We start from the raw sequence: 57,671 nt of genomic DNA, 5'->3' as shown, positions 1-57,671 counted from the left end.
TCTGAAACCACCCACCTGTTACAACGGGCCATCAAGTCCGAATGCCTGTTCAACGGCGATTGGGAGCCCGCTTCGGGAGCCGTGATCCCCGTGATCGAACCTGCCACCGGCGAACCGCTGATGAACTGCGCCATGGCCAGCCCGGCCGACATCGCCGTGGCCAGCCGCAGCGCGGCCCTGGCCCAGCCGGCATGGGCCGCGCTCGGCCCACGGGAGCGCGCCGAGGTGTTTCGCAAGGCGGCCGAGGTGGCCCGACAGTCATTCGCCGAACTGGCGCTGTATGTCGCCCGGGAAACCGGCGCCGCGCTGTTCAAGGGCGAGCACGAAGTGCGCGAAGCGATCGTGCTGCTGCATCAGGCGGCGGGCTTGCTGTCCCAACCCCACGGCGTGGTACTGCCCAGCGCGGCGGGGCGCTTGTCCTATGCTCGGCGCCAGCCCCATGGCGTGGTCGGGGTGATTTCCCCGTTCAACTTTCCTTTGGTGCTGTCGCTGCGTTCGGTGGCACCGGCCCTGGCGGCGGGCAATGCGGTGGTGCTCAAGCCCGATCCGCAGACCCCGGTCAGCGGTGGTTTTCTGATCGCCCGGCTGTTCGAAGAAGCGGGCTTGCCCAAGGGTTTGCTGCATGTGTTGCCCGGCGCCGCAGCGGCAGGTGAGGCGCTGTGCCGCGACCCCAACGTGCGGATGATCGCGTTTACCGGCTCCACGGCAGCGGGGCGCAAAGTCGCCGAGGTGGCTGGCCGGCACCTGAAAAAAGTCGCGCTGGAACTGGGCGGCAAGAACCCGTTGATCATTCTCGAAGACGCCGACCTCGACCTGGCCGCCAGCAACGCCGCCTGGGGAGCATGGCTGCACCAGGGGCAAATCTGCATGGCGACCGGGTTGGTGCTGGTGCATGAGTCCATCGCCGCCAGCCTGACGCGCAAGTTGGTGGACAAGGCCCGTGCGCTGACTGTGGGCAACGCTGCGCGCGGTGAAGCAGCGCTCGGCCCCTTGATCAACCTGCGCCAATTGCAGCGCGTGCGCGAGATCGTCAACGACAGCCTGCAGGCGGGCGCAAAGCTGGAGGCGGGCGGCGATTATGACCAGCTGTTTTACCAACCCACGGTGCTCAGTGGCGTACGGCCGGGTATGCGCGCCTTTGAAGACGAAATTTTCGGCCCGGTGGCGACGGTGGTCAGCTTTGCCACGGATGAGGAGGCCATCGAGCTGGCCAACCGCACCGAGTACGGGCTTTCGGCGGCCATCCTCTCGCCCTCGGTGGGGCGCGCCATGGCCATCGGCGAGCGGCTGGACTGCGGCCTGCTGCATATCAACGACCAGACCGTGGCGGATGAGTGCATCAACCCTTTCGGTGGGCGCGGCGCATCGGGCAATGGCGGCAGCGTTGGCGGGCCGGCTGACTGGGACGAATACAGCCAATGGCAATGGGTCACGGTGAAAAACACGCCGCCGGCCTATCCCTTCTGAGCCTTGGCTCGCACCTGCCTAAACAACAATAAGAGGGCTTGAACATGCACCTGTACAACAAAACCTTGATCGTCACCGGCGTCGCGTCGGGCATTGGAGCGGAAGTGGCGCGATTGGCGCGCTTCCAGGGCGCCACGGTACTGGGCGTCGATCGCCATGAACCCCAATTGACGCTGGCTGGATTTTTCCAGGCTGACCTGAGCGATCCCGCGAGCATCGACGCGCTGGTGGCGCGCTTGCCGACGCGGGTTGACGCGCTGTGCAATATTGCCGGTGTGCCCGGTACGGCGCCGGTGCAAACGGTGGCGGAGGTCAACTACCTGGGGTTGCGCCATCTCACCCAAGCGCTGCTGCCACGCATGCCGGCGGGCGGCAGCATCGTCAACGTCGCCTCGGTGCTCGGCGCGCAGTGGCCGCAGCGCTTGGCGCTGCACAAAGCGCTGGCCGCGACTGAGAGCTTCAGGGCCGGGCAGCAGTGGCTGGCGGCCAATCCGGTGGAGCAGGGCAGCTGCTATCAGTACTTCAAGGAAGCGCTGATCGTCTGGAGTGCACAGCAATCCCAAGCCTGGTTTCGCGATCACGGGGTGCGTATCAACTGTGTCGCGCCAGGGCCGGTGTTCACCCCGATTCTGGGGGATTTCGTCAGCATGCTCGGGCCAGAGCGGGTGGCCGAGGACAGCCAGCGCATGACCCGCCCGGCCTTGGCTGATGAGGTGGCCTCAGTGATCGCGTTCCTTTGCTCGGACGCGGCGCGTTGGGTCAACGGGGTCAATCTGCCGGTGGATGGCGGGTTGGCCGCCACTTACCTGTAGGCATTGCCACAGCGTTGCACCCCGGTGCGGCAGCGCCGTGCCGGGGGTCTTGAACAACAACAAAAATACAGGACATACAAGATGCTCAAGCCTATCTTGCGGCCGGTTGCGGCCGTGACATGGGTCGCGTTGTCAGCGACCGCTCATGCTTACGACTTACCCGGCCTGAACCTTGGGACCACCAGCTTCTATGACGGCTCACCCGCGCCTGCCGGACCCGGTTGGTACCTGGAGGAATACCTCACGTACTCGCGTGCGAGCCGCTTCAATGATGCCCATGGCAACAAGCTCGCGTTGCCCCGGCAGGACCTGGAAGTGGTGGCGCCCACCACGCAGATCATCTACGTCGGCCAGCCCCTGGCCAATGGCGCGATGCCAGGATTTACCCTGATCAATACCTCCCTGGCCCATGTGTCGGTGGAGGATGGCTTGAACAACGCGGCGCTCAGTTCCCGGGCCGGGTTTGGCGATGTCACGCTGGGCGCATTCCTGCAACTGGCGACAGTGACCCGAGCCGATGGCAGCCCGTGGTTGACCCAGCGGGTCGAGGCGGATGTGACGGTGCCGGTGGGCGCTTACGACCGCAATCGCTCGATCAACCCCGGCAGCCATTTCTGGTCATTCAACCCCTACTACGCGGCGACATACTGGTTCAGCCCCAAGTGGTCGGCGAGTGGGCGTTTCATGTACCTGTGGAATGGCAAGAATGATCAGCCGCAGGCAGGCTTTGGAGATGCCTCCAGCACCCAGGCCGGGCAGGCACTGCATGCCAACCTGACGCTGCAGTACGCCATCGACGCGCAATTGAGCCTGGGCTTGAATGGCTACTGGTTGAAGCAGATCACCGACACCGAGGTGGATGGGCATGCGGTGAGTGGGCGTCGAGAAAAGGTCTGGGCCATCGGTCCAGGCATGATGTACGCGTTCAACAAGGAAAATATCCTGTCGGTGAACGCGTACTTCGAGCAACATGCGCAAAACCGCACCCAGGGCAACAAGCTGGTGTTTAACTGGCTGCACCGGTTTTAGCGGCGGGGGTGCCAGGCAGGCCCTGTGGCGCCGCACGTAGCATCACGCTGATGATGGTAAGTGCGGCGATCACCACGCCGGGGGACGTCGCCAGCAGCACGCCGGGAGTGCCGGCGCCTGCCGCGAGGAGTTGACCGGCCGCCAGCGGCCCGGCCACCGAGCCCAGCCGGCCGATGGCCACGGCCGCCCCCACGCCGGTCGCACGCACGGCGGTGGGGTAGGCGGGTGGGGCGCTGGCATACAGCACCAATTGGGCGGCCATCACGAACAACCCGGCGGCAAAGCCGGCAATGGCCATGGGCACAATCCCCACCGACAGGCCGACCCCGGCCAGTGCGGCGAGCAACCCGGTGTACACGCACACCACCACTTTCAGCGCGTTGCAGCGGTCCAGCAGCACCCCGCCCAGCAACGAGCCGAGGGCGCCGCCGATATTGAAGAGCATCTGCACCAAGCCCGCCTGGGGTTTGCTGAAGCCCTGTTCCATCAGCAACGAAGGCAGCCAGTTGAGCAGCATGTACATCACGGTCAGGGTGAAGAAGTAACTGAGCCATAACGCCAGGGTCGTGCGTGCGCGCCCTTCGCCGAACAGTGCCTCGCCGGTGGAGGGGCGCAGGCTGCGGGCTTGCCCGGACTGTTGGCGAAAGGCATTGGATTCAGGCAGCAGCCAGATCATCAGCGGCACGGCCAGCAAGGGCGCCAGGCCGCCGATGATAAACGTGGTTTGCCAGTGTTCACTGGAAAACATCGCCACCACGGCGGCCAGTGCGCCGCCCAGTGGCACGCCGCAGTACATGACGCTGATCGCAGTGCCACGCTTGCCTTCGCTGACCGCCTCGGCACACAGCGCGATCAGGTTGGGCAGCGCGGCGCCCAGGCCCAGGCCGGTAAGAAAGCGCACCAGCAACAGGCTCCAATAGCTTTCGACAAACGCAGTACTCAGGGAAAACAGCCCGAACAGCAGTACGGCACTGACCAGGATTTTCTTGCGGCCGATGCGGTCGGCGACCCAGCCACCGAAGAACGCCCCCGGCAGCAAGCCAATGATGCCGACGCTGAAGACCCAGCCGAGCATTTTCGGGTCCAGCGCAAAACTCTGCCGCAACCCGGCGGCAGCGGTGCCGGCGGCCTGCAGATCGAAACCCTCGATCAGCGCAACGATAAAGCACAACGCGATAGTCAGCGTCGAACGACGCGATGGACTGTCCATGGGCAAACCTCATTGTTGTTTTTGTTGTGGTGCGAGCCGGTAGGCTGCTGGTAATCAAGATAACAAATATAACTAAAAAAACTACGACGGCGAGCTTGCCACGGGTATCGACAAGCAAGCCCTCTATCTCAATCGTTTGCGCTGAGAACGCGTGGGGAGAATGAAATTAGATAGTTTTATTAACGTTCGATTATCGGTCAGTCGCGGTTGACGAGTGCTGTCAGCTGTTTCCATTCTCTGTTGGCGAAGCCGGTTGGCCGAGCGCGTGTCACCCCAAAAACAACAACAAAAAATGGACATCGAACATGCAAAAACTCCCCACGGGCGCTGTCGCGGCGGCCTGCCGTGTGTCGAACCGCACGCCACGCCTGATCAGTGCGCTGCTGCTGTTGAGTGTTCTACCCACCTCGTCGTGGGCGGCGGGGTTTATCGACGACAGTCATGCCACCCTGACGCTACGCAACTACTACCTGGACCGTGACTACAAGGACGACGGCGCCAAGACCGCCGCCCGCGAATGGGCGCAGGCGTTTATCCTCAACCTGGAATCGGGGTACACCCCAGGTATCGTGGGCTTTGGCCTGGATATGCGCGGGCTGATGGGGGTCAAGCTCGACTCTTCGCCAGACCGCAGCGGCACTGAGTTATTGCCGGTATCGGCCAGCGACAAGCGTGCTGCCGATGAATATTCGCGGCTGGCGCCGACCGCCAAGTTGCGGTTTGCCCAAACCACGGTGAAGGCCGGCGACGTGTCGATCTTTCTGCCGTTCGCCTTTGCCAGCCCGTCGCGCCTGCTGCCGCAGACCTTTCGCGGCACGACCTTGAGTTCCAAGGATATCGACGGGCTGACCCTGAATACCGGCTACATCGACCGTATCAACAAGCGCGATTCTACCGACTACCAGGCCATGACAATCGCCTCGCCCAACCGTCGGTTCAACGCCACCGCAACCACCTCGCACCTGGCCTATCTGGGCGGTGATTACCAGGTCAATAAAGACCTCAGCCTGCGGATTTATCACGCGCAAGTGGCGGACCTCTACCAGCAGGACACCTTCGCGCTGCTGCATAACCTGCCAGTGGGCGACGGGGTACTGACCAGCGACCTGCGCAGTTTTTTCAGCCGCGAAGACGGCAGCGCCAAGGCCGGTAAGGTGGACAACCGCAACCTCTCGGCGCTGTTCGGCTATCGCCTCGGCGGGCATCGTTTCAGCTTGGGCTACATGCACGCCAGCGGCGACACGGCCACGCCCTATATCTCGGGGACCGAGCTGATGGGCATGAGCGAACTGACCATGAGTTCGGACTTTCTCAACGCCAAGGAGCGCACCTGGCAGGCAATCTATGACTATGACTTCGCGGCCTCGGGCTTACCGGGCTTGAAGAGCCGGTTGCGGTATGTGCGTGGCGACAATATCGAATTGACGGCCTTCAACGCCCAGGACCGCAAGGAGCGTGAGTTCCAGATGGAACTGGGCTACGTGATCCAGAGTGGCCCGCTGAAGAACGTCGGGCTGATGGCGCGCAAGTCGATCTACCGCAACGACTTCCCCGGTGGCGCCGCGTTTCGCGATGAAAACCAGACACGCTTCCTGGTGCTCTACACCGTGGCGCTCTGGTAGGTCAGCCGTCCTGGTACACCTTCTTGAGCAGGCGCAGCAGCTCTGCACGCTCTTCGGCGTCGAGGGCGGCGGTGGCGTCCAGGTCGCTCTGGGCGGCGATGTCCTTGAGTTCCTTGAGCAGGACTTCGCCAGGCTTGCTCAAGAAAATCCCATAGGAGCGCTTGTCCGGTTTGCAGCGCACGCGCACGGCCAGGGCGCGGCTTTCCAGCTTGTTCAGCAAGGGCACCACCTGCGGTGGCTCGATGGCCAGGGCGCGTGCCAGGTCGGCCTGCATCAGCCCGGGGTTCTGCTCGATGATCGCCAGGGCCGAGAACTGGGCGGGGCGCAGGTCATGCTCGGACAGCCGGCCGATCAGGTTCTGAAACAGCTTGAGCTGGGCGCGGCGCATGGCATAACCGATCAGATCGTCCAGCGCTGAATCCAGCGGCGGCCGTGCCTCGTCGTTGTCGGGCGGGGCCTGGCGGGCGGCGGCGAGGGTGGAGGGCTTGGCCATTGGCAGTGCAATCCTCAGGAAATGGAGGTTAAGAAGGCTATCTAGTTTGCCGGGGTTGACGCGCCCTGGCTACGACAGCTTTTCAAGTCGTAGGAAAAAACGCTGGTCACACCTTGAGAAATATTGGTTATTCAAATTAATAGTTAATTGACATAACCATATTTGCGGTTTAATTTCGAATCCATCTTCACACCAGAACAAGAGCATACCGCCATGAGCAATTACGAAGGCCGTTGGACCACTGTCAAGGTTGAGATCGAGCAAGGCATCGCCTGGGTCATTCTCAATCGCCCGGAAAAACGCAACGCGATGAGCCCGACCCTCAACCGGGAAATGATCGACGTGCTGGAAACCCTGGAGCAGGACCCGGCCGCCGGTGTGCTGGTGCTGACGGGCGCCGGTGAAGCCTGGACCGCAGGCATGGACCTCAAGGAATACTTTCGCGAAGTGGATGCCGGCCCGGAAATTCTCCAGGAAAAAATCCGCCGTGAAGCCTCGCAATGGCAATGGAAGCTGCTGCGCATGTACGCCAAACCGACCATCGCCATGGTCAACGGCTGGTGCTTCGGCGGTGGCTTCAGCCCGCTGGTGGCCTGCGATCTGGCTATCTGCGCCGATGAAGCGACCTTCGGTCTCTCGGAAATCAACTGGGGCATCCCACCGGGCAACCTGGTCAGCAAGGCCATGGCCGACACCGTGGGCCATCGTCAATCGCTGTACTACATCATGACCGGCAAGACCTTCGGCGGGCAGAAAGCCGCTGAAATGGGCCTGGTCAACGAGAGCGTGCCGCTGGCGCAACTGCGCGAAGTCACCATTGAACTGGCGCGCAACCTGTTGGAGAAAAACCCGGTGGTGCTGCGCGCGGCCAAGCATGGTTTCAAGCGTTGCCGCGAACTGACCTGGGAGCAGAACGAAGATTACCTCTACGCCAAGCTCGATCAGTCACGCTTGCTCGACACCGAAGGCGGACGCGAGCAGGGCATGAAGCAATTCCTCGACGACAAGAGCATCAAGCCGGGCCTGCAGGCGTATAAACGCTGAGGTGTGCGGCCTGCGGGCCGCATTGTCGTCACCCTGCTTGAACGTATTCCCGATAAAGATAATAAAGAGGAATCACCATGCTGGACGTGCCCCTATTGATTGGCGGCCAGTCGTGCCCCGCCCGCGACGGTCGAACCTTCGAGCGTTGCAACCCGGTGACCGGTGCCGTGGTTTCGCGGGTGGCCGCCGCCACCCTGGAAGATGCCGACGCCGCCGTGGCGGCGGCCCAGGCCGCGTTTCCCGTCTGGGCCGCGCTGGCGCCCAACGAACGTCGCACCCGCCTGCTCAAGGCCGCCGAGCAATTGCAGGCGCGTAGCGCTGAATTTATCGCTGCGGCCGGTGAGACCGGCGCCATGGCCAACTGGTATGGCTTTAACGTGCGCCTGGCGGCCAACATCCTGCGCGAAGCCGCGTCGATGACCACCCAGATCACCGGCCAAGTCATCCCCTCCGATGTGCCTGGCAGCTTTGCCATGGCCCTGCGCCAACCGTGCGGCGTGGTACTGGGCATCGCGCCCTGGAATGCTCCGGTTATTCTCGCCACTCGCGCCATTGCCATGCCGCTGGCGTGCGGCAACACCGTGGTACTCAAGGCTTCCGAGTTAAGCCCGGCGGTACACCGGTTGATCGGCCAGGTGTTGCAGGACGCCGGTCTGGGCGATGGCGTGGTCAATGTCATCAGCAATGCGCCGGCAGATGCGGCCGCGATTGTCGAGCGGCTGATCGCCAACCCGGCGGTGCGGCGAGTCAATTTCACCGGTTCGACCCATGTCGGGCGGATTGTCGGCGAACTCTGCGCTCGCCATCTCAAGCCGGCGCTGCTGGAACTGGGCGGAAAGGCGCCGTTGCTGGTGCTCGATGACGCCGACCTGGACGCTGCCGTAGCGGCCGCGGCCTTCGGCGCGTATTTCAATCAGGGGCAGATCTGCATGTCCACCGAACGCCTGATTGTCGATGCCAAAGTCGCCGGTGCCTTTACCGCCAAGCTGGCGACCAAACTCGCAACTCTGCGCGCCGGTGACCCTGCCGCGCCGGATTCGGTGCTGGGTTCGCTGGTGGATGCCGGCGCCGGCACGCGCATCAAGGCGCTGATCGACGATGCCCTGAGCCAGGGCGCACGCCTGGTGGCCGGCGGACAGTTGGACGGCAGCATCCTGCAGCCGACCCTGATCGAGGGTGTCACCGAACACATGCGGCTCTACCGCGAAGAGTCCTTCGGCCCGGTGGCGGTGTTGCTGCGCGGTGACGGTGACGAAGCGCTGCTGCGCCTGGCCAACGATTCCGAGTTCGGTTTGTCGGCGGCGATCTTCAGCCGCGACACCGGACGTGCCCTGGCGCTTGCGCAACGGGTGGAATCCGGCATTTGCCATATCAACGGCCCGACGGTGCATGACGAGGCACAGATGCCCTTTGGTGGCGTCAAGTCCAGCGGTTATGGCAGCTTTGGCGGCAAAGCCTCCATCGAACACTTCACGCAATTGCGCTGGGTGACGTTGCAGAACGGGCCACGGCACTACCCGATCTGAGTCCGTTGCGCGACATAACAATAAAGGCGGGCGTTTGACCCGCCTTGATGGAGGGCATCCTTGTGAGTTCCGAATTCAGACCGCAACCTCAGTCCGAGCCGCACCCGCCGCAGTACCGCGCGGTGTCCATCGGCCATGCGCCGGTCGAGGTCACTGAAGAACAGGGCGTGCTGCATATGCGCTCCCTGGAGCCATTGGCCGAGCTGCCGATGCGCTTGCTGGATCGTCTGGTGCATTGGGCCGAGGTACGGCCTGAGCAGACGTTTATCGCCGCGCGCCAGGCCGACGGTGAATGGCGCCGAGTCAGCTACGCGCAGATGCTCGACAGCGTGCGAGCCATCGCCCAGAGCCTGCTGGGTTTCGGGCTGTCGGCGCACAAGCCCCTGGCGCTGCTGTCAGGCAACGATATCGAACATTTGCAGATGGCCCTCGGCGCGATGTACGCCGGCATTCCCTACTGTCCGATTTCGCCGGCGTACTCATTGTTGTCCCAGGATTTCGCCAAGCTGCGGCATGTATGCGACCTGCTGCAACCGGGGCTGCTGTTTGTCAGCGATGCGCCGGCGTATCAGCGTGCGATCGATGCGGTAGTGCCGGCCGACACACCGCTGATCAGTGTGCGCGGCGAGGTACCGGGGCGTACCCACGTCAGCTTTGCGCGCCTGCTGCAAACACCCGGCGGTGCCGAGGCCGAGGCGGCGTTCAACGCCACCGGCCCCGACACCATCGCCAAATTCCTCTTCACCTCGGGCTCGACCAAGTTGCCCAAGGCGGTGATCACCACCCAGCGCATGCTGTGCGCCAACCAGCAAATGCTGTTGCAGACGTTTCCGGTGTTTGGCGAGGAGCCGCCGGTGCTGGTGGACTGGCTGCCGTGGAACCACACTTTTGGCGGCAGCCACAACGTGGGCATCGTGCTTTACAACGGCGGCACCTTTTACCTGGACGACGGCAAACCCACGGCCCAAGGCTTCGCCCAGACCCTGCGCAACCTCAAGGAGATCTCACCCACGGCGTACCTGACGGTGCCCAAGGGCTGGGAAGAACTGGTCAATGCGCTGGAACAGGACGCCGAGTTGCGCGAGTGCTTTTTTGCCCGCATGAAGCTGTTCTTCTTCGCCGCCGCCGGCCTGTCGCAAAGTGTCTGGGATCGGCTTGACCGGGTGGCCGAGCGGCACTGCGGCGAGCGCATCCGCATGATGGCGGGGCTGGGCATGACCGAAGCCGCGCCATCCTGCACCTTCACCACCGGGCCGTTGTCGATGGCCGGTTACATCGGCTTGCCCGCGCCGGGTTGCGAGGTGCGGCTGGTGCCGCTGGACGGCAAGTTCGAAGGGCGCTTTCGCGGACCGCACATTATGCCCGGCTACTGGCGGGCGCCTGAGCAAACCGCCGAGGTGTTCGATGAGCAGGGTTATTACTGTTCCGGGGATGCGCTCAAGCTTGCCGACCCCCGGCAACCGCAATGGGGGCTGATGTTCGACGGGCGGATTGCCGAAGACTTCAAGCTGTCTTCCGGGGTATTTGTCAGCGTCGGCCCGCTGCGCAATCGCGCCGTGCTTGAAGGCTCGCCCTATGTGCAGGATGTGGTGATTGCCGCGCCGGACCGTGAATGCCTGGGTGCGCTGGTGTTCGCCAGGCTCTACGAGTGTCGTCGGCTGGCGGGCCTGAGCGCCGAGGCCAGCGACACCGAAGTATTGGCCTCGGCGCCGGTGCGCCAGTGGTTCGGCGACTGGTTGCAGCGCCTCAATCGCGAGGCCACCGGCAATGCCAGTCGCCTGGAATGGATTGCGCTGCTCGACGAGCCGGCGTCCATCGATCGCGGGGAAATCACCGACAAGGGCTCGATCAACCAGCGTGCGGTATTGCAGTGGCGTGCGGCGAAAGTCGAGGCGCTGTATCGCGGTGAAGACCCCACGCTGCTGCGTGCGGAACACACACGATGAGGTGGGCCGATGCCCAGCTATGAGGCGCCCCTGCGCGATATGCAATTTGTCCTCGAACATTGGCTGCAGGCGCCTGATGCGTGGCGCCGCAACCCGGCGTTCGAGGCGTTGGACCTGCCGCTGGCGCTGCAAGTGCTGGAGGAAGCCGCGCGCTTCAGCCAGGGCGTGCTGGCACCTTTGAACGCCCCGGGTGATCGTCAGGGCTGCCGCTGGCAGACGGGCCAGGTGAGCACCCCGGACGGCTTTGCCCAGGCGTATCAAGCCTATGTCGACGGCGGCTGGCCGGCGCTGGCCTGTGCTGAGGCGCTGGGCGGGCAGGGCTTGCCGCAGGTGCTCGACGCCGCCGTGCAAGAGATGCTCTATGCCAGCAACCACGCCTGGGCCATGCACACCGGCATTGCCCACGGCGCCTACCTGTGCCTCAAGACCCATGCGGCGCCGTGGTTGCAGGCGCGTTATCTGCCCGAGATCATCAGCGGCCATAGCTTGCCGACCATGTGCCTGACCGAGCCGCAGGCCGGCAGCGATGTCGGTTTGCTGCGCTGTCGCGCCGAACGCCAGGGGGATGGCAGCTATCGCCTGAGCGGCAGCAAGCTGTTTATTTCCGGCGGTGAGCACGACTTCACCGCCAATATCCTGCACCTGGTGCTGGCACGTCTGCCCGACGCGCCGCCCGGCAGTCGCGGTATTTCGTTGTTCCTGGTGCCCAAGTGCCTGGACGATGGCCAGGCCAATGGCGTGCGCTGTGAGGGCATCGAGCACAAGATGGGTATCCAGGGCAGCGCCACCTGCTCCCTGGTGTTCGACGCCGCCCAGGGCTGGTTGATCGGCGAGCCCCATCGTGGCCTGGCAGCGATGTTCGTGATGATGAATTCAGCACGCCTGCATGTCGGCCTGCAAGGCTTGGGGCACGTCGATGCGGCTTGGCAGCACGCCCGGCAGTACGCCGCTGACCGCGTGCAAATGCGCGCACCGTCACGGCCCGCGACAGTGCTGGCGCAAGCCGCTGACCCCATTCGTTATCACCCGGCCATGCGCCGCGTGTTGCTCGAGTTGCGCACCACCAGCGAAGGCCTGCGCGCCATCGGTTACTGGGCCGCGCACTTGCTCGATCAGGCTGAGCAGGGGCCGGACCCGGCGGCGGCCGCGTTGGCGTCGTTGCTGACCCCGATCATCAAGGCGTTTTTCACCGAACAGGGGTTTCGCCAGGCCAGCAACGCGTTGCAGGTCTTCGGCGGCTACGGTTATGTCACCGAGTTCGGTATCGAGCAAACCCTGCGTGACAGTCGCATCGCGATGATTTATGAGGGCAGCAATGAGATCCAGGCCAATGACCTGTTGCTGCGCAAAGTGCTGGGGGATGAGGGCCAGGCGTTTGGCTTGTTGCTGGCCGAGCTGCGCGCTGAAGCCGGGCAGGGCCGGCAGCATGCTGAGTGCGCAGGGTTTGCCGCCGCCTTGGACCGTCTCTGCGATGCCTTGGCCGATGCGGTGAGCGCCATACGCGAGCGGTCTGGCGAAGACCGAGAATACCCGTATCGGGCCGCGCCGGACTTCCTCCAGTTGTGTGGCGTAGCGCTGTTGGCCTTCGCCTGGGCACGGGCTGCGCGGGTCTCCAGGGCATTACCCGAAAGCGATCCGTTGCGTAACGCCAAGCTGCAAAGCGCCGGGTTCTTTTTCGATTACCTGCCGTCGCGGCTGGCCCAGCATCTGGGCGCAATCGAGGGGGCACGCGCGGCGCTGGCGTTCGTCTGATTGCACTGACTTGCAGCACGACGACTTGCGATCCGACGACTTGCGATACTATGGGGCGACCCACGTTTTCTGGAAGTTGCCTGGATGAGCAAGCCCGGCCAATTGGTGCTGATTGCACTGCGCAAGATGATTGCCAGCGGAGAGTTGGCGGCGGGTGAGCGCCTGATGGAAATTCCCACGGCGCAGCGCTTCGGCGTTTCGCGTATGCCCGTGCGCATGGCATTCCGTACCCTTGAACAGGAAGGCTTGCTGGTGCCGTTCGGCGGGCGTGGCTATCAGGTGCGGTCGGTCAGCCCCAGCGATATTGCCGGCGCGGTCGAAGTGCGCGGTGTGCTTGAGGGCCTGGCGGCGCGTCAAGCCGCCGAGCGCGGCTTGTCCGATGACGCGCGCAGGGCGCTTGAGCGCTGCCTGGTCGAAGGCGATCAACTGTTCGACAAGGGGTATGTCACCGAGGACGACCTTGAGGTCTATCACGACCTGAACATGCGCTTTCACCTGGTCATCGTTGAAAGCAGCCATAACCCGGCGATTGCCGATGCCCTGGCACGCAATGACCACCTTCCATTCGCCTCGGTGACGGCACTGGCGGTGGATCGCGAGGACATGGTCCGCGAGTACCGCCGCTTCAACTATGCGCACATGCAACACCACTCGGTGTTCGACGCCCTGGTCAATCGCCAGGGCGCACGGGCCGAAGCGCTGATGCGCGAACACGCCAATGCGACGTTGCGCTATGCCGACACCTTCAGCTCAGCCACCGCCGACGCGCGCATGAAGGTGATTTTGCCCGCCTCGTGACACGCCTCAGAGATCGAGCACCAGCATTGGGGTTTTCGAGCGCGAGCAGCAGGGCGTGAACTGGTCGTTGAGCGCCTGTTCCTGCTCGGTGAGGAACAGATCGCGGTGCTCCGGTACGCCGTCCAACACGCGGGTCAAGCAGGTGCCACAGACCCCCTGTTCACAGGACACGGCAATCGTGATGCCATGGCTCTCCAGCACTTGCACCACACTCTGGTCGGCCGGTATTTCGAAGACCTCGCCGCTGCTGCCGATTTGCACCGAAAACCGCCCGTCGAGGCGGCTGTCCACCGGCGCCGCCGAGAAGTATTCGCGATGCAGGCAACTGTCCTGCCAGCCCAGGGCGCGGGCACTGTCGAGCACATGCTGCATGAACCCGCCCGGGCCGCACACGTACAGGTGGACGTCGTCTGCGGGGGCCGCCAGCACCTGGGCGATATCTAGGGCCGTGTCGGGCTGTTCGTCAAAATGCAGGAACACCCGCTCGGCAAACGGCGACGCCTTGAGGCGCTGCACAAACGCTGCGCGTTCGCTGGCACGGGCGCAGTAATGCAATTCGAAGTCGGCACCCGCCTGGGCGAGGTGTTCGGCCATGCACAGGATCGGGGTGATACCAATCCCCCCGGCAAACAACACACTGCGTCGGGCGTGGTGCACCAGTGGGAACAGGTTGCGCGGTGCGCTGATGCTCAGGCGGGCGCCTGGCTGCAGCTGTTCGTGCAGGCTGCGCGAACCGCCTCGTGAGGCAGGGTCCTTGAGCACGCCGATCAGGTAGCGATGACGTTCTTCAGGGTGATTGCACAGCGAGTATTGACGGATCAGCCCGTCCGGCAAGTGCACATCAATGTGCGCGCCGGCACTGAACGCCGGCAATGGGTTGCCATCGACACTGGCTAGTTCAAAGCTGCAAATGTCCTGGGCTTCGTTGTTACGCGATACCACCACCACATCAATCATGTTCAGTCCTTCCTGCGTTGGGGTTATTCAGGCGGTGGTTGTGCTGATCAGGTGAGGTTCGACCGCGCGTTCCCGGGCAATCAGGCGTTCGAGAATTTTGCGTGACTGCACGCCGCCGGCATCGATATTCAGCTTGAGCAAATTGCGCGTCGGGTGGGCAAGCAGGTTCTGTTGCTGGCGCTCGAGCATTTCCAGGTCTTCGCTGAAAATCTTGCCCTGGCCTTCGCGGATGCTCGCGGTCAGTGCCTCATCGTCGGGCTTGAAGTTGCGCGCCATGCCCCAGAAGTACCAGATCGAGGTGTCGGTCTGCGGGGTGATGAAATCCACCACAATGCTCGCCGCCTTGTGCTCGGCGGCCGCGTGGTAGCCGCCTTTGCCGGCATGGGCCACGCCGACTTCGATCAATACATGGCTGGGCGGGGTGAAGCGGCAGATCTGCCAGCGGTCCACGGGCACATCATCGGCGAGGTTGTTACCGCGCAGGGCCATGCGCCAGAACGGCGGGGCCAGGATGTTTTCCATGTGCCGGGCGGTGATGACTTCGTCGCCTTCCACGCTGGTCACGGGCGCTGCTTCGTCGATTTCCTTCTGGCCGATACTGGAGGCATGCACGTAGGTTTCGTGGGTCAAGTCCATCAGGTTGTCGATCATCAGGCGGTAGTCACACTGGATCTCGAACAACCCGCCGCCATAGGCCCACTCATCACTCACGGCCCATTCCAGATGTGGGATCAGCGCGGGATCGGCCAGGGCCTGATCGCCCGGCCAGACCCAGATGAAACCGTAGCGCTCGACGGCCGCAAACGTCTTGTTGCAGGGAAACCCGCGTACGCGCTGCCCCGGCATCTCCACCGTCTTGCCATCACAGCCCATCACCAGGCCGTGATAGCCGCAGACCAGGTTGCCGTTCTCGACATACCCCAGCGAAAGCGGGGCACCGCGATGCGGGCAGAAATCCTCGACCGCCATTACGGCGCCATCCAGGCCACGATAAAACACCATTTTTTCAGCGCAGATCTGTCGGCCCAAAGGCTTTTGCGCAATTTCATCAGGGGTGCAGGCGACGTACCAAGTGTTCTTGGGGTACATGACGACTCTCCAGGCAACGCGTTATTTTTATTTAATGGATCCATTAAATGGGCGGCTGGCTGGATAGGTCAACGCTAATGCGGTTATATATTGGGCGATTATCGGTCAATTGGGTTTCAGTGGATCCAATGATCTGTTCTTTAAACGGACTCAAGGACGGGCAGGGGATCTGTGGCCGTGAAGCGGGGATGCACATTTAATTGACGCCACTATATCGCCACCCTATTATCGCCGCCGAATGATGGCACTGAGCCATGTAGAGGGATCTAATCGATGTGGCGTTTTGCACGCCGGACCAGGCTCAGCCTGCTGTCCGCTTTTTTTTGCCTGGGCGCGGGCGGGTGGGCGCAAGCCGCCACACAGCAGGCTGCTCCAGGTATCACCGACCTGATTCGTGATCGCCAGGACCGCCTGCTCGAAGAGCAGCAGCGGCGGCTTGAGGATCTCAAGGAATTGCCGGGTAAATCCGCGACGCCTACGACGCCCACAGGGCCTGCCGACACTCGTTGCTTCCCGATCAAAGCCATTGAGCTCTCCGGCGCTGAAGCGTTGTCCGAAGGCGAACGCAACCGCCTGATCAAGCCTTACATCGACCAATGCCTTGGCGTGCCCCAGCTCAATGAAGTGCTCAAGGTCATCACTGACCGCTACCTGGCCAAAGGCCTGGTCACCAGCCGCGCCTACTTGCCACAGCAGGATCTCTCCAGCGGCCACCTCAAGATCCAGGTGGTCGAGGGCAAGCTGGAAAGCTTGAAGGGCGCCGAGGGCAGCGGCATCACCGACCGCCAGTTGGCGATGAGTTTCCCGGGCAAGAGCGGTGAGCTGCTCAACCTGCGCGAAATCGAGCAGATGGTCGACCAGCTCAACCGTCTGCCCTCGAACCAGGCGCAGATGGAACTGGCGCCGGGCAAGGCGGTGGGCGGTAGCGATGTGTTGGTCAAAAACACCCCGCAGAAGCCTTGGCGTGTGGGCCTGTCGCGGCATAACGGCGGCCAGCGCAGTACCGGCGAGCAGCAGTGGGGCGCGAGCCTGGATTGGGACAATCCATTGGGCCTGGCGGACCAACTGTCGTTGCGTGGTGGTCACGACGCGGTCAGCGACCACCAGAAAACCTCGCGCAATTCGATGCTCAACTACAGCTTGCCATTCGGCTGGTGGAACCTCACCTACAGCTACACCGAGAGCGAATACCGCTCCCGGGCCGAGGCGAACAACTTCAAGTTCAAGCAGACCGGCGACAGCCAGAACCACCAGTTACGCCTGGAACGCGTGATCCACCGCGACGCCCTTAGTAAAACCTCCCTGAGCACCGGCGTGGCCTACCTGCGCACGAACAATTTCATTGAAGACAGCAAGCTCGCCGTGAGCAGCAACCGTCTCAGCGAAGCCCAGTTCGGCATCAACCACGGGCGACGTATCGGTGAGTCGTTTCTCAACATCGACCTGGGCATGCAAGACGGTATTGGTGCATTCGATGCCCAGGCCAATCATCATCCAAAACCCGGCCAAGCCGATGCGCGTTACCGCAAATACACCGCCACGCTGAGCTACCTGTACCCCTTCAAGTTGTGGGGCGAGTCATTGAGCTTCAGCAGCCTGATGACCGGCCAGCACAGCGAAGACGTGCTGTTCAGCCCACAGCGCATGAGCCTGGGCGGGCAGTCGTCGATCCGCGGCTACAAAGACCAGATGCTCGCCGGCGACAGTGGCGGTTACTGGCGCAACGACCTGCGCTGGAGCCGACCGGTGACCTGGGCCTGGCTGCAGCCGGTGCTCAGTGAGTACGGCACCAGCCTGGGTTACGACCAGGGCGTGATCAGCCGCGACCGCTACAACGCCGAGCAGCATGGGCGCATGAGCAGTAACTCGGTAGAGCTGTTTGCCCGTGGCAAGAACGTCGCCGCCAGCGTGACCTTTGCCCACTCTCTGGAACGACCGGCCGCCATCACTGAGCGTGAAGCGCCGATCTATTTCCGACTGGATTTCTTTCTTTAAATTTTTTACCGCCTTCGGGCAACGAGACATGACATGGACGTTCGCCAGTTCGCCTTCCTCGCGCGCCAGCCTTCTGCTGCCGTAAAAAGCCGTACCCACTTCCTGGGGCTGCCTAAACGTGGGTTGGCGTTGATCCTGGCCAACGCCATGTTCTGGCAACCGCTGCTGGCTCAGGCAGACGGCATCGTGGTCAGTGCGCCCGGCACCACGCTCGCGCAAGCGGGCAATGGCGTGCCGATTGTCAACATTGCCGCCCCCAACGCCAACGGCCTGTCGCACAACCAGTTTCATGACTACAACGTCGGTGCCAACGGGGTGATCCTCAACAACGCAACCGACCGCACCCAGTCCACCCAGTTGGGCGGCATCATCGTCGGCAACCCGAATTTCCACGGCAGCGCCGCCAACGTCATCCTCAATGAGGTCAACGGCGGCAGCCCTAGCCAGTTGCGCGGCTATACCGAAGTGGCGGGGCAGTCGGCCCATGTGATTGTCGCCAACCCCTACGGCATCAGCTGCAATGGCTGCGGTTTCATCAACACCCCGCAAGCCACGCTGACCACCGGCAAGGCCGTGATCGAAAACGGCCAGATCAACCGCTATCAGGTTGACCAAGGCACTGTTGCCATCGAAGGCGCCGGCCTGAATGCGAGCAATGTCGACCAGTTCGAAATCATCACCCGCGCCACCACGATCAATGCGCAGATCCAGGCGAAAAAACTCACCATCGTCGCCGGTCGCAACGATGTGGACGCACGCACCTTGAATGCCACCGCGCGCGCAGCGGATGGCAGCCAGGCACCGGACCTGGCCATCGACTCGTCGGCGCTGGGTGGGATGTATGTCGGCGCGGTCAAGCTGATCGGCACCGAGGCCGGTGTTGGCGTGCGGTTGTCGGGCGACATGGTGGCCGGTGGTGATATTCGGATTGACGCCGCAGGCAATGTGATCATGGGGCAGACCTCCGCCGGTACGGCGCTGGCGGTCAATGCGGCCAGTGTGCAAGCCAAGGGCGCAGTGTATGCCGGCACCGATTTGTCGGTGAAAACCCAAGGCGCACTGACCAACCAACAAACCCTGGCCGCCAAGGACAGCCTCACGCTGGACGCGGGCGGGCGATTGACCAACAGCGGGATTATCGAAGCCGGCGTCAACCCCGACAACAGCCGCAATGCCCAGGGTGATGTGCGCCTGACAGCCCAAGCCATCGACAATACCGGCAAGACCATCATTGCCAGTCGCGACCTCAGCCTCGACACCGGCGAACTCACCAACCAAGGCGGCACCTTGAGCGCTCAGCGCAATGCGCAGCTGAGCGCCACGAGCCTGGACAACCAGAACCAGGGCCGAATCTTGAGCGCCGGCAGCCTCGGCGTGAACGCGGGGCAGTTGCTCAACAGCCAGGGCGGCCTGTTGACCAGCAGCGCAGCACTGACGGCAACGGTCGGCCAGTTGATCAACCGCAACGGCGAACTGTCGAGCCTTGGCCAGGCCAGCTTGCAGGTGGCGATGCTGGATAACGTGGCAGGCCTGGTGTCGGCCGGGCAAACCTTGAACCTGAATGCCAGTTCCGCCATCAACAACCAGACCGGGCGGATCGCTGCGCACCAGGCCGTGCAGTTGAATGCCGCTTCCCTGGACAACAGCCAACAAGGATCGCTGACCAGCCAAGGCACGCTCGCTGTTGAACTCAGTGGCAGCCTGGCCAACCAACAGCAGGGCCGTATCGAGTCCAGCGGCAACGCGACGGTCAAGGTCGGTGCGCTGGATAACCAGCAGGGTGGGGCGCTCACCAGCGGCCAGGCCCTGGACCTGACGGCGGGTGCGGTGAATAACAGCGGCGCTGGTCGGATCGCCAGCGCTCAAGGCTTGAACGCGAATCTCGGCAGCCTCGATCAACACGACGGCGGGCGTTTATACAGCAACACCGACTTGAGCCTGAACCTCAACCAGGGTCACCTGGACAACCGCAACGGGCTGATCAACGCCGCTGGGCAGTTGACCCTTGGCAACCTCAACAGCGTGGATAACCGCCAAGGTGAGATTTCCAGTGCGCGGGCGTTTACCGTCGCCGCACGCACGGTCGATAACGCGGCCGGCAAGCTGCTCAGCGACCAGGGGCTGACCCTGCAGATTGCCCAGGTCTTGAATAACGGTGCGGGGCTGATTGCGGCCGCCGGCCTGCAAATCGATGCCGCCGGCCTGGTCAATGACCAGAACGGCAGCCTGAACAGTCGCGCTGCGCTGAACGCTCGGGTCACGGGGATGCTGGATAACCGTGGCGGCAACGTCAGTGCTGTCGGTGCGAGCCAGGTCAATGTGGGCAGCTTGAACAACGGCGGCGGCAAGGTCTTGAGCGAGCAGTCGCTGATGCTGGCCGTTGCCCAGGCCTTGAATAACGCTGCAGGCCGGGTGAGCGCCGCATCGTTGCAGGTACACGCCGGCAATCTCGACAACAGCGACGGTCATCTGGTGGCGCAGAACGGCCTGACCCACGACGTCGACGCCACACTGCTCAACCGCAATGGCGAAATCCTGGGCCGCGATGTGCGGCTCACGGCGGGCGTGCTGGACAACGCCCAAGGTCGGATACAGGGCGACACTCTGCTGAAGATCAACAGCGGCGACCTGAGCAATCGCAATGGCACCCTGGCAAGCAGCCAGACCCTGCAACTCACTGCGGCCAGCCTCGACAACACCCTTGGCAAGCTCACCAGCAATGCCGCGTTGACCGCCGCCATTGCCGGTCACCTGCTTAACCAGAGCGGGTTGTTCAGCGCAGGCACCGACCTGCAACTGAACAGCGCCGACCTGAACAACCAGGGCGGCCAACTCAGCGCCGGCGGCGCCCTGCAATTGCGCACCGGGTTGCTGGATAACAGCAGCGGCGGGCGCATCAACGGCCAGCGCCTCAGCGCGAATGTGACCGGCCTGGACCAGCACAACGACGGTCGTCTCTACAGCCAGGGCGACTTGAGCCTGGACCTCAATCGCGGCTATCTGAACAACCAGGGTGGATTGATCAACGCACCGGGGTCGCTGCTGTTGAATAACCTCAACAACGTCGACAACCAGGGCGGGGAAATTTCCAGCGCCACCGGCTTCAGCCTGCAAGCGGACAGCCTGGATAACACCCTGGGCAAGGTCTTGAGCGAGCAGGCCCTGACCGTGCGTATCGCCCGTGCGCTGGCGAACGCCAAAGGCCTGGTGTCGGCCACAAGCCTCGACGCAAGGGCTGGGAGCTTGAGCAACCAGGGCGGCAAATTGTCTGCGCGTACCGCGTTGAACCTCGGCGTCGATGGGCTGTTGGATAACCGCAGCGGTGAGTTACTGGCCAATGACCTGGCGTTGACCGCCGGTTCACTCGACAACAGCGCAGGGCGCGCCCAAGGCGATCGCAGTGTAGCCCTCAGCAGCGCTGCCCTGATCAACCAGCACGGCACCCTGGCGGCCGGCGAGACCTTCACCCTCAATGCCGCCAGCCTGGATAACAGCGAAGGCACGCTGACCAGCGACGGCGCCCTGACCGCCGTGATCGCCGGGCAGTTGCTCAACCAGGCTGGCTTGCTGGCTTCCACCGGTAACCTACGCCTGAACCTGGGCAGTCTGGATAATCAACGCCAGGGACGCATCAGCAGCAAAGCCGACCTGACCCTCGCCGGCACCACGCTCGATAACCGCAACGGCAACCTCGCAGCGGTCGGCGTCTTGAAAATCAACGCGGCCAGCCTGGATAACCGCCAGGGCAGCGTGTATGCCAACCAGAATCTCGACCTGGCGTTGGACGGTGCCCTGAACAACAGCCAGCAGGGACGCTTGCGTGGTGATGCCCAATTGAGCCTGAAGGCAGGCCAGGTGGATAACAGCGACGGTGGGCGCGTCAGCGGTGGGCAGTCGCTCAGCGCCAGCGTGACGGGGTTGGACCAGCACAACGATGGTCGCCTGTTCGGCCAGGGCGACGTCAGCCTGGATCTCAATCGTGGTCATCTGAACAATCAGGGCGGCGCCATCACCGCACCGGGTCAATTGCGGTTGAGCAACCTCAACAGCGTCGCCAACCAGGGCGGGGAAATCTCCAGTAGCCGGGCGTTTACCCTGGCCGCCGATACGCTGGACAACCGCAACGCCAAGGTCCTCAGTGAACAGGCGCTGACCCTGCGAATTGCGCGCGCCCTGGACAACACCCTGGGCCTGCTGTCCGCCCAGGCGCTGGACCTACGCGCCGGCAGCCTGGACAACCTCGGCGGCACACTCAGTGCGACTGACGGCCTGGCGGTGCAGGTCGACGCTGCGCTGGACAACCGCAACGGTAAACTGCTGGCGCGCACCGCCTCGGTCAATACCGGCTCCCTGGATAACCGCGAGGGCTTGCTCCAGGGCGATGCCACGCTGAACCTCACCAGCCTTGGTGCCCTGGATAACCGTCAGGGCCTGGTGTTTGGCGCCCAGGCGCTGGACATCACGGCGGCCAGCCTGGATAACAGCAGCGGCAAACTCTATTCCAAGCAACAACTGGCCGTGTCGGCCAAGGGCGCGTTGGGCAACGCTCAAGGCACGCTCAACAGCGATGGCACCCTGGTGCTCACGGCCGGGCCGGTAGACAACAGTGCCGGCGGGCGCATCACCAGCCAGCAGCAACTCACGGCCTCCGTCACGGGGCTCGACCAACACAACGATGGCCGCCTCTACAGCCAGGCGGGTGTGAGCCTGGACCTCAACCACGGCCACCTGAACAACCAGGGCGGCTTGATTCATGCCCCGGGTGCGCTGCTGCTGAACAACCTGGCCAGCGTGGATAACCAGGGCGGCGAAATCTCCAGTACCCAGGCGCTGAGGTTCAGCGCCGAGAGCCTGGATAACCGCGCCGGCAAGTTGCTCAGCGAACAAGGGTTGATCGTGCGCATTGCCAAGGCCCTGGACAATACCAAGGGCCTGGTTTCCGCCACTGGCCTGGACTTGCGCGCTGATCGCCTGGTGAATGCCGAGGGCTCGCTCAAGGTCCGCGACAACCTGACGGCGCAGGTCGACACGGCACTCGACAACCGCCAGGGCGAAATCCTCGGCGCAAGTACCACCCTCACGGGGGCGTCGCTGGACAACAGCCAGGGGCTGATCCAGGGCGACAACCGGCTCACCCTTGAGCACTCGGGCGCGGTAGCCAACCGCAACGGCCGCCTTGTCACGGGCCAGGTCTTGAACCTGAGCGCCGGTAGCCTTGACAACAGCCAGGGCAAACTCACCAGCGACGGTGTCCTGAATGCGTTGATCAGCGGTCAGTTGCTCAACCAGGCGGGGCTGTTGGCCGCCACTACCCAGCTGCAATTGACGGCTGCCAGCCTGGATAACCAGGCCAAAGGCCGTATTACCGGCAAGAACCACCTGAACCTGAGCGTCGGCCAATTCGACAACCGTGGCGGCAGCGTCGCGGCGGTGGGGCAATTGCAGGTCAACGGCACCACGCTGGATAACCGTGACGGCGGCCTGCTCAACTCAGGCCAGGCCATGACCCTGGCGGTGGACACGCTGGATAACCGCGCCGGGGAAGTCTCCAGCGTCACCGACCTGACGCTCACCGGCCAGCAGTTCGACAACAGCGCCGGCGGGCGCCTGTTGGCCAACGGCGACATGCAGTTGACCCTGCAGCGCTTGAACAACCAGCTAAAGGGCATCATCTCCGGGCAGCAGTCGCTCAACCTGAACGCCGCGCAATGGGACAACAGCGCCCAGGGCAGCCTGTACGCCAAGCGCAGCCTCGGCATCACCTTGAGCGATCACCTGAATAACCAACAAGGTGCGTTGCGCAGCGATGGCGACCTGAACCTGCATGCGGCCAGCCTGGCCAATGACAGCGGGCGTATCAGCAGCGCCGCACCGCTGGTACTGACCACCTCGGGCGCGATCAGCAACCAGAAAGGCGAGTTGCTCAGCGCGGTCGCCTTGACCTTGACCAGCGCCAGCCTCGACAACCTGGGCGGGAAAATCATCGGTGACGGTGCCGTGCAGGTCACCACCGGCGCTTTCAACAACCAGCAGGGCGGACGGCTGACCAGCGCCGAGCGCCTCAACCTGGCGGCAGGGCAGGTGGACAACCGTGGACAGGGTCGCATCGCCAGCGCCAACACCCTCACCGCCAGCATCACCGGGCTTGACCAGCGCGGCGGTGGCCAGCTTTACAGCACGGGTGCGCTGACCCTGGACCTGAACAAAGGCCACCTGAACAACGCCGCAGGCTTGATCAGTGCGCCAGGCCAGCTGTTGCTCAAGAACCTGGCGACGGTCGCCAACCAAAGCGGCGAGATCTCCAGCAAACAGGCGTTCACCCTGGCCGCGCAAAGCCTGGATAACACCGACGGCAAAGTGCTGAGCGACCAGGCGCTGGACCTCAAGATCGATCAGGCGTTGATCAACCGCAACGGCCAGGTTTCTGCGGCCGGGCTCACGGCTCAAGCGGCGAGCCTGGACAACAGCGAGGGCGTTTTCAGCAGCTCGAAAGACCTGAGCCTGGCGTTGGCCGGTGACCTGCTCAACGTCGACGGCGAAGTCTCGAGTGCCGGCGCCAGCGTGGTCAACGCCATGACCTTGAACAACCACAACGGTCAGGTGATGGGCGATGTCAGCCTCGACCTGGCGATCCAGGGCGCACTGGCAAACCAGGCGGGCACCCTTGGTGCCGCCCAGCGCCTGCAAGTCACGTCGGCGAGCCTGGACAACAGCCAGGCCGGCAGCCTGGTCAGCGATGGCAGCCTGCGCGTGAAAGTGGACGGTTTGCTGGACAACCAGGCCAAGGGCAGTGTGATGGCCAAAGGGCTCATGGACATTCAGGCGGCGAGCCTGGACAACCGTGGCGGGCGTGTTTCCGGGCAAAACCTGCTGACCCTGCGCGGCAACAGCCTGGATAACCGCGCCGGCGCGATCCGCGCCAACCAGGACCTGAACCTGTACCTCGGCCAGTTGGACAACCGCGAGGGCGTGCTCAACAGCAAGCAGGCCCTGGGCATCACGGGCCAGTCGCTGAGCAACCAGGGTGGCTTGCTCAGCGCCGCAGGCCCCGTACGTCTGGCGCTGGAAAACGCCAATAACGACAAGGGGCGCATCGCCAGCCAGGCCGACCTGGACGCTACCATCGGCACCTTGACGCAACAAGGTGGCGAGCTGGTTGCCCAAGGCAATCTGTCCCTCACCGGCACCCGCCTCGAGAACCGTGACGGTGCTTTGGTCGGGGCCACAAAAGCGCTGAAACTCAAGGTCGACAGCGTCGATAACCGGGCCGGCGAAATCTCCAGCCAGATAGACGCCGAGCTCAGCGGCCAGCGCCTGGACAACAGCGGCGGCAAGCTGCTGGCCGGGACGGCGCTGCAATTGGCCGTGGCCCAGGTGATCAACCAGGCCAAGGGACTGGTGTTCGCCCAGGATGCACGCTTGACCGGCACGCGCCTGGATAACGCCCAAGGCACCGTTGCCGGCCAGCGCTCGCTGGCGATTCAACTGGCAGCGGGGCTGGATAACAGCCACGGCAAGATCAGCAGTGAAGGGACGTTGCAACTGCTCGGCCAACGCATCGATAACACCGGCGGCAGTGTTTCCAGCGCCGGTACGCTGGACATCAGCAGCGCCAATGAGCTGCTCAACCAGGGCGGTATCCTCGAGACCGCCCAAACCCTCGCCCTGACCAGCGCGAGCCTCGACAACAGCCAGCAGGGCCTGATCAAGAGCCAGGGCGCCGCGACCCTGGACACCGGCCTGTTCAACAACACCGTGGGCGGGCGCCTGATCAGCGCCGACAGCCTCGACCTCAAGGCGGCCCAGGTCAGCAACGCCGGCCGCATAGCCAGCGCCGGCAGCCTGAACGCCAGCCTCACCGGCCTCACCCAGCAGGGTGGCGAGTTGTTCAGTAATACCCAACTGAACCTGGATTTGAACCACGGTGACTTGAACAACGCCGGTTTGATCAATGCACCGACCCTGGTGCTGAAAAACCTCGGCAACCTCAACAACCAGAACGGTGAGATCTCCAGCCAGAACGCCTTCACCCTGGCAGCGCGCAACCTCGACAACAGCAACGGCAAGCTGATCAGCAACCAGGCGTTGACCCTGCGCATCGACCAGGCCCTGGCCAACCTCAAAGGCCGTATCAGCAGCGCCGGCCTCTACAGCCGCAGTCTCAGCCTGGACAACACTGAAGGGCTGGTCAGCAGCCGGGGCGTCCTGGACCTCAGTGCCGGCGAGCTGATCGATAACCAGCGCGGCACCCTGATGGGCGACGGCAAGGTGTTACTGGCCAGCGCCAACCTGGACAACCGTGGCGGCGAAATCGCCGGCAAGGCTGAACTGACGGTCAACGCGAACCGCCTCGACAACCAGCAAGGCCAGTTGATCGGCACCGACACCTTGCACCTCAGCGGCGCCAGCCTCGATAACCGTGGCGGCCTGGTCGGCGCCACAAAAGCGCTGACACTCGACGTGGCCGGCATCGACAACCGTGCCGGTGAATTGACCAGCAACGCCGACGTCAGCGTCACCGGCCTGCGACTGGATAACAGCGACAACGGCCAGGTCTTCGCCGGCAGTGGCCTGAACCTCAGCGTCGATCAACTGCTCAACCGCCACGGCGGTCAACTCAGCGGCCAGCGCCTGATGCTGGCGGGCACCGGCTTGGATAACAGTGGCGGCAAGCTCCTCAGCCAACAACCGCTGCAGGTGGAACTGGCCGGCGACCTGGACAACAGCCAGGGCTTGCTGAGCAGTGAGGGGACCCTCGACGTCAAGGCGCGCAGCCTCAACAACACCCAGGGCAGCCTCTCCAGCGCACAGGGCTTGAGTGTCGAAGTCACCGGCCAACTGAACAACCAGAACGGTGAACTGGTCACCGACGGCGCCCTGGTGCTGCGCAGCGCCGGCCTGGGCAACCAGCAAGGCAGCCTGAGCGGTAAAGGGCCGGTTGCGGTCACCACCGGCGTGCTGAATAACCAGGGCGGGCGCCTCAACAGCGGCGACACGCTCAACCTGAGCGCGGGCCAACTCAACAACGGTGGCAGCATCGGCAGCGCCAAGGCGCTTACGGCCAGCGTCATGGGCCTGGACCAGCAGGGCGGCAAACTCTTCAGCAACACCCGCCTGAGCCTCGACCTGAACAACGGCCAGTTGAACAACCAGGGCGGCCTGATCAATACCCTCGGCCCGCTGCTGCTCAACAACCTCAATGCCGTCAACAACCAGAACGGTGAAATCTCCAGCGCCCAAGCCTTCACCCTGGCCGCGCAAAGCCTGGATAACAGCAACGGTAAACTGCTGAGCAACCAGGGCCTGACGCTGCGCCTCGCCCAGGCACTGGCCAACGTCAAGGGCCTGATCGGTGCGGCCAGCCTCAACGCACAGGCAGGCTCGGTGGACAACCGCGGCGGCACCCTGACCAGCCGCAGCGACCTGCAGCTGACCAGCGAAGGTCTGCTCAATAACCAGGACCAGGGTTTGATCAGTGCCAAGCAGGCGCTGACCCTGACCAGCGCCAACCTGAACAACCAGAACGGCAGCCTGCTCGGTACGGCAGGCGTCACCCTCAGCGCCATGGCGCTGGACAACCGTGCCGCCGGCCTGATCAACAGCCAGGGCACCCTCAACCTGAGCGCCGCCAGCCTGGACACCGGCAGCGGCGGCGAGGTCTCCGCCAAAGGCGCGATGGACCTGAACCTGAGCGCCCTAAGCCTGGCGGGTGGCCGTGTCATGGGTGAACAACGCGTCACCCTGGACCTGAACAACAACGACCTGGATAACCGCAACGGCTTGATCCTCGCCAAAGGCCCGTTGACCCTCAACCGACTGCGCACCTTCAACAACCAGAACGGCGAACTGTCCAGTCAGCAAAACCTGGCCCTGAGCACTGGCACCCTGGATAACAGCGGCGGCAAGCTGATCAGCAGCCAGGTGCTGACCGTCAACGCGACCCACCTGCTCAACCAGAACGGCCTGGTTTCCGGTTGGCAGGGCCTGAACGTCTACGGCGGGCGCCTCGACAACCGCAACAACGGCACCTTGTCCAGCCGCAGCGGGGCAGTCGACGTGGGCCTTTCCGGCGAACTGCTCAATGGCGGTGCCGGTGCCCTGGTCAGCCAAGGGCAACTGAGCGTACGGGCGGCCAGCCTCGACAACAGCGGCGGCATCCTGTCCAGCGGCGCCGGGCAAAGCCTGGTGATCAGCGCCGGGCTGAACAACGCCAATGGCGGCCTGATCGACAGCGGCGCCGACCTTGACCTGCAAGCCGCCACCCTCGACAACCAGGCCGGCACCGTCAACGCACAGCAGGCGCTCACCCTGACCGGCACCGACCTGCACAACCAGGGCGGCACGCTCGCCAGCAATGGCCGCTTGACCCTCAACCTGCTGAGCATCCTCGACAACACCAACGGCAAGCTGGCCAGCGCCGGCCCGTTGCTGTTGCAGCGCGCTGTCCAGGTCAACAACCAGGGCGGCCAGATTGCCAGCCAGGGCCTGCTGACGCTGCTCACCGGCGGCCTCGACAACCGCCAGCACGGCACCATCGCCGGCAAGGACCGCGTGGCAATCACCAGCACCGGCGTCCTGCAAAACGACGCCGACGGTTTGATCTACAGCCAGGGTGCAGACCTGCAAGTCAAGGCTGTCAGCCTGAGTAACCGTGCGGGCGTGGTACAGGGCCAAAGTGGCTTGAGCCTGGATGTCAGCGGTGAACTGGATAACCAGGATGGCAAGCTTCTGGCGCAAAGCGGTGATGTCAGTGCCAAAGCCAATACCCTGAACAACCAGGGCGGCACACTCGCCAGCCTCAAGGGCCTGTTGGATGCCAACGTGGCTGACAGGCTGCTGAACGGCTATAGCCAGGTCGGCAAGGCCGGCGTGATTCAGGGCCAGCGCTTGAACCTGATCGCCGGCAGCGTGGATAACCAACACGGGCGTATCGCCGCGCAAAATGGCGACGCCGTGGTCAACGCCAATTATTTCGCCAACGCCTACGGCGGCCTGTATGCCAAGGACCTGCTGCGGGTCGGCGGTGCGGGGCTGGACAACAGCTTTGGGCAAATGGCGGCGAACCGGGTTGAATTGGGGCTCAGCGGCCAACTTAGCAACCACTCGGGGATTATCGAGAGCGACACCCTGCTGAACGTGCAAGCCGGCAGCCTCGACAACCAGGGCGGCCAATTGCGCGCCATGGGCAGCGGCGGCAAGACCGACTTCCAGGTCGGCGGCGTATTCGACAACCGCAATGGCCGCCTGGAAACGCGCACCAGCGACCTCACCCTCAATGCCGCAAGCTTCCAGAACCAGGGCGGCAGCCTGCTGCACAGCGGCAGCGGCACGTTTGATATTGCCACCGCGAACCTGACCAATGCCGGGGGCACTGTCGTCACCCAAGGTGGCTTGACCCTTGCCGCTGATACCTGGACCAACACCAGCGTGATCCAGGCTGGGCGTTTGACGGTGAACGTCAATACCTTGAATCAAGCCGCAGGCGGCCAGTTGTTGGCGTCTGACAGCTTCGTAGGCAGTGGTGGTAACTGGAACAACGATGGCTTGATCGCCAGCGATGGCACGGCCCAATTGACGCTGGCCGGCAGCTATGGCGGCAATGGGCGTTACAGCAGCGTGGGTAACCTGGGCCTGAGTGCCGGGCAAGTGAACCTGAGCACGGCGGCGAGTATTGCCGGTGGACAGGACAGCACGATCAACGTGGGCGGCCAGTTGACTAACGCCGGGCGTCTGACCTCGGCCAACACCATGACCGTCACGGCAGCAGGTGTCAGCAACACCGGCACACTGGCGACAGGCGCCAATCTGACCCTCAGCAGCAACACCCTGCTCAACAGCAATGGGTTGATCACCAGCGGCGGCGACATGCAGTTGTTGGCCACCCGCTTTACCAACACCTATGCCGATGTTTACGGGCTGGGTAATGTCCTGATCGCCAAAGATGCCAGCCAGACCAAAGCCGATTTGCTGGATAACCGTTCGGGCACCGTCGAGAGTGCGAAAAACCTGACCGTCAGTGCCATGACCGTCAATAACGTCAGGGACGTGTTGGAGTATTCGGGGCATGAAAAAAGTTCGGTCAAGATCACCGAACTCGACTGCAACCTGATCCCAGGTGCGGGATGTGACTTCCGCAGCAAAGGCCGTCGAAATGGTCTGTGGCAAATCGATGAAATCGATCGCTTGAACGTTACCCGCAGCAGCGTGGCCTCGGCGCTCAGCAGCGGCGCTGACATGCAGATCGACGCCCAGACGCTCAACAACCTGAGCAGCACCATTGCTGCCACGGGCAACCTCACCGCCAATGCGACCACTATCAATAACCAGGGTGTGCAAGCCCAGGAGATCAAGACCACCCGCACGTATTGGAACTTTGTCACGCAAATCTTCCAGGCGCTGCCGGCGGCCGCTAACTTCAATGCAAAAAATAGCCCTGCGCCCTCGGCGACCGTCGAGGCAGACCTCAGCTATTTCCTCAGCCTTATGGGGGGCGGCAAGCTTTCCGAAAAAACCACCACGCTCAATAGCGATGGCCAATCCTACGATGCGGTCATCCAGGCGGGGGGCAACGTCGCACTGAACGCTGCCCAGAACATCAACAACAGCGTGGTGCGTCCTTACTACGCCTATGTAGCAGCCGGCCGCACGAAAACCGATACAGGCGCAGGGAGTGGCTATTCGACGGCGATCTCCATCAATTCGCAGTTGCCTCCCAACCTGGCCCAACAGCAAGTGAACCCCCTCGCGCTTCCGGGCTTCAGCCTGCCCACCGGCCAGAATGGTTTGTTCCGCCTGAGCGGGCAGGGCGCCAGCAGCGGGCAAGCGGCTCAAGCTAATGCCGGGCCTCAGAGCTGGACCCTTGGCGCCGCCAGCGTCGGTTTGGCGCAACGCCAACAGACCCTTCCCGAAACCCAGGGGCGGACGATTCAGTTAGAAGAGGTCACCCAGCTCTCCGCCAACAGCCGACAGGTATCGGTTACGGCCCGCGAGGCCAGCGGAATCAACGCCAGGGCCAGCGCCGTCAACATCGCCGGCATAGGCAATGCCGATGCGGTCACGCTGCAACCTGGCCGTACCAGCGGCGGCGATATCACCCAGGTCGATGGCATCAACACCCAAAACCCTGTTGAAGGCTCGCGGCCGACGGTTGATGTCTCTCGTCCGAATGTCGACCTGTCAGGCCTGACGCCCGCTGAGCGCGACGCCCGTATCGTGCTGACCACACCCGATGGAACGTCGTCTGGCGGCACCCGCCCTGACCAGAACGTCCCAAGCCTCTCAACTGCTGATCGCGCGACCAGCGTTGTAGCCGTTGCGCCGAGTAGCACGCGCCCCGACCTTGACCTGCCGGGCCTGATCCCACAGGCCCCTGTTACACCGGTTAGTGTCGTTGCGCCGCAGCCATCCGTGGTGGTTCCGGTGGCGCCTCTGCCACGAGAGACCCCGTTGGTCACGCCGCCAGTCGATCAGCCTGGCGCAAGCGTCAGCAGCCGACCTGCCGTGGTCGCAGTTGTGCCATCTGCGGCTGAACCGACTCCGGTTGCCAGCCAGACCGTCAACCGGGTGCAGGGTCTTCCAGACAAGAGCGCGGTGTCGCAGCCGCACAAATACTTGGTCGAAACCAACCCGGTGCTCACCGGCATGAAGCAATTCATGAGCTCGGACTACCTGCTGTCCGGGCTGGGCTACAACCCGGACGAGAGTGCCAAGCGCCTGGGCGATGGTTTCTACGAACAACGCCTGGTTCAGCAAGCCGTCGTCGCACGTACCGGCCAGCGTTTCCTCGATGGGCAAACCACCGACGAAAAGCTGTTCAAATACTTGATGGACAATGCCATCGCCAGCAAGCAAACGCTGAACCTGGCGGTAGGTGTCAGCCTGAGCTCCGAGCAAGTCGCGGCGCTGACCCACGACATCGTCTGGCTGGAAAAAAGCGTGGTCAACGGCGAAGAGGTGCTGGTGCCGGTGCTGTACCTGGCCAACGCCAACAACCGCCTGGGGCCCAACGGCGCGCTGATTGCGGGCAATGACGTCAGCCTGATCGCCGGCCAGAACCTGAACAACGTCGGCACCTTGCGTGCCGGCAACAACCTGTCGGCCAAGGCCGGCAACGACCTGGTCAACAGTGGCTTGATCGAAGCGGGTAACCGACTGGACCTGCTGGCGGGCAACAACATCGTCAACAAGGCCGGCGGCATCATTTCCGGACGCGACGTCACCATGACCGCCGTAAATGGCGACGTGATCAACGAGCGCACCGTCACCGGCCACGACAGCAGCGATGGTGTCATCAGCGAACACAGCGACTTTCTCGACAGCGCCGCACGTATCGAAGCGGCCAACGACATGAGCATCAGGGCCGGCCGCGACTTCTCCAACCAGGGCAGCGTGCTGCAAAGCGGGCGCGACACCACCATCCAGGCCGGCCGCGACCTGAGCTTCGGCTCAGTGGAGCAGGCCAACAGCAACGCGAACCTCAGCGCCCGCAACAACAGCCGCTCCGTCACCCAGAACGGTTCGTCGGTGACGGCGGGTCGCGACCTGTCAGCGATTGCTGGCCGCGATCTGACAGCAATTGCCAGCCAGATGGATGCCAAGCGGGATGTGGCGATGTCGGCGGTGGGCGACCTGACGATGGCTTCGGCGGCGGACGAGCAGCATTCGGCGTTGAACCTGAAGAAGGTGAAGGCGCAGGAAGACCATGTGAGCCAGGTGGGCACGTCGGTCAAGGCTGGCGGGGATGTTTCGCTGAGTGCTGGCAAGGACCTGGCGATGATTGCCAGCCGCGTCAGTGCGGGGGATGAAGCGTATTTGGTGGCGGGTGGAAAGCTGGGGTTGCTGGCGGCGGAAGACAGCGATTATTCGCTGTATGACATGAAAAAGAAGGGGAGCTTCGGGAGCAAGAAGACTCAGCGGGATGAGGTCACGCAGGTCACCAACATCGGGAGTGAGATCACGAGCGGGGGGGATCTGACGCTCAAGAGTGGTAGTGATCAGGTGTATCAGGCGGCCAAGCTCGACAGTGGTGAGGATATCGCGATTGTCAGTGGTGGTGCGGTGACCTTCGAGGGCGTGAAAGACCTCAAGCAGGAAAGCCACGCGAAAAGCAAAAGCAGCCTGGCCTGGAACAGCATGAGTGGCAAGGGCAATACCGATGAAACCGTCAGGCAGACCCAGATGGTTGCCAAGGGCGACATCATCATCAAGGCTGTTGACGGTTTGCACATTGACGTCAAGCAGGTCAATCAGCAGACCGTCAGCCAGGCAATTGACGCGATGGTGAAGGCCGATCCGCAGATGGCGTGGTTGAAGGACGCCGAGAAACGCGGGGATGTTGATTGGAAGCTGATCAAGGAAACGCACGACTCTTATAAGTACAGCAACTCCAGCCTTGGGCAGGGGGCGATGCTGGCGATCATCATCATTGTCACGGTATTGACGGCGGGGGCTGCCAGCGCCGGGGTCGGTTCGCTCGCAGGTGCAACGGCTGGATCTGGTTCTGCGATGGCAGCCGGAACTGCTGCTACTGCGGCAACTGCTGCGACGGCAACAACGGCGGCTACGGCCGCGACTGCGGCAACTGCCGCGGGGTGGGCCAACGTCGCCCTAACTTCAGTAATCACCTCTGCGGCCAGTGGCGCGGCGATTAGCACAATCAATAACAAAGGCAATCTGGGGCTTGTGCTGAAGGATGTGACATCAGCCGATGCCTTGAAAGGCTATGTGGTTGCAGGTGTTAGTGGTGGCATGAGCGGTTTTGATCTCAATATGGGCTCAAGACTCGCTGTGAGCGCAGCGCTTAAAACTGCGTCGAACGGTGGGAATTTTGTCGATAACCTTGGTCAAGCGGCAATTGGCTTGGCATCTGACGCTCTCACAGGAGCGATTTATGACAAGGTTGGTGATCGACTAGTCGGCACTGGATTGTCAACTAAGGTCGCGGTTCACGCGATTGTTGGCGGTCTGATTGGAGAGGCCGCTGGGGGCGATTTCGCAACTTCTGCTTTGGCGGCGGGAGCCAACAAGGCGCTAATCCAGCAGTACGGAGATTTGGTCTTTCCCGGTATCGCTCACGATCAAGTATTAGCAATGACTTCCCAGTTGTTGGGAATGACTGTCGCAGCTGTTGCAGGGGGGAGTGACAAAGATCAGCAGGTCGCTGGCTGGGTGGCTCAGCAGGCCACTGCTAATAACTATCTAAAACATGAAGAAGTAGAAAAGTTAGCTAATGAGCTGGTGGGTTGCCGTGGGGCAAGTGATCCTTCCACCTGTCGCGCCGATGTGCAGAGTAAATACCAAGGGCTTAACGACACTAAAACTGGAGTGCAGCTCTACGGCTGTAAAGGCGGCGGTGAGTCGGCTTGTAAAAATCAGTTAGATGAGGTTGAGGCAGGATCGAAATCGTTGGATAGCTTATTTGAGCTATCCTCATTGACTAACGACGAACGCAACATAGTTGAGCATTTTCAAAATCTTAACCATAATGACGAACGTGTAGCATACGATCCTTGGAAGGCAGCATTTTGGACGGAATCAGGCGTTGCTGGCGGGATTTTGGGGGGGATTTCAGCAGGAATTGGCGCTGCTGAACAGGTTGCTGTATTACAAGGTGTAAAAGGAACTGGGGCTGTTGTAGATGACACAATCAAGGCATTACCAGCACCAAGACAAATAGATGCATCGTGGAGCGCGAGCACTTATAACAAAGGCGGTTTGATGACAGGTATTGAGCATGTATTCTATCGCCATGGACCTGACTCAGGATTTGCGAATGTTAGTAAGTTCTCGCAAGGAACATCTGTTAAAGATGTCTCTAGCTATGTTGATAACGCACTGAGATATGGGAAGGTAACTCCTAATGGCCCAGGCGGGCACGTTATTGAGTACAACGCAGGTAAGGTGATTGGAACAAACGTCTCAGGCGCTCCAACATCGACAATCAAAATAAATATTCGGGATGGTGTGATTCAGACTGCATTCCCGTACTAGTTAGGAATGGTTATGAGCAGTGGCGGCACACTAATAGAACGATTTGTCGCCCAAGAGTTGGACGACAGCGTTCGCTCTATTTTGAAAGATGCCTTTGATGAGCGGATTTGCTCAAAGAGCGTTCTACTCAGGGAGTTCGAGTTTAATTGCTTTGACGTTTCTTTGGACTTTGAAAAAGGCATCGTCACATTGCAAGATGTTCTTTCCGCTGGAGAGAGTAGCTTTCTTGATATACCGATACGTGATTTTATCTCTGCTTGCGGTTTAAATGTCTCTTGTTAATTGTAGAGGCCTGGATGTGATCTGACGCCGGCCTAGCACCCGCGAAAATAGGGGTCAGACCACGACTTGCGTTTTTTAGAGTTCAGCAGAGTTGCTCTTTAAAAATATAAAGAATGGTGGTCTGACCCCTATTTCCCCCTAATGGTGTGAAATTTACCCCAGAGAAAGTCATTGCAACAACTCGCAATTCTAGCGGGAAAGTTGTATTTCTAGAGACTAGAAACTCAAAAGCCGGGTTGCAGCACATTAATGAGGAGCATGGTAGCCAATTTGCTCAGATGGGCGTGTCTGAGGCTCAGATTCCGGGTGTGGTAATGAAGGCCGTTTCTGAGGGTAGGCTCGTTGGTTATCAAGGCTCTAGAGCTGGACGTCCAATTTATGAGTTAACTATTAACGGGCAGCCGCAGCGAATTGCTGTGACTGTTGGCGACAACGGTTTTGTCGTCGGTGCAAATCCGAGGGGCGGCGTTAAGTAAAAAATATAAAATTAATGGTGGATTATCAGTGTCATCCGCTTTGGAATATGTCCCCCGGTGAGTATGGGGACATAGCTCCTTCTCAGCTTCCTATCTCTGAAGAGCTTCAGATACGCCTATCAAAGTGGGCCGCTACATACGATGAAACACTAGATTCTGATTACTCGCCCAACTCTGGATTCAAAAGTGAGGAGTTAGAGCGCGAATTTAAGCGAGAGGGAGAGCGATTAGCTGAAAGCTTGAGAAATGAACTAGGCCCGGATTTTTTTATTTTCCTTAAAGGCTAGTTTATCCAAAAAAAACAGTAGAAATAGGGGGTAAACAACGTTTTTGCGTTTTTGAGAGTTCAGCGGAGTTGCTTTTTAACAAATGTAAAGAATTGGGGGTTGATCCATATTTCTCTTCAATTGACTTCGATCTGTGAGAATCGACATGAACTATTATGAAATTCTATCGCTCTCAAATTTTTATTTCGAAGATAGCTACGTTTTGTCGATTGATGATGTGGCAGGATCACTTATATTTGAATTGGATGCTGTTCTTAATAGCAATAGCCCGCAATATGAGGAGCCGAAAAACGGAGAGCAGTATTGCTATCGCAAGGTTTTGTTGCGGTTTTTTAATGTGGACTCTATCGAATGGTTTGATAGAAGGCGTATGGGGTTTGTAGATAGTACAGGTGATTTGGACCATGGAAATATAGACAGTTTTGTTAGAGTTGATGGTTCCTATACTCTGTCTGGCGATTGGGGGCGGGTCATAATTCGGGGGGGGGGAGAGGTAGAAGCGGTTATTACTGATTAGTTTGAAGTAGGGGGTAGACTACGCTTTTGTGTTATTTGAAGTTCGGCAGAGTTGCTCTTTAAAATTATAGAAAGTGAAAATAGGGTCAGACCACGTTTTTGCGTTTTTTAGAGTTTGGCGGAGTTGCTATTTAAAAATATAAAGAATGGTGGTCTGCCCCCTATTTTCCTCATCTGGTCAGCCTGGACTATTGATTTGCCTAAAGCCGCAACAGGCACAACGTATAATCCAGAAATAAAATTTCTGATTGGAAATCCATAATGGATATTAGATTTGTTGAAGAAATAGTACGTGATTCATTTGGTCTGTGGATATCGGCTCTTTTTAGTGCAATTGGTTCATGGAATCCTGAGCTATCGTTTTCTCAGCAAAAAGATGCTTTTTTTTCTGTGGTCGAATATCTGCTTGTTACTGGAAGAATAAAATTTATAGCGCCAAATGCGGATTGCTATATTTCTTCTGATAATCCGCATCCGAAATTTTCGATTAATGATGAAGAGTCTCACTGGCGCTTGGATGCGCAACAGATCGTGTCTTTCTTGAAAGATAAGTGGCCGGAAGGCGTTGTGAGTGAAAGTGACGAAGCACTCACAATGTATTTTTATGAAGTGCCAGGTATAATTTGGGTGGACGAAAATGGCCATTTTTTTTCTTCGTAAGTTGTTGGTGCAAAGGGCACAACTCCTGAGAATATTAGCCCTATAGGCGCCGGACGAAGTGGAGCTTTTAATAAAGCTAAACGTCAATCAGGCATTCCCGCAAGCCAGGGAAAATATAAAAAATGGTGGTCTTATCCCTGTTTCCCTCTGGGCGGAGGTGGCTCCTCTAATGCTTGCTTGACCAAACCCCCTATTAAGCCAAAACAGTAATCCCCCACGCCGAATACAACAGTGCTTTCTTTGTTTTTTTTCGTTGCCACGTCATCGTTTCTTTACGCAGCTCTAAAAGTTATCGGCACCAAGCTATATGTTGACACGGCACAGCCCAATAGCAAAAAAACCGAGCCGCCGTTGGGCATTACGACGGCTCGGTACTGCGTTAAAGGCTTAGCTGCCCGCTACTGCTGCCTCCCGCTCCATCAGCTTGTCCATCAGCAACACCCCCAACTCACTCAACTGGTGTATTGCCAGCGCTACATCGCGTGGTTTCCCGGTCAGGTCCTCGGACAGGTCAAGCAGCAAGGCGCTGACTGAGGAAAAGGTTTCGTAGCTGTTGGTGATCAGGGTTTCTGAGCTGGTGTCGGGGGCGACACTGAATAAACCCAGCGGCGGCTGAGGTGCAGCCGTTTCTGGATTGAGGTAGTGATCTATGGCGCGATGCGCCGCCTGATTGAGTTTCAGGTCGGGCTTACTTGGAGGATTAGGCGTGACTTTGAACATACTTGGAATTTCCCACTTTAGGGCCGCCACCTCTGAGCTACTAAACTAAGGGGTGGCAGCTGTGCGCAGGTTAGTAGACCGGGGAATTCCAAGAAAGCCGGCGCGCCCGAGGACGCCCTGCACACAGCCACCATAAAGCACGGACGTTGTCGTCCGACAGTTGAAGCTTATGCACTGATTGGAATAACCCCAGGCTACTAAACCCGATCACTGAGTTTTCAGCGACCGAGCAACCTTAGAGACGCCCACTCAAGCGCACAAGCCGGCGGATTCTGACGCAAGCGTAGGCAAGGGAGCAAGGCGCTGTCGCCTCGGACTTTCCTGTTTCAGGGCTTGTTGTAGGACATGTACTCATTCGGCACCGCCGTATGGCGACTTGATCAACGAACGTACCGTCACCGGCCACGACAGCAGCGATGGTGTCATCAGCGAACACAGCGACTTTCTCGACAGCGCCGCACGTATCGAAGCGGCCAACGACATGAGCATCAGGGCCGGCCGCGACTTCTCCAACCAGGGCAGCGTGCTGCAAAGCGGGCGCGACACCACCATCCAGGCCGGCCGCGACCTGAGCTTCGGCTCAGTGGAGCAGGCCAACAGCAACGCGAACCTCAGCGCCCGCAACAACAGCCGCTCCGTCACCCAGAACGGTTCGTCGGTGACGGCGGGTCGCGACCTGTCAGCGATTGCTGGCCGCGATCTGACAGCAATTGCCAGCCAGATGGATGCCAAGCGGGATGTGGCGATGTCGGCGGTGGGCGACCTGACGATGGCTTCGGCGGCGGACGAGCAGCATTCGGCGTTGAACCTGAAGAAGGTGAAGGCGCAGGAAGACCATGTGAGCCAGGTGGGCACGTCGGTCAAGGCTGGCGGGGATGTTTCGCTGAGTGCTGGCAAGGACCTGGCGATGATTGCCAGCCGCGTCAGTGCGGGGGATGAAGCGTATTTGGTGGCGGGTGGAAAGCTGGGGTTGCTGGCGGCGGAAGACAGCGATTATTCGCTGTATGACATGAAAAAGAAGGGGAGCTTCGGGAGCAAGAAGACTCAGCGGGATGAGGTCACGCAGGTCACCAACATCGGGAGTGAGATCACGAGCGGGGGGGATCTGACGCTCAAGAGTGGTAGTGATCAGGTGTATCAGGCGGCCAAGCTCGACAGTGGTGAGGATATCGCGATTGTCAGTGGTGGTGCGGTGACCTTCGAGGGCGTGAAAGACCTCAAGCAGGAAAGCCACGCGAAAAGCAAAAGCAGCCTGGCCTGGAACAGCATGAGTGGCAAGGGCAATACCGATGAAACCGTCAGGCAGACCCAGATGGTTGCCAAGGGCGACATCATCATCAAGGCTGTTGACGGTTTGCACATTGACGTCAAGCAGGTCAATCAGCAGACCGTCAGCCAGGCAATTGACGCGATGGTGAAGGCCGATCCGCAGATGGCGTGGTTGAAGGACGCCGAGAAACGCGGGGATGTTGATTGGAAGCTGATCAAGGAAACGCACGACTCTTATAAGTACAGCAACTCCAGCCTTGGGCAGGGGGCGATGCTGGCGATCATCATCATTGTCACGGTATTGACGGCGGGGGCTGCCAGCGCCGGGGTCGGTTCGCTCGCAGGTGCAACGGCTGGATCTGGTTCTGCGATGGCAGCCGGGACTGCTGCGACAGCCGCCACGTCAACGAGCGCAGCAGTTGCTGCGACATCAGCAGGGCTCGGGAACATTATCGCGACAGGTGCCTTGACGTCGTTAGCCGGCACGGGAGCGGTTAGCGTCATCAATAACAAAGGTAATCTCGGAGCGGCGTTCAAAGACACGTTCAGCAGTGACAGCTTAAAAAATGCGCTGATTTCCGGATTGGCCGCTGGTTTCACCACGGGTGTCATCGATCCAAATCTGGGAGGCACTACCAAGCCGTTCAATAACCTGACCAAAGGTTTTGATCTCAGTACCCTGGAGGGGATTGGAGGGTTTGCGGTTCATGCGGGTGCTCAAGGTGTGGCCACCGGAGCCATCCAGACCGCGATTGGTGGCGGAAGCCTGGGCAAGAATGTTACGGGCGGTCTGGTCTCCCAGGCCGGGAACGTAGCGGCAGCGACGGCGTTTAACTTCGTGGGAAGTTATGCCCAAGAGCATTGGCAGGCCGCTAAGAATGCAGGCGATACCAATGGCATGGCGATGTGGGCTGAGGGAGGTGTGGCTCGTGTCTCCATGCACGCGTTGTTTGGTGGTGCTGTATCCAGTGCCACGGGTGGGGACTTCAAGACCGGGGCCATTGCTGCTGGCGCGAGTCAGGCAATGGCGCAGGTTCTGAACGATACATTCGACAAACAACCAGAGTTGAGGCAAGGGGTAGCGCAGATTGTCGGACTGACTGCTGCAGGCTTGGCCGGAGGGGATGTCAATAAGGCGTCCTGGGTGTCGCAAATGGCGGATCAATACAATCGCCAACTGCATCAAAAAGAGACAATCGCGCTTGAGTCGTTGCAGAAAGACAATCCGGACAACGCCTATAAATTGAAAGCCGCCGCCTGTGCCTTGGTGCATTGCAGCGCCTCCGTTCCGGTTGACGACCCTAACTACAAAGTCATCCGCGAGCTCGAATTGGATGGTGGCAGCTTTAAAGATGCTCAGAAGCAACTGATGGCAACGGGGGCTTTTGATGAATACGGACGGTGGGATAAAGCCAACGATAATTTGCTGAAGAATGATGAGGCGCTGAAGCGTTCTGGAAATGCGGGGCGTGCTGTGCTGGGGGCGATTGGTGCCGCCGCGGGCTTCGGCGGTGCAATACTGTCTACGCCAGCCTGCGTGACAGTTGTGGGTTGTGCTGCACCAGCGCTTTCCGGATTGGGAGGTGCGCTTTCCTTTCACGATGGGATGCAGGCGACAGGGGAGCTGCTAACGCCTTATCAATACACTCAGGGGCAAAAGGTACTTGATTCGTTCAGTTCTGATACCTACACGGGTGATGTTAACCCGATGCGCGACTATGGAACCGCGGCTGCGAGGGCGGCGATGGAAATTGCGCTGTTCAAGGGTACCGCGAAACTCGCAAGTGGAGAGGGGGTGTCGGTTCTGTTGCCGGGCAAGAAGCCCGTAGTATCTGCAAATGGTGGGGATGCGCTTCCTGCGCAGGAGATCGCAGGTGCAAAAGCTGGGATGGATGCTCCCAAGGGTGGGTTTGGGCCTACTTATCGGCCAGCAGATAGCGACCAATTTGAAAAGATTCTGACTTCGTATTACGGTGCGGATAAAACTGGCAGCAGGGTCGGAAACGGCGGATTGGCTGACGCTGTGCGTTATGAGAAAGCTACAGGCGACATGTTGTCTCCCGCTGGGCATGAGCAAAAAGCCATCGAGCTCAGTAATAGACTAAGTGATCTAGTTCGTAATGCTGACAATCAACCACCCGGCAAATACCCTTGCAGTCAGCGAGATATTGATTTTGCTAAACAGCTAATAAAGGATATCGACAATGCTCTTGGCCGATGAGTGCTTCAGAAAGTTTGTTCTGTGGTTGGTTTCTTTACCCTTCTTGTCCGCTGAAGCTCTGGAGGCTTCATTAAAAGAATTAGGCGGGGTGGGCGGCATTATTGAGAACTCATACTACATATCCGCGTACGAGTTTTTAGGTTACACTCTGGTGCAGGAAAATTCATTTGAACACATACTGGAGTTTCTTCGGGGGTTCGAGTTGGAATTGAGTGAGAATCCTGGGTGTCTGTACTATTTTGTTGAGTCTATAGTCGACCATTCTTTGGTTCGTGGTGATGATCTCGAGACGTTAATAAGTGCGGCGCCTGACAACTACAAAACATTTTTGTGTAAACGGTTTTTGCCGAGGTGAGACTGGTTCGCTGGTGCAAAAGTTGGCTCGATAGTTGATGCTGAGAAAGATGCATTAGACCGAATAGCGTAGACCTCCAAATGAAGTAGGGGTGGGGAAGTAGGGGGCAGGCCACGTTTTTGCGTTTTTTAGAGTTAAGAAGAGTAAATATAAAAAATGGTGGTCTGACCCCGATTTACGCCTGCCTATTTTAGCTGAAATAATTTTTTTTGTTCCTGCTATGAGTTTTGCTTTCGTGGTTGTTGCTCTTAGGTTGGAGGGTGGTTTAAGAGTGTATGTGGTGGTTTCTGCGATAGCGGCATTGATCGCTGGTGCATGGATGTTTGGTGTTGTTTTTTTCTTTATAAGTAAGGTGGAGGATTATCAAGCGATACGAAATATGTTTCCTGTGTTTTTGAGTTTTTTGCTAGGAGGTGTATCTGTAGGTCTGACAGCTTATTGGTTTCTTCCAAAAAAAAGGGGAGTTGGTAGTGAGGTTTAATGTATTGCTGGGTTTGTTTCTTCTTTTGACCGGCTGCATCACTAATCAACTGCATTTTGCCGCCTTTACCACAGATGCAGAACTGTCTGCAATAAAAAACAAAATCATTAACTCAGCGATAACAAGTGTGACCGGCTATGAACGCTGCACCCAATGTTCTGAGCGCAGTAAGTTGGTGTGGCATGCAGCCAATTACGATGTGGGGCTGTACGAGGGATTCGCTAATATACCGGTCGCCGATTGGTCTGAATTTACCAAACAGTCTATTGGGTCTGATGCCAGCGCGAGCATAAAAACCAGGGTGGAGATCGACCGGGTTTTCGTCAAGACGTGGAACAGTCCTGATTATTATGCATGTGAAGTCAGGCTTTCTGTTTATGTCGGTGCCGTAAAATATACCGGGGAGTCGCGCATAAAAATAAAAAGAACGGGTCAAGAGTTGGTTCGTCAGGATCTAGTCTATCTGAGGTCGGAGGCACTTAATGCTGTCAGTCTTGCGTTAAAAGGGGCTTATATAGATGCCTTGAGTAAAATTGAAAAATTGCCGGAAAAATAAGGGGGAGCCCCTGAGGGATCCCCGATTTTTCTTACCGAAAAAGATAAGCCAAGACACTGACCTGTTAATAGATGCTTTAACCCTGGTGAAGGTACTTGCGGAAGCAAATAAACTTTAAGGGAAATAGGGGTTAGACCCTGAGGGGCGCTTGCGTTGTTCAGAGTTCAGCAGCGTTGCTCTTTAAAAATATGGGATCCCTCAGGGTCCTACCTCTGTTTTACTTATAATAGGTGAAATATGTTTAAGGAATATGAGTTTTTGCTGGGTTCCATAGGGTCAGAAGATTACTGGTCGGATGTAGGGATTGATATCGCGGCCTCCAAGATCTCTCAGTTTGATAATTCAAGCTGGAGCGAACTTGAATCGGCTCTTCTGACGAAGTCTGAAGCTTGGCGAGGTAGGTGCGCGGAGTCTCTCGGTGATTCGAATGATGAGCGGGCGCTGTACGTTTTGCTCATGCTTCTGAAAGCTGGAGAGGAGTCGGTTGTCATTCATGCAATTGAATCTATTGAATCAGTTTTTTTGGCTGGCTATATTTCTGACAGGGCGCAGGTAATACGCGCTCTAGATGACAGGTTTGAGGCAGAGAGCAGAACGTTGAAGCTAATGGCGGCAACGTTGGTCAGGAAGTTGAGTGGCGCGTAATTGAGAGATAGGAGTGAGACCAGAATAGCTTACTTAACAGCCAACCAGTTGATATGACTAAAGAGTTAAAGAAACCATCCTTGACCCACGCTAACAGTCACAACCCACCAACCACCGCCTCAATTTCTATCAAATAACCATGATGCAACCCCGCCACCGGAACCACCGCACGAGCCGGCCGATGCTCTCCCAGATAACACGCATAAACCCGATCAAAAGCGGCCCAGTGTTCTACCCCCACGACATACACCGTCACCTTCAACAGGTCACTCGCACTCCGGCCCGCTGCGCTGAGGATTGCCATCAGGTTATCGAGCACGATCGAGGCTTGCACCTCGAACGGTTGGTCGGCGCTGTGCTCGCCGTTTGCGCGCATCGGCAACTGCCCGGATACGTATAAAACGCCTTTGTACAGTACCGCCTGGGAGTAGTGCCCGCCCGGAGCGGCCGCGTTGGTCGTGTGGATCAACTCGATCTTACCAGCCATACAGGCGACTCCAGGTGTGCACGGCGCCTTCGGCGTCGCAGGCGTGATAGTGCGGGAATTGCGCGCCGGTGGCGCACGCGTGGTTGGGCAGGATGCGCAGGCGGCTGCCGATGGGGAAGTGCGCCACGATGTCGGTGCCCTGGGCCGCTCCAAGGGTGATGATGCCGTGCTCCTGGTTGGCGCCAGTCACTCGCGCGCCCTCGATCCATTCGCCGGTTTCGGTACACACCTGCCCGTAGCCGAAATCCCGGCGCTGGCGTTGGGTGCCGCGGTCACGGCTCATGGCCATCCAGCCGGCGTCGGTGATGATCCAGCCTTTGTCTTGCTGATGGCCGATGACGGTGGTCAGCACGCTCAGGGCCAACTCGTCCGCCTGGCAAACGCCGATGTTGTGCATGACCAGGTCGAAGAATACGTAGACACCTGCGCGTACTTCCGTCACGCCTTCCAGGTTCAGCGCCGACAGGGCGGTGGGTGTGGAACCGATGCTGACCTCCGGGCAGGCCATCCCGGCTTGGCGGATTTTTTCAGCGGCGCTGACGCAGAGCCGGCGTTCCTGTTCGGCAAGGGCCTGCAATGCTGGAAGAGTGTCGAGTTCATAGCTGGAGCCGGCGTGGGTCATCACGCCGCGCAATTGCTGGCCGCCCTCAACAAGGACACGGGCAACCGCTAGCAGCGCAGGGTCTTCAACGGCCAGGCCTGAGCGGTGGCCGTCGCAATCTATCTCGATCCACACGTTGAAACGTTCGTCGTGTTGCTGTGCGAAGGCGACAATCGCTTGGGCCCCGACAACGCTATCGGTGAGCACACTCAAGTTGCAGCCCTGGCGCCTGAGTGCGAGGGCCTGAGCCAACTTGCCGGGCGCTACGGCCACGGCATAGAACACATCGTTGATGCCCTCGGCAAAGCAATACTCCGCTTCTTTCAGGGTGGACACCGTGACGCCGTTCGCGCCGGCGGCTATCTGCGCCTTGATCACGGGCAGGCATTTGCTGGTTTTGATATGCGGGCGCAAACGCACACCCAAGCTGTGCATGCGTTGCTGCATGCGCTGAATATTGCGCTGCATTCGCGAGACATCGATTAGCGCGACGGGGGTATCGAGGGAGGCAATCAGGGCTGACATGACAGAACTCAGGTGGCTGGATACGCGGCCACTCTACTCAGCGTTCGTAAAGTTGTGGTTCAATCAATGGTCATCAATCATTAAGTAAAATTGAATGATCTCTGTCGAAGATCTACGCCTGGCTGCAACACTGGCGCGCTCCGAGTCTTTGAGCGCTGCGGCCAGAATGCTCAACGTCTCGCCACCCGCACTGTCCATGCGCCTACGCAAATTGGAGACGCTGCTGGGGCTGAGCCTGGCCAATCGCGATGCCCGGCGTTTGAGCCTTACGGCTGATGGCGAGCGTTTCTCCCGTGAATGTGCGCTGTTGCTGGAGCAACTGGAGGCGCTGCCGGAGTCGTTCAGGCAACAGGATGAGCGGCTGACCGGCACGCTCAGGCTGGCGGCGCCGTTCGGCTATGGACGCCAGCGGATTGCGCCGCTGCTGGCCCGCTTCGCCAGGTTGCATCCACAGCTGCGCCTGCAGCTGGATTTGCGTGAAACGCCATGGCCTGATCGTCACGACAGCGACGCGGTGGTTCATATCGGTCACCTGAATGACAGCCTGTGGATCGCCAGGCCCCTTACACAAAACCACCGATGGTTGTGCGCAAGCGCAGCCTATCTGGAGCAGTACGGGGTGCCATCTTCACCGGAGCAACTGGCCGAGCATCGCTGCATTTGCATTCGTGAAAATGATGAAGATGTCACGCTATGGCATCTGCGTAAGGGGCAGGGGCGCAAAACGCTGCGCATCGAACCCGCGCTGTTGAGTAACGATGGAAGCGTCGCGCGGCGTTGGGCCGAGCAAGGCTTGGGCTTGGTGCTGCGTTCGCAGTGGGATGTCAGTGATGCAATCGCCAACGGTAGCCTGGTCCGGGTGTTGGCGGATTGGCAATTCGACAGTGCGCCGATCAACCTGTTGGTGCCCTCACGCAAGCTGCGTAGCCCGCGGGTGGAGGCATTGGTGGCGTTTCTGGAGGACGCATTGAAAGCCTGATCAGGCGAAGGGCGGCGCAAACATGCTTCATGCAAGTGCGCCGCTTGCCCGACGGCTATCAACTGAAGCGGATATCCAGCGAGCGAAGGTAGGTCTGCAGCCCCGCGTCCTGGATCGGGATCAGGAACGCTTCCTGGCCGGACTCGTTGAAGTGGGCGTGCCAGTAGCCGGGCGGCGTGACAAACGCCAGCCCCGGTGCCCAATCCACGCGAACCGGGTGACGTATCTGGCCATCGGCGTCCAGGTCGGTGCCGACCAGGGTGTAGCAACCTGTCGGGCAATCGACGATGAAATCCAGCGCAATCGACTGATGCCGATGAGGCTTCTGGACCGAACCGGCCGGCAGAATTCCATACATGGCCCAGAGCACATGGGTCACGGTTCGGGTTTGCGGGAAATTGCGGTTGCCCAACAAGATGCTGATACGGTTGCGGTCTTGCGCACGCGGGTCATCGGCCGCTTCACGCAACTTCGCGTTGGCGGTCTGCGCCGGGTACAACGTCGGCAAGAACCGGTCAGTGCTGCGGGTCACGCCGAGATAGCGCAACAGGGGCTCGTCATGCACGTAATAGAGCCGGGCGTCCTCGGTCGCGCTGAAACAGGCGCCCAGCAGACCTGGCAGTGCCATGAAGCAGCCTTTGGACCATTCCAGGGTGTGCTCGCCCTGGGTCACTTTACCTGCGCCGGCAATCACATAAAAAACCTGCGAGGTGGCGTTTGGCTGGAGCGTCAGGCTGTCGCCCGCATTGAGGCGGATAAAGTTGGCACAAAGCCCGGGGCCGGTGGCCGGCCCTTCGCAGCCCAATGCTTCGCTCAGGTCCAGCGGCACGACCCGCGAGGGGCCTGAGTCGCAGAGCGAGGCTGGAAAGTTGTGGTAGGGCACGCCTGTAATGAGCTTGGCGCTGATCGGATTTGCCGCTTTGCTGTACTCGAAATATTCCGCTTCGCGCTCGTTTGGCGGCACGGCGTCTACTGCATCGATCCTGAATGTGCTGTTCACGATTGTCACCTCGCTCGCTGATCCGTGGATGCAGCGTAGGCCGGATCAGGCCCTTCTGCAAAGTGCTGATATATATAGAAACTGCGACCGTTATGGCAGCAAAGCTATTTGTTTATTTCTTCTTAGTTGGTACTTTCGTTCAGATTTATAAAGCTTCGTTTATTGTTCGATTTCGGTACAAAGTCTGTATGTATAAGAAAAATTTCAAAAAAAGTATTAACTTTTCCTGGCGCTTGCCGATGGCTATGCAAGTCATAAAAGGTAGTCGTTGTGCGAAATAATCAACCCGTTACTCAGCGCGAAGTTTCACTTGACCCACAGCAGAAACTTATCTCTACAACAGATGCCCGAGGCGTTATCAGTTATTGCAATGACGCGTTTGTCGAGATCAGCGGTTTTAATCGAGAAGATCTGATAGGGGCTCCGCAAAACATCGTTCGTCATCCGGACGTGCCCCCAGCCGTATTCGCGCACATGTGGAGTGCGCTTAAACAAGGCCGGCCATGGATGGGGATCGTCAAGAACCGCTCCAAAAGTGGCGATCACTATTGGGTCAACGCGTACGTCACACCGATATTCGAAGGCAGCCAGGTGGTGGGCTTCGAGTCGGTCAGGGTCAAGCCGACGGCGGATCAGGTCCGTCGGGCGCAAGCGCTCTATCAGCGTATCAGCCAAGGAAAGTCGGCCATCCCTCGCTGGGACAACTGGGTGTGTGCTGCGCAGGATTGCCTGCCATATCTGGCCACCGGGCTGGCGGGTGCGGTGAGCGGTGTGTTCTTCAGTGCGCCGTTGGCATTCGGTGTGGCGGCAGCCGTGGCGTTACCGGTCGGCTGGGTCTTTTCACGTTGGCAAAAGCGCGGAACGCAGCACCTGTTACAGATGACCGAACCCTCGACCTCCGATGCGTTGATTGCGCAGATGTACAGCGATGCCCGTGGCCCGCAAGCCCGCCTGGAAACGGCTTTCGTCAGTCAGACTGCGCGTCTGAAGACTTGCCTTACCCGTTTGCAGGACACCGCCGAGCAGCTCAGCCGACTTGCGGGGCAATCCGAGGCGCTGGCCGCTGAGGGCTCGAAAGGCCTGGAGCGCCAGCGTGTCGAGACTGAGCAGGTGTCGGCCGCAGTCAACCAGATGGCGGCGACGACCCAGGAAGTTGCCCGGCATGTGCAACGCACCGCTGATGCCACCCAGCAGGCCAACCAGCTGACGGGGCGTGGCCGCGATGTAACCCGGGAAACTCGCGAAGCCATTGAGCGTCTGTCGAATGTGGTGAGCGAAACCGGCCTGACTGTGGCGCAGTTGGCGCGGGACAGTGATGAAATCGGCACGGTCGTGGATGTGATCAAAGGCATCGCCGATCAGACCAACCTGCTGGCACTGAATGCCGCCATTGAAGCTGCCCGTGCCGGCGACATGGGCCGAGGCTTTGCCGTGGTGGCCGATGAGGTCCGCCAGCTGGCACAGCGCACCTCGCAATCGACCACGCAGATCCATCAACTGATCACCACGCTTCAGGTCTCGTCCGGCAAAGCCGTGCAAACCATGGAGAGCGGTTGCCGCCAGGCCGAAGAGGGCGTGCTTCAAGTGCTCGAGGCGGACAAGGCGTTGCTGGGCATCAGTGAAGCCGTCGCCAATATCACCGACATGACCACCCAGATTGCGAGCGCAACGGAAGAGCAAAGCGCGGTGGCCGAGGAAATCAGCCAGAACATCGCCACCATCGCCCAGCTGGCCGACCAAACCTCGGAGCAGGCGCACCAATCGGCAGGGCTGAACACCGAGCTGACCCGCACGGCTTCCACGCAATACTCCCTGGTCGAGCGCTTTAATCGATAAAGCCTGCCCTTAGCATAATGCTGGTCAGTTAATAACCTGTGGGAGGGGGCTTGCTCCCGATGGGCCGCGAAGCGGCCCCAGCTTTTGGTTTGAAAAGGCTGGGCCTGCTGCGCAGGCCTTTTTTATTGGGTGCAGCCTTGGACATTCGCCGTGCAAAAGCTCCCGGTATCTTTCTAAAGTGCGCACCATCGCGGCCGATAATTAAGTGTAAGCATGGGCCCCGATAACAACACATGCGACGTTCAGCTCTAGCGTTTCTCCTTGCCAAAACTATAAATACCCGCAGGTGAAGTCATGAATATCAAGCAGAAGCTGACCTGGGCGTTCGCGGCTATCGCGTGCATCCCGGTCATCCTGGTCGCCGTTTTGGTAGTGCTGAATGTGCGGGAGGGGGCCCAGGCCAATTTTCTCGACAGCAGCGGTCGCGAGATCCGCCAGATCGACAATGGCATGAAGCAGTTCTTCGACGGCATCAGCCAAAACGTCGACTATGTTGCCAAGGACCCGCGCGTGGTTGCGGCCAAGGACCTCAAGAGCTACGCCGGCGCCGATGCCGCACAAATTCCGCTGACCCCGACCAACAAAGAGTTGCTGGCGATATTCGATCAGTTCGCCAAAAGCCATCCGAGTACCGCTTACCTGTCCCTGGGGCTGAGCGACGGCGGCTACGCCAGTTGGCCGGACGATACCAAACTGAACAACTACGACCCACGCGTGCGTCCCTGGTACAAAGCGGCCATCGCCGCGCCAGGCACCACCGTGCGCACCGGTGCCTACTACTGGGCGCCGGACGATGCGACGCTGATCGGCACCGTGCACACGGTTGCGGATGCCGCCGGCAATATTCTCGGCGTGGTGGGCCTGGATGTGTCGCTCAAGCAGCTCACTGAACTGGTGCGCAACATCAAGCTGGGCAACAGCGGCTACCTGATGCTGGTGGAGGCCAACGGTAACGTGCTGGTAGACCCCAGCGACGCCAAGCACAACTTCAAACCCCTGGCTGACCTTGGCCCCAACTACGCCGAACTGGCCAAGCGCGGCGACGGTGTGACCCAGATCGAGATCGATGGCGTGCCCTACATGGCCAACGTGGTCAGCTCCAAAGACCTGGGCTGGCGTTTTATCGGCCTGATCAAGCGTGATGAAGTGATGGCCGAGGCCACCCGCCTGACCTGGTTGATCGCCGCCATTGCAGCGGCCTTGGCCTTGGTGTTCGCGCTTGTCGGTGCCAGTTTTGCCCGCGTCATCGTGCGTCCGATTCGCGGCGTGGCCGACGGCCTGCAGGAAATCGCCGAAGGAGAAGGCGACCTGACACGCCAACTCAAGGTGCAGGGCAAGGACGAAACCGCCGGCCTGGCGGGCTGGTTCAACCAGTTCCTGGGCATGATCGCCCAATTGGTACAACGCATCGGCAACGCATCATCCGACCTGCAGACCGCCGCCGTCGACACCAGCGAAGTGGCCAACAACATGAACCAGGCCGCAGGTCGCCAGCGTGAAGCCGTGGAGCTGGTGAGCACGGCGTTCAACGAAATGGTGGCGACTGCCAACGAAGTCGCGCGCTCGTGCAGTGCTGCCGCGTCGAGTGCCGACGAAGGCTACCGCGACGTCCATGACGGTCAGCAGCACATCGGCGAAGCCACCGGCAGCGTGCTCAAGCTCAGCGAAGACTTGCAGAGGTCCACCCAGACCATGCAGTTGCTGGAGCAGGACAGCCAGAACATCAACACCATTCTCGACACCATCCGTTCGATCGCCGAGCAGACCAACCTGCTGGCGCTCAACGCCGCGATTGAAGCGGCGCGCGCTGGTGACCAGGGCCGTGGCTTCGCCGTGGTCGCCGACGAAGTCCGCGCCCTGGCGCGTCGCACCGCCGACTCCACCGGCGAGATCGACAGCCTGCTGGGCAACCTCGCCCGCCGCACCCAGGAAGTCACGCAACAGATGCAAGGCAGCCTGCAGGTGTCCCACGCCAGCGTGGAACGCATCCAGCAGGCCCGTGACAGCTTCGACAAGATCCGCGGCTCGGTGGACTCGATCCGCGACCAGAACACTCAGATCGCCACCGCCGCCGAGCAGCAGCACCAGGTGGCTGAAGAGATCAACCGGCACATCGCACAGATCCATGCCGATGCCCAGTTGGTCGAAGGCTTTGCGCAGTCCTCACAGACTGGCTCGGGCCGGTTGATAGAGATTTCCGGGGAGCTTAAGGGCTTGGTAGGGCGTTTTAAATATTAGTCTCCCAGGCCGAATGAAAACGGTGAGCTTTCATCGTTTTCATTCGGGCGGTCAATGCAGTCTTTTCCCTGAGCGGCCCCGCAGGTTATGTCTCAGGCCTGGCCGTTCGCCGCGCCAGGCAGTGCTCAACGACCCAACTGGCGGGTTTGATCACGCCTTGCGGCCCGAACACCAGCGGCCGCTGTGCCAATGGTCCCGTCGACGGCGTAGCGCCGGTGCGATGCACGGTATCCCATACACCCCAAGTCAAAACGGCGGATACCGTGCCCGTGCCGAGCACGAGGTCCAGGTAGCGCTTGTAGGTGCTGGCGACCAAGGCGTCGCGTTGGTTCACGTCGCCCGTCACGTGACTGTCGTCTACATCGAGTTCAGTGATGTAGATGGCAATGCCCAAGTCATGCACTTGTCGCAAAAATGCGGCGAGCCCGGGGCCGAAGCTGTGCGGGTCTGCGGCGCGCAGATGAGACTGGATGCCCAGCGCATGCACGGGCACGCCGCGTTGCTTCATGCTCCGCAGCAGGGCAAGCACGGCGGCGCGCTTGCGTGTGCCAGAGGGGGAGTCGCTTTCCAGTCCGTATTCGTTGTAGCAGAGTACGGCGTCCGGGTCGGCACGGTGCGCCGCAGCGTAGGCCAGGTCGATATAGCCGGGACCGAGCATCCGGTACCAGAAGGCGTCGCGCAGCCCGCCCGGCTGCCCGTCGTCGACTTGAATGGCCTCGTTGACGACATCCCAGGAGGTGAGCTTGCCGCGGTAGCGGCCGACTACCTCGGCAATGTGTTGCGTCAGTACCTGTTCCGCCTTGGCGGGTGTCACCGTGCGGGTGACCCAGTCGGGCAGGGCGCGGTGCCAGCACAGTGTGTGGCCACGCATGCGCTGATGATTGGCCTGCGCAAATGCGAAAATACGGTCCACGGGTTCGAAGGTGTAGCGGTCCGGGGCAGGGTGGACCTGGGCCCACTTTAATGCGTTTTCCGGCACCACAATGTCCGCTTGCCGGGACACGACGTCCCGATACGAAGGGTTGGTCTCGAGCAGTGCGGGATCTACCGCGAAGCCGAACGACAGCCCTTGCGCCGCGGCGACCGCGCGCAAGGGCCGGAACGTATCGTCGGCAAGCGCGGGGCGAACACGCAAGAGCGGCGCAAGGGCCAAGGCCCGCAACGCCGTAGCCAGGAAGTGTCGGCGATTAAAGGCTTTCATGCGTGTGCTCCCCGAGCGTTTAGTATCAAGCGGATCTACGTCACTTCAGCCATACACTGACCTGCTGCTCAGTTCCCTCTATAAACACCAAAGTCTCAACCTGACCTGCTTCGATCAAGTCTTGGCGAACGCCTTTTAGCATTTCAAGCTGCGCAGCCCTGTCCACCACTTCAACACGTGCTACCGAAGCCTTCATGGATTGGCGGGCGTCAGATTTTGCTTTGCGAATCGCGGATAGCACGGCACTGACACTCATCAATAAGCTTTCAATAGACGCATCAGCAGAAGCATCTCCTTGCGGCCAAGCCGCATTGTGCACTGAACCTTCCTTCCAGGATTGCCAGACTTCCTCACACACAAATGGCAGAAATGGCGCAAACAGGCGCTGCAGCACGCTCAGTGCATGCGCAAAAGCATTACGGGCCGAATGGCCTTCTGGTCGATAGGCGCGACGCTTGACCAATTCAACGTAGTCATCGCAAAACCACCAGAAGAACCCTTCGATACGCGACAGCGCCACGCTATAGTCGTAGGCCACCAGCGCGGTCGTAGCGTCCTGGGCTACGCCGTTCAAGCGTTTAAGCATGGCCTGATCCAGCGGTTGGTCGATATCCCCGTTGTCATCCTTCGCAAAACCTTGAATCAACCTTGATAGATTGAACAGCTTCACGGCCAAACGGCGGCCGATCTTCATCTGCTGTTCTTCAAAGGCTGTATCACTGCCGAGCCGCGCCGAGGCTGCCCAGTAGCGCACACCGTCACTTCCATACTGGTCGAGCAAGGCTTGAGGGGTGACCACATTCCCCTTGGACTTAGACATTTTCTTACGGTCGGGATCAAGGATCCATCCAGAGAGCGCGACATGCCGCCATGGCACGCAAGCGTGTTCAAACTGGCTGCGTACCAGAGTCGAGAATAGCCAGGTCCGGATTATGTCGTGACCTTGGGGTCTGAGATCCATGGGGTAAATCTTGGCGAACAACGCGTCGTTATCGCCCCAGCCTCCGGCGATCTGCGGCGTCAGGGAGCTGGTAGCCCAGGTATCCATGATGTCCTGTTCGCCAACAAAACCATCGGGCTGACCACGTTGCTCGGGTCGATACCCAGGCGGAGTATCCAGACTGGGGTCAACGGGCAGGCTTTCCTCGCAGGCCATAATCGGCGCGCTGTAGTCCGCTTCTCCGTGTGCATCCAGGCGATACCAGAACGGAATCGGTACGCCGAACGTGCGCTGACGACTGATGAGCCAATCTCCGTTCAAACCACCTACCCAATGCTCGTAACGCCTGAGCATGTGCGGCGGATGCCAGTCCAGCGTCTGGCCAGAGGCAAGCAACAAGTTCCGCAGGCTTGCGTCGCGTCCGCCATTGCGCAAGTACCATTGGCGAGTGGCGAGAATTTCCAGAGGCCGGTCGCCTTTCTCGAAAAACTTCACCGCGTGTTGAAGGGGGCGGGGGGCATCTTGCATGGCGCCGCAGTCGCGCAACATCGACACGAGCTGCGTGCGAACCTGGGACAGATGACGGCCGGCCAAGCCTGCATAGGCCTGTTGGCTGCGGGGGGACGTCAACCAGGAGGGCGTCTCAAGCAACAGGCGCCCATCTTTTCCCAGTATGGACCGCGTCGGCAACTGCAACTCCCGCCACCAAATCACATCGGTAAGATCGCCAAAGGTGCAGACCATTACCAAGCCGGTGCCCTTGTCAGGATCACCCAAAGGGTGTGCCAGCAGCGGTACGTCCACCTCAAAAATCGGCGAGCGCACGGTTTGCCCGAACCTCGCCTGATAACGAACGTCGTCCGGGTGAGCCACCAGCGCCACGCATGCCATCAGTAGCTCGGGCCGAGTGGTAGCAACCTTCAAAGCGGCGCCATCAGTCGTCTCAAAGCTCAGCTCGTGATACGCACCAGCGACCTCGCGCTCTTCAAGCTCTGCTTGAGCCACGGCGGTCTGGAACGTCACATCCCACAGGCATGGGGCTTCCTGGCTATACAGTTCGCCACGCTGATAGTTGCGAAGCAAAGCGCGCTGACTCGCTCGTTGGGAGCGCTCATCAATGGTGGCATATGAAAGGCTCCAATCAACGGACAAGCCCAACTGCACGAAGAGTGCACGGAATGCTTGCTCATCGATGGCCGTCAGTTCGTGGCACAACTCGATGAAGTTGCGCCGACTGATGACAGTAAAGTCAGCTCGCTTTGATGGAGTGTGCTCAGGTGGCCTGAAATCAGGCTGATAAGCTGCCAGCGAGTCGCAACGTACGCCATAGAAATTCTCGACCCTGCGTTCGGTAGGCAAACCGTTGTCGTCCCACCCCATGGGGTAGAACACAGCCTTGCCTCGCATGCGTTGGAATCGAGCGATGATATCTGTGTGGGTGTAGCTGAAGACATGACCGACATGCAACGAGCCCGAGGCCGTCGGTGGTGGTGTATCGATGGAGAACACAGCGTCGCGTTGGGCGGTGTGGTCAAAGGCATACGTGCCTTCGAGCTGCCAACGTTGGGACCAGCGTGTTTCAAGGTTTTCGAGCGAGGGGGTGACAGTTTGATCGTTTAGAACATCATCACGTTTAACGGTGACATAGCATCCTCCTGTTAATACCAAAGGGCACAACAGTGAGTGTGTGCCGTGGTGAAATTTATATTGAACGGCCTTTGAAAAGTAAACCCCTAATCGACATTTACCTGCCACCTGCAAGTTAGAGGCTCCCTGAGTGACGTCCCGAGTGAGTTTATGCCTATCATGAGCAAGCGTTCATGCAAGCACTTTTCTGATAACTCGCCGGATACTGCCCATGAGAGACCTGCCGCCCACCGCGACCTTGCGCGCATTTGAAGTTGCTACCCGGCACTTGACCTTTACGTCGGCCGCACAGGAACTACATGTGACTCAAAGCGCGGTCAGCCACCAGCTCAGGCATCTTGAGGCCCTTTGGGGCGTGCAGTTGTTTGAACGTGGCAAGGCGTTACGCCTCACGGCAGCGGGGGCTGCGCTGGCGCCCATCGTGCGCGAGTTTTTCATCAGCCTGGAGGCGACCCTGGGTGATTTGCGCGAGCAAAAAGACAGGGTACGACTCAGCGTCAGTACCACCTATTCCTTCGCGCTCAAATGGCTGCTGCCACGCTTGCCGCGTCTCTCTCGTCAGCACCCGGAACTGTTGGTCTCGCTGGATACCACGGATAAAATAATTCACTTCTCTCACGGCCAGGCTGATGTTGCGATCAGGCTCGGCAAGGGCAATTACCCCGGTCTGCATTCTGAGTTCCTGTTTGGGGAGCAGGTATTTCCTGTGGCCAGCCCAGAACTGTTGCGGCGCGTCGGCACTCCGCGGAACCCCGCGGAGTTGTTACATTTCCCGCTTCTGACGCGGGACGGTGCCGAGTTGGTACCCAAGTGGGAAGTGTGGTTTCAAGCCGTCGGGCTGGCCTATTTGCCGCTGCAGGAAAGCGTCAGGTTTGGCGATACCAACATGACGGTGGAAGCGGCCCTGCTCGGCCAAGGCGTTGCATTGGTGCGCAGCGGGCATGTCGAGAGCGAAATCGGCGATGGCCGTTTGGTTCGGCTGTTCGATGTGCCGTTCCCATCGCCGCTTGCTTATTACTTCGTCTGTCCCAAGGGCATTGAATCACAGCCGCACATCGCCAGCTTTCGTCAATGGTTGGTCAATGAGGCGCTGAAGGTAAAACACGTAGAACCTTAAGGTATGAGCATTCATTCATGCTGCGATGAGGAGCCTTCGCTTTAGTCCCGGCGCCGAATTGCCTAGAGTGGCGCATGCCTATCCATCTCATCTTCCTCGTGCTTTTCGCCGCGCTCCTGCATGCCAGCTGGAACGCGCTGCTGCGCAGTGGCGCTGATCGGCTATGGTCGATGACAGTGATGTGCATTGCCATCGCCGTCACCAGTCTCGTTGCCGCATCATTCATGCTGCCGCCCGCTATTGAAAGCTGGGGCTACGCGGTGCTTTCGGGGTTGTTGCATGTGGGCTACAACCTGTTTCTGGTGCGCAGTTATCGAGTCGGTGACCTGGGGCAGATCTATCCGATTTCACGTGGGTCGTCGCCAGTGTTGATCACCTTGGGCGCAGCCGTTTTTGCCGGAGAAAGCATCACGCCTGGCGAGTTGCTCGGCGTTACGCTGGTGTCATGCGGGATTATTTCCCTGGCCTTCAGAGGGCGCAGTCTTTCGGTTCCCAGCCTGCCCTATGCGCTGGGAACGGGCGGCTTTATCGCGGCCTACAGCGTGGTCGACGGCATCGGCGCCAGGCTCTCCGGTGCGCCGCTGGCCTACACCGTATGGATGTGCGCGCTGTGGGGCGTGTTGATGCCGGTGGTCTACATCGGTCTGCGTGATGCCCGCAGCTTATTCTCTGCCCGGCCCGGAACAGCGACTGCTGTGGCCGGCGGGCTGGTCTCTTTGCTCGCGTATACAATGGTCATCTACGCGATGAACGAAGCGCCTTTGGGCGCGGTATCCGCATTGCGTGAAACCAGCGTGCTGTTTGCGGCGTTGATCGGCTATGTCTTCCTCGGCGAGACGTTAACCGCACGCCGGATACTGGCGTGCGTAGTGATCGCCAGCGGCACCTTACTCATCGGCTGAGACAGCCACGGCTCAGGAGCAATATCTAATGGTCGACGTCTCGCAGGCACCGCTGATTCTAATCACGGGTGGAAGTCGTGGAGTAGGGGCAGCAACGGCCCGGCTGGCTGCTGCAAGAGGTTATGACGTCGCGATCAGCTACGTTACCAACGAGGCCGCAGCGCTGGCTTTGGTTGCGGATGTGGAAGCGTTGGGGCGCAGAGCGTTGGCGATTCGGGCCGACAGCGCAGACCCTCGGCAGGTGGCTGATTTGTTCGCGGCGATCGACCACTCGTTCGGACGCATTGACGTCTTGGTCAATAACGCCGGAATGCTGGCGACTCAGTCACGCCTGGAGGATCTCGGCTTCGAGCGGATGCAGCGCATTTTCGCGGTCAATTCCATCGGGCCAATCCTCTGCGCCCAGCAGGCGGTAAAGCGTATGGCTTACCGTCACAACGGCCCGGGCGGCGTGGTGGTCAATGTCTCTTCGGCGTCGGCGCGCCTTGGCAGCCCCAATGAGTATGTCGACTATGCGGCGTCAAAGGGAGCCTTGGAGACTTTCACCATTGGCTTTGCAAAGGAGGTCGCACGCGAAGGCATACGCGTTAACTGTATTCGCCCCGGACATATCTATACCGAAATGCATGCCAGTGGCGGTGAGCCGGGGCGGGTCGATCGTGTCAAGGAATCGATCCCCATGGGGCGGGGCGGACAGCCTGAGGAAGTGGCCCGCGCGATTCTATGGTTGGCGAGTGCGGAGGCATCGTTTGTTACTGGTACATTCCTGGATGTGACGGGCGGTAAATGAGTCAGATTGTGGAAGCCTGCACGGAAAGTCTTTCCGGTCATGATTTATATAAGCAGCACAGCCCGAATCCATGTTCGGGCGCTTGTTTGGAGGGGGGCAGCCCGAAAAGCCGGAAATAATCAGTTTAACGAGCTGTTTGGCGATGCCTAGAGACTGTCAGGATCCCCAAAAAACATCTGAATCCGCGACCGCAACCACCGTTCCCCCGGAT

Annotated in this window: 33 protein-coding genes and 5 pseudogenes (2 of these 38 only partly in view); 27 read left to right on the top strand and 11 right to left on the bottom strand. The window is 60.1% G+C overall.

Annotated elements, in window-relative coordinates; translation table 11 throughout:
• The 3 genes from MJP36_RS17175 to MJP36_RS17165 form a co-directional block, all read left to right on the top strand.
• Nucleotides 1–1,467, top strand: the 3' portion of a protein-coding gene (locus tag MJP36_RS17175; protein ID WP_244383561.1) for a benzaldehyde dehydrogenase. 9 nt of this gene lie to the left of the window's left edge; the window shows 1,467 of its 1,476 coding nt (coding positions 10–1,476); the start codon falls outside the window, past its left edge; it ends in the stop codon at nucleotides 1,465–1,467.
• A gap of 44 nt (nucleotides 1,468–1,511) precedes the next feature.
• A complete protein-coding gene (locus MJP36_RS17170; protein WP_244383560.1) occupies nucleotides 1,512–2,279 on the top strand; it encodes a coniferyl-alcohol dehydrogenase in 768 nt (255 codons plus the stop codon).
• 81 nt (nucleotides 2,280–2,360) lie between these two features.
• The gene (locus tag MJP36_RS17165; RefSeq protein ID WP_244383559.1) at nucleotides 2,361–3,308 is read left to right on the top strand and encodes a SphA family protein; all 948 of its coding nucleotides are present in this window, start codon (nucleotides 2,361–2,363) and stop codon (nucleotides 3,306–3,308) included.
• Here MJP36_RS17165 and mhpT read toward each other — a convergent pair.
• The gene (gene mhpT, locus MJP36_RS17160; protein WP_205343751.1) at nucleotides 3,286–4,518 is read right to left on the bottom strand and encodes a 3-(3-hydroxy-phenyl)propionate transporter MhpT; all 1,233 of its coding nucleotides are present in this window, start codon (nucleotides 4,516–4,518) and stop codon (nucleotides 3,286–3,288) included. The genes MJP36_RS17165 and mhpT overlap by 23 nt on opposite strands.
• Before the next feature lie 305 nt (nucleotides 4,519–4,823).
• On the opposite strand from mhpT, the gene MJP36_RS17155 reads away from it, so the two are divergent.
• Entirely contained in the window at nucleotides 4,824–6,140 is a 1,317-nt protein-coding gene (locus MJP36_RS17155; RefSeq protein ID WP_161548930.1) for an OprD family porin, read from the top strand.
• A gap of 1 nt (nucleotide 6,141) precedes the next feature.
• On the opposite strand, the gene MJP36_RS17150 is transcribed toward MJP36_RS17155, so the two are convergent.
• Nucleotides 6,142–6,633: a MarR family winged helix-turn-helix transcriptional regulator gene (locus MJP36_RS17150; protein WP_104993569.1), complete on the bottom strand. Its 492-nt coding sequence runs from the start codon at nucleotides 6,631–6,633 to the stop codon at nucleotides 6,142–6,144.
• Between the two features lie 213 nt (nucleotides 6,634–6,846).
• Here MJP36_RS17150 and MJP36_RS17145 point away from each other — a divergent pair, with 213 nt between their 5' ends.
• The 5 genes from MJP36_RS17145 (at nucleotide 6,847) to MJP36_RS17125 (ending at nucleotide 13,699) form a co-directional block, all read left to right on the top strand.
• Nucleotides 6,847–7,677, top strand: coding sequence for a p-hydroxycinnamoyl CoA hydratase/lyase (locus MJP36_RS17145; protein WP_060752846.1), 831 nt, complete (start codon nucleotides 6,847–6,849; stop codon nucleotides 7,675–7,677).
• Between the two features lie 77 nt (nucleotides 7,678–7,754).
• Nucleotides 7,755–9,203, top strand: a complete 1,449-nt coding sequence (locus MJP36_RS17140) for an aldehyde dehydrogenase (protein ID WP_244383558.1) — start codon at nucleotides 7,755–7,757, stop codon at nucleotides 9,201–9,203.
• A gap of 62 nt (nucleotides 9,204–9,265) precedes the next feature.
• The gene (locus tag MJP36_RS17135; RefSeq protein ID WP_244383557.1) at nucleotides 9,266–11,149 is read left to right on the top strand and encodes a feruloyl-CoA synthase; all 1,884 of its coding nucleotides are present in this window, start codon (nucleotides 9,266–9,268) and stop codon (nucleotides 11,147–11,149) included.
• Nucleotides 11,150–11,158: 9 nt separating this feature from the next.
• Nucleotides 11,159–12,901 carry an acyl-CoA dehydrogenase gene (locus tag MJP36_RS17130; protein ID WP_244383556.1) on the top strand — a complete coding sequence of 581 codons (1,743 nt, stop codon included), beginning with the start codon at nucleotides 11,159–11,161 and terminating at the stop codon, nucleotides 12,899–12,901.
• A gap of 84 nt (nucleotides 12,902–12,985) precedes the next feature.
• On the top strand, nucleotides 12,986–13,699 hold the full coding sequence (locus tag MJP36_RS17125) for a GntR family transcriptional regulator (RefSeq protein ID WP_060752849.1): 714 nt from the start codon (nucleotides 12,986–12,988) through the stop codon (nucleotides 13,697–13,699).
• Between the two features lie 6 nt (nucleotides 13,700–13,705).
• On the opposite strand, the gene MJP36_RS17120 is transcribed toward MJP36_RS17125, so the two are convergent.
• Nucleotides 13,706–14,656 carry a PDR/VanB family oxidoreductase gene (locus tag MJP36_RS17120; protein ID WP_244383555.1) on the bottom strand — a complete coding sequence of 317 codons (951 nt, stop codon included), beginning with the start codon at nucleotides 14,654–14,656 and terminating at the stop codon, nucleotides 13,706–13,708.
• A gap of 27 nt (nucleotides 14,657–14,683) precedes the next feature.
• Nucleotides 14,684–15,745: an aromatic ring-hydroxylating oxygenase subunit alpha gene (locus tag MJP36_RS17115; protein ID WP_244383554.1), complete on the bottom strand. Its 1,062-nt coding sequence runs from the start codon at nucleotides 15,743–15,745 to the stop codon at nucleotides 14,684–14,686.
• Nucleotides 15,746–16,018: 273 nt separating this feature from the next.
• Between MJP36_RS17115 and MJP36_RS17110 the strand changes: the two genes are divergently transcribed.
• The 5 genes from MJP36_RS17110 (at nucleotide 16,019) to MJP36_RS17090 (ending at nucleotide 36,950) form a co-directional block, all read left to right on the top strand.
• The gene (locus MJP36_RS17110) at nucleotides 16,019–17,740 is read left to right on the top strand and encodes a ShlB/FhaC/HecB family hemolysin secretion/activation protein (protein WP_244383553.1); all 1,722 of its coding nucleotides are present in this window, start codon (nucleotides 16,019–16,021) and stop codon (nucleotides 17,738–17,740) included.
• A gap of 33 nt (nucleotides 17,741–17,773) precedes the next feature.
• On the top strand, nucleotides 17,774–34,729 hold the full coding sequence (locus MJP36_RS17105) for a two-partner secretion domain-containing protein (RefSeq protein WP_244383552.1): 16,956 nt from the start codon (nucleotides 17,774–17,776) through the stop codon (nucleotides 34,727–34,729).
• Between the two features lie 12 nt (nucleotides 34,730–34,741).
• Nucleotides 34,742–35,011 (top strand): hypothetical protein, encoded by a 270-nt coding sequence (locus tag MJP36_RS17100; RefSeq protein ID WP_226477766.1) that lies wholly within the window; start codon nucleotides 34,742–34,744, stop codon nucleotides 35,009–35,011.
• Nucleotides 35,012–35,919: 908 nt separating this feature from the next.
• Nucleotides 35,920–36,291, top strand: a complete 372-nt coding sequence (locus MJP36_RS17095; protein WP_244383551.1) for a hypothetical protein — start codon at nucleotides 35,920–35,922, stop codon at nucleotides 36,289–36,291.
• 260 nt (nucleotides 36,292–36,551) lie between these two features.
• Nucleotides 36,552–36,950 carry a hypothetical protein gene (locus MJP36_RS17090; protein WP_244383550.1) on the top strand — a complete coding sequence of 133 codons (399 nt, stop codon included), beginning with the start codon at nucleotides 36,552–36,554 and terminating at the stop codon, nucleotides 36,948–36,950.
• A gap of 387 nt (nucleotides 36,951–37,337) precedes the next feature.
• On the opposite strand, the gene MJP36_RS17085 is transcribed toward MJP36_RS17090, so the two are convergent.
• A complete protein-coding gene (locus MJP36_RS17085) occupies nucleotides 37,338–37,670 on the bottom strand; it encodes a DUF6124 family protein (RefSeq protein WP_244383549.1) in 333 nt (110 codons plus the stop codon).
• A 370-nt stretch (nucleotides 37,671–38,040) separates the two neighbouring features.
• Between MJP36_RS17085 and MJP36_RS17080 the strand changes: the two are divergent.
• From MJP36_RS17080 to MJP36_RS17060, 5 genes and pseudogenes are all read left to right on the top strand, one after another.
• Nucleotides 38,041–41,160, top strand: a pseudogene (locus MJP36_RS17080) (DUF637 domain-containing protein); the annotation flags it as partial.
• Nucleotides 41,144–41,515, top strand: coding sequence for a hypothetical protein (locus tag MJP36_RS17075; protein WP_244383548.1), 372 nt, complete (start codon nucleotides 41,144–41,146; stop codon nucleotides 41,513–41,515). The pseudogene MJP36_RS17080 and the gene MJP36_RS17075, both read left to right, overlap by 17 nt.
• A 220-nt stretch (nucleotides 41,516–41,735) precedes the next feature.
• Entirely contained in the window at nucleotides 41,736–41,996 is a 261-nt protein-coding gene (locus MJP36_RS17070; protein WP_244383547.1) for a hypothetical protein, read from the top strand.
• Nucleotides 41,986–42,552 (top strand): hypothetical protein, encoded by a 567-nt coding sequence (locus tag MJP36_RS17065; protein ID WP_244383546.1) that lies wholly within the window; start codon nucleotides 41,986–41,988, stop codon nucleotides 42,550–42,552. Before MJP36_RS17070 ends, MJP36_RS17065 begins: the two co-directional genes overlap by 11 nt.
• Before the next feature lie 237 nt (nucleotides 42,553–42,789).
• Nucleotides 42,790–43,197: a HEAT repeat domain-containing protein gene (locus tag MJP36_RS17060; protein WP_244383545.1), complete on the top strand. Its 408-nt coding sequence runs from the start codon at nucleotides 42,790–42,792 to the stop codon at nucleotides 43,195–43,197.
• Between the two features lie 97 nt (nucleotides 43,198–43,294).
• Here the strand turns inward: MJP36_RS17060 and MJP36_RS17055 are convergent, their stop codons facing one another.
• Both MJP36_RS17055 and MJP36_RS17050 read right to left on the bottom strand, forming a co-directional pair.
• The gene (locus tag MJP36_RS17055; RefSeq protein ID WP_244383544.1) at nucleotides 43,295–43,684 is read right to left on the bottom strand and encodes a RidA family protein; all 390 of its coding nucleotides are present in this window, start codon (nucleotides 43,682–43,684) and stop codon (nucleotides 43,295–43,297) included.
• Nucleotides 43,674–44,810 carry a DSD1 family PLP-dependent enzyme gene (locus MJP36_RS17050; protein ID WP_244383543.1) on the bottom strand — a complete coding sequence of 379 codons (1,137 nt, stop codon included), beginning with the start codon at nucleotides 44,808–44,810 and terminating at the stop codon, nucleotides 43,674–43,676. The genes MJP36_RS17055 and MJP36_RS17050 overlap by 11 nt, the downstream gene beginning before the upstream one ends.
• A gap of 94 nt (nucleotides 44,811–44,904) precedes the next feature.
• On the opposite strand from MJP36_RS17050, the gene MJP36_RS17045 reads away from it, so the two are divergent.
• Nucleotides 44,905–45,789 carry a LysR family transcriptional regulator gene (locus MJP36_RS17045; RefSeq protein ID WP_244383542.1) on the top strand — a complete coding sequence of 295 codons (885 nt, stop codon included), beginning with the start codon at nucleotides 44,905–44,907 and terminating at the stop codon, nucleotides 45,787–45,789.
• A gap of 58 nt (nucleotides 45,790–45,847) precedes the next feature.
• Here the strand turns inward: MJP36_RS17045 and MJP36_RS17040 are convergent, their stop codons facing one another.
• The gene (locus MJP36_RS17040) at nucleotides 45,848–46,789 is read right to left on the bottom strand and encodes a cupin domain-containing protein (RefSeq protein ID WP_244383541.1); all 942 of its coding nucleotides are present in this window, start codon (nucleotides 46,787–46,789) and stop codon (nucleotides 45,848–45,850) included.
• Nucleotides 46,790–47,059: 270 nt separating this feature from the next.
• On the opposite strand from MJP36_RS17040, the pseudogene MJP36_RS28165 reads away from it, so the two are divergent.
• From MJP36_RS28165 to MJP36_RS28150, 4 pseudogenes are all read left to right on the top strand, one after another.
• Nucleotides 47,060–47,335 (top strand): annotated as a pseudogene (locus MJP36_RS28165) (PAS domain-containing protein); the annotation flags it as partial.
• Between the two features lie 300 nt (nucleotides 47,336–47,635).
• Nucleotides 47,636–48,625, top strand: a pseudogene (locus MJP36_RS28160) (methyl-accepting chemotaxis protein); the annotation flags it as partial.
• A 294-nt stretch (nucleotides 48,626–48,919) separates the two neighbouring features.
• A pseudogene (locus MJP36_RS28155) lies at nucleotides 48,920–49,954 on the top strand (cache domain-containing protein); the annotation flags it as partial.
• A gap of 393 nt (nucleotides 49,955–50,347) precedes the next feature.
• Nucleotides 50,348–50,863: pseudogene (locus MJP36_RS28150) on the top strand (methyl-accepting chemotaxis protein); the annotation flags it as partial.
• Between the two features lie 85 nt (nucleotides 50,864–50,948).
• Here MJP36_RS28150 and MJP36_RS17025 read toward each other — a convergent pair.
• Nucleotides 50,949–52,064, bottom strand: coding sequence for an endo-1,4-beta-xylanase (locus MJP36_RS17025; protein WP_104993588.1), 1,116 nt, complete (start codon nucleotides 52,062–52,064; stop codon nucleotides 50,949–50,951).
• Nucleotides 52,065–52,104: 40 nt separating this feature from the next.
• Complete coding sequence (gene valS / locus MJP36_RS17020; protein ID WP_234016669.1) at nucleotides 52,105–54,759, bottom strand: valine--tRNA ligase; 2,655 nt, start codon at nucleotides 54,757–54,759, stop codon at nucleotides 52,105–52,107.
• 103 nt (nucleotides 54,760–54,862) lie between these two features.
• Here valS and gcvA point away from each other — a divergent pair, with 103 nt between their 5' ends.
• The 3 genes from gcvA to MJP36_RS17005 all read left to right on the top strand — a co-directional run bounded on the left by gcvA (nucleotide 54,863) and on the right by MJP36_RS17005 (nucleotide 57,460).
• Nucleotides 54,863–55,768, top strand: a complete 906-nt coding sequence (gene gcvA, locus MJP36_RS17015) for a transcriptional regulator GcvA (RefSeq protein ID WP_244383539.1) — start codon at nucleotides 54,863–54,865, stop codon at nucleotides 55,766–55,768.
• A gap of 74 nt (nucleotides 55,769–55,842) precedes the next feature.
• Nucleotides 55,843–56,670 carry a DMT family transporter gene (locus tag MJP36_RS17010; protein WP_244383538.1) on the top strand — a complete coding sequence of 276 codons (828 nt, stop codon included), beginning with the start codon at nucleotides 55,843–55,845 and terminating at the stop codon, nucleotides 56,668–56,670.
• A 28-nt stretch (nucleotides 56,671–56,698) separates the two neighbouring features.
• On the top strand, nucleotides 56,699–57,460 hold the full coding sequence (locus MJP36_RS17005) for an SDR family oxidoreductase (protein WP_244383537.1): 762 nt from the start codon (nucleotides 56,699–56,701) through the stop codon (nucleotides 57,458–57,460).
• Nucleotides 57,461–57,606: 146 nt separating this feature from the next.
• Here the strand turns inward: MJP36_RS17005 and MJP36_RS17000 are convergent, their stop codons facing one another.
• Nucleotides 57,607–57,671: the 3' portion of a LysR family transcriptional regulator gene (locus MJP36_RS17000; protein ID WP_104993745.1), read on the bottom strand. 850 nt of this gene lie beyond the right edge of the window; 65 of the gene's 915 nt are visible here — the last part of the coding sequence; its start codon lies beyond the right edge, outside the window; its stop codon occupies nucleotides 57,607–57,609.

This window comes from Pseudomonas palleroniana (genome assembly GCF_022836895.1).
In the GTDB taxonomy this organism is placed as follows: domain Bacteria; phylum Pseudomonadota; class Gammaproteobacteria; order Pseudomonadales; family Pseudomonadaceae; genus Aquipseudomonas; species Aquipseudomonas palleroniana.
This window is presented reverse-complemented; position numbering and strand designations above follow the sequence as displayed.

Coding starts and splice junctions, on each gene's coding strand:
- MJP36_RS17170 (WP_244383560.1), top strand. CDS start 1,512: ATGCACCTGTACAACAAAACCTTGATCGTCACCGGCGTCGCGTCGGGC.
- MJP36_RS17165 (WP_244383559.1), top strand. CDS start 2,361: ATGCTCAAGCCTATCTTGCGGCCGGTTGCGGCCGTGACATGGGTCGCG.
- mhpT (WP_205343751.1), bottom strand. CDS start 4,518: ATGGACAGTCCATCGCGTCGTTCGACGCTGACTATCGCGTTGTGCTTT.
- MJP36_RS17155 (WP_161548930.1), top strand. CDS start 4,824: ATGCAAAAACTCCCCACGGGCGCTGTCGCGGCGGCCTGCCGTGTGTCG.
- MJP36_RS17150 (WP_104993569.1), bottom strand. CDS start 6,633: ATGGCCAAGCCCTCCACCCTCGCCGCCGCCCGCCAGGCCCCGCCCGAC.
- MJP36_RS17145 (WP_060752846.1), top strand. CDS start 6,847: ATGAGCAATTACGAAGGCCGTTGGACCACTGTCAAGGTTGAGATCGAG.
- MJP36_RS17140 (WP_244383558.1), top strand. CDS start 7,755: ATGCTGGACGTGCCCCTATTGATTGGCGGCCAGTCGTGCCCCGCCCGC.
- MJP36_RS17130 (WP_244383556.1), top strand. CDS start 11,159: ATGCCCAGCTATGAGGCGCCCCTGCGCGATATGCAATTTGTCCTCGAA.
- MJP36_RS17125 (WP_060752849.1), top strand. CDS start 12,986: ATGAGCAAGCCCGGCCAATTGGTGCTGATTGCACTGCGCAAGATGATT.
- MJP36_RS17120 (WP_244383555.1), bottom strand. CDS start 14,656: ATGATTGATGTGGTGGTGGTATCGCGTAACAACGAAGCCCAGGACATT.
- MJP36_RS17115 (WP_244383554.1), bottom strand. CDS start 15,745: ATGTACCCCAAGAACACTTGGTACGTCGCCTGCACCCCTGATGAAATT.
- MJP36_RS17110 (WP_244383553.1), top strand. CDS start 16,019: ATGTGGCGTTTTGCACGCCGGACCAGGCTCAGCCTGCTGTCCGCTTTT.
- MJP36_RS17105 (WP_244383552.1), top strand. CDS start 17,774: ATGGACGTTCGCCAGTTCGCCTTCCTCGCGCGCCAGCCTTCTGCTGCC.
- MJP36_RS17100 (WP_226477766.1), top strand. CDS start 34,742: ATGAGCAGTGGCGGCACACTAATAGAACGATTTGTCGCCCAAGAGTTG.
- MJP36_RS17095 (WP_244383551.1), top strand. CDS start 35,920: ATGAACTATTATGAAATTCTATCGCTCTCAAATTTTTATTTCGAAGAT.
- MJP36_RS17090 (WP_244383550.1), top strand. CDS start 36,552: ATGGATATTAGATTTGTTGAAGAAATAGTACGTGATTCATTTGGTCTG.
- MJP36_RS17085 (WP_244383549.1), bottom strand. CDS start 37,670: ATGTTCAAAGTCACGCCTAATCCTCCAAGTAAGCCCGACCTGAAACTC.
- MJP36_RS17075 (WP_244383548.1), top strand. CDS start 41,144: ATGCTCTTGGCCGATGAGTGCTTCAGAAAGTTTGTTCTGTGGTTGGTT.
- MJP36_RS17070 (WP_244383547.1), top strand. CDS start 41,736: ATGAGTTTTGCTTTCGTGGTTGTTGCTCTTAGGTTGGAGGGTGGTTTA.
- MJP36_RS17060 (WP_244383545.1), top strand. CDS start 42,790: ATGTTTAAGGAATATGAGTTTTTGCTGGGTTCCATAGGGTCAGAAGAT.
- MJP36_RS17055 (WP_244383544.1), bottom strand. CDS start 43,684: ATGGCTGGTAAGATCGAGTTGATCCACACGACCAACGCGGCCGCTCCG.
- MJP36_RS17050 (WP_244383543.1), bottom strand. CDS start 44,810: ATGTCAGCCCTGATTGCCTCCCTCGATACCCCCGTCGCGCTAATCGAT.
- MJP36_RS17045 (WP_244383542.1), top strand. CDS start 44,905: ATGATCTCTGTCGAAGATCTACGCCTGGCTGCAACACTGGCGCGCTCC.
- MJP36_RS17025 (WP_104993588.1), bottom strand. CDS start 52,064: ATGAAAGCCTTTAATCGCCGACACTTCCTGGCTACGGCGTTGCGGGCC.
- gcvA (WP_244383539.1), top strand. CDS start 54,863: ATGAGAGACCTGCCGCCCACCGCGACCTTGCGCGCATTTGAAGTTGCT.
- MJP36_RS17010 (WP_244383538.1), top strand. CDS start 55,843: ATGCCTATCCATCTCATCTTCCTCGTGCTTTTCGCCGCGCTCCTGCAT.
- MJP36_RS17005 (WP_244383537.1), top strand. CDS start 56,699: ATGGTCGACGTCTCGCAGGCACCGCTGATTCTAATCACGGGTGGAAGT.